Source organism: Streptomyces sp. MH60, assembly GCF_002939385.1.
Taxonomy (GTDB): domain Bacteria; phylum Actinomycetota; class Actinomycetes; order Streptomycetales; family Streptomycetaceae; genus Streptomyces.
The window spans coordinates 1-47,552 of the sequence record NZ_MULI01000058.1 but is presented as its reverse complement, the minus strand read 5'-3'; the positions used below and the strand labels follow the sequence as shown (position 1 = coordinate 47,552).

Annotated in this window: 51 protein-coding genes, 4 tRNA genes and 1 other RNA gene; 24 read left to right on the top strand and 32 right to left on the bottom strand. The window is 72.4% G+C overall.

Features of this window, described 5'->3' with window-relative positions; translation table 11 throughout:
• Positions 1-1,741: PAS domain-containing protein (locus BZZ08_RS28130; protein ID WP_133169229.1), on the bottom strand; the 1,741-nt coding region annotated here is incomplete at its 3' end.
• Positions 1,742-1,967: 226 nt separating this feature from the next.
• Positions 1,968-2,429: an SSI family serine proteinase inhibitor gene (locus tag BZZ08_RS28125; RefSeq protein ID WP_104635026.1), complete on the bottom strand. Its 462-nt coding sequence runs from the start codon at positions 2,427-2,429 to the stop codon at positions 1,968-1,970.
• A gap of 180 nt (positions 2,430-2,609) precedes the next feature.
• Between BZZ08_RS28125 and BZZ08_RS28120 the strand changes: the two genes are divergently transcribed.
• Both BZZ08_RS28120 and BZZ08_RS28115 read left to right on the top strand, forming a co-directional pair.
• Positions 2,610-2,700: transfer RNA gene (locus BZZ08_RS28120), tRNA-Ser, on the top strand.
• A 191-nt stretch (positions 2,701-2,891) separates the two neighbouring features.
• A tRNA-Arg gene (locus tag BZZ08_RS28115) sits at positions 2,892-2,964 on the top strand.
• A gap of 74 nt (positions 2,965-3,038) precedes the next feature.
• On the opposite strand, the gene BZZ08_RS28110 is transcribed toward BZZ08_RS28115, so the two are convergent.
• Together BZZ08_RS28110 and BZZ08_RS28105 are read right to left on the bottom strand one after the other, a co-directional pair.
• The gene (locus BZZ08_RS28110; protein ID WP_241965585.1) at positions 3,039-3,470 is read right to left on the bottom strand and encodes a DUF7144 family membrane protein; all 432 of its coding nucleotides are present in this window, start codon (positions 3,468-3,470) and stop codon (positions 3,039-3,041) included.
• 151 nt (positions 3,471-3,621) lie between these two features.
• Entirely contained in the window at positions 3,622-4,053 is a 432-nt protein-coding gene (locus tag BZZ08_RS28105) for a DUF6010 family protein (protein ID WP_104635025.1), read from the bottom strand.
• 225 nt (positions 4,054-4,278) lie between these two features.
• On the opposite strand from BZZ08_RS28105, the gene BZZ08_RS28100 reads away from it, so the two are divergent.
• Positions 4,279-5,766: a peptidoglycan D,D-transpeptidase FtsI family protein gene (locus BZZ08_RS28100; protein WP_104635024.1), complete on the top strand. Its 1,488-nt coding sequence runs from the start codon at positions 4,279-4,281 to the stop codon at positions 5,764-5,766.
• Between the two features lie 82 nt (positions 5,767-5,848).
• Here the strand turns inward: BZZ08_RS28100 and BZZ08_RS28095 are convergent, their stop codons facing one another.
• Positions 5,849-6,208 (bottom strand): winged helix-turn-helix transcriptional regulator, encoded by a 360-nt coding sequence (locus BZZ08_RS28095; RefSeq protein ID WP_104635023.1) that lies wholly within the window; start codon positions 6,206-6,208, stop codon positions 5,849-5,851.
• Between the two features lie 106 nt (positions 6,209-6,314).
• Here BZZ08_RS28095 and BZZ08_RS28090 point away from each other — a divergent pair, with 106 nt between their 5' ends.
• Positions 6,315-7,196, top strand: a complete 882-nt coding sequence (locus tag BZZ08_RS28090; RefSeq protein WP_104635022.1) for a DUF2797 domain-containing protein — start codon at positions 6,315-6,317, stop codon at positions 7,194-7,196.
• A 72-nt stretch (positions 7,197-7,268) separates the two neighbouring features.
• Entirely contained in the window at positions 7,269-8,195 is a 927-nt protein-coding gene (locus tag BZZ08_RS28085) for an amidohydrolase family protein (RefSeq protein WP_104635021.1), read from the top strand.
• A gap of 9 nt (positions 8,196-8,204) precedes the next feature.
• On the opposite strand, the gene BZZ08_RS28080 is transcribed toward BZZ08_RS28085, so the two are convergent.
• Both BZZ08_RS28080 and BZZ08_RS28075 read right to left on the bottom strand, forming a co-directional pair.
• Entirely contained in the window at positions 8,205-8,897 is a 693-nt protein-coding gene (locus BZZ08_RS28080) for a metal-dependent transcriptional regulator (RefSeq protein WP_104635020.1), read from the bottom strand.
• Positions 8,898-8,905: 8 nt separating this feature from the next.
• Positions 8,906-9,439 carry a YbhB/YbcL family Raf kinase inhibitor-like protein gene (locus BZZ08_RS28075; RefSeq protein WP_104635019.1) on the bottom strand — a complete coding sequence of 178 codons (534 nt, stop codon included), beginning with the start codon at positions 9,437-9,439 and terminating at the stop codon, positions 8,906-8,908.
• Between the two features lie 137 nt (positions 9,440-9,576).
• Here BZZ08_RS28075 and BZZ08_RS28070 point away from each other — a divergent pair, with 137 nt between their 5' ends.
• The 7 genes from BZZ08_RS28070 to BZZ08_RS28040 all read left to right on the top strand — a co-directional run bounded on the left by BZZ08_RS28070 (position 9,577) and on the right by BZZ08_RS28040 (position 18,632).
• On the top strand, positions 9,577-10,260 hold the full coding sequence (locus BZZ08_RS28070) for a GntR family transcriptional regulator (RefSeq protein WP_104635028.1): 684 nt from the start codon (positions 9,577-9,579) through the stop codon (positions 10,258-10,260).
• 91 nt (positions 10,261-10,351) lie between these two features.
• Complete coding sequence (locus tag BZZ08_RS28065) at positions 10,352-11,092, top strand: response regulator transcription factor (RefSeq protein WP_198601728.1); 741 nt, start codon at positions 10,352-10,354, stop codon at positions 11,090-11,092.
• A complete protein-coding gene (locus BZZ08_RS28060) occupies positions 11,089-12,687 on the top strand; it encodes a sensor histidine kinase (protein WP_104635017.1) in 1,599 nt (532 codons plus the stop codon). Before BZZ08_RS28065 ends, BZZ08_RS28060 begins: the two co-directional genes overlap by 4 nt.
• A gap of 14 nt (positions 12,688-12,701) precedes the next feature.
• A complete protein-coding gene (locus BZZ08_RS28055) occupies positions 12,702-14,006 on the top strand; it encodes a bifunctional glycosyltransferase family 2/GtrA family protein (protein WP_104635016.1) in 1,305 nt (434 codons plus the stop codon).
• The gene (locus tag BZZ08_RS28050) at positions 14,003-16,177 is read left to right on the top strand and encodes a glycosyltransferase family 39 protein (RefSeq protein ID WP_104635015.1); all 2,175 of its coding nucleotides are present in this window, start codon (positions 14,003-14,005) and stop codon (positions 16,175-16,177) included. Before BZZ08_RS28055 ends, BZZ08_RS28050 begins: the two co-directional genes overlap by 4 nt.
• Positions 16,178-16,235: 58 nt before the next feature.
• Positions 16,236-17,753 (top strand): MFS transporter, encoded by a 1,518-nt coding sequence (locus tag BZZ08_RS28045; protein WP_104635014.1) that lies wholly within the window; start codon positions 16,236-16,238, stop codon positions 17,751-17,753.
• 120 nt (positions 17,754-17,873) lie between these two features.
• Positions 17,874-18,632, top strand: coding sequence for a TetR/AcrR family transcriptional regulator (locus tag BZZ08_RS28040; RefSeq protein WP_104635013.1), 759 nt, complete (start codon positions 17,874-17,876; stop codon positions 18,630-18,632).
• Between the two features lie 59 nt (positions 18,633-18,691).
• Here the strand turns inward: BZZ08_RS28040 and BZZ08_RS28035 are convergent, their stop codons facing one another.
• A complete protein-coding gene (locus BZZ08_RS28035; protein WP_104635012.1) occupies positions 18,692-19,162 on the bottom strand; it encodes a PPOX class F420-dependent oxidoreductase in 471 nt (156 codons plus the stop codon).
• A 9-nt stretch (positions 19,163-19,171) separates the two neighbouring features.
• On the bottom strand, positions 19,172-19,552 hold the full coding sequence (locus BZZ08_RS28030) for an STAS domain-containing protein (RefSeq protein ID WP_104635011.1): 381 nt from the start codon (positions 19,550-19,552) through the stop codon (positions 19,172-19,174).
• Between the two features lie 272 nt (positions 19,553-19,824).
• Between BZZ08_RS28030 and BZZ08_RS28025 the strand changes: the two genes are divergently transcribed.
• Together BZZ08_RS28025 and BZZ08_RS28020 are read left to right on the top strand one after the other, a co-directional pair.
• Positions 19,825-20,529 (top strand): ANTAR domain-containing protein, encoded by a 705-nt coding sequence (locus tag BZZ08_RS28025; protein ID WP_241965584.1) that lies wholly within the window; start codon positions 19,825-19,827, stop codon positions 20,527-20,529.
• Positions 20,530-20,547: 18 nt separating this feature from the next.
• The gene (locus BZZ08_RS28020) at positions 20,548-21,267 is read left to right on the top strand and encodes a GAF and ANTAR domain-containing protein (protein ID WP_104635009.1); all 720 of its coding nucleotides are present in this window, start codon (positions 20,548-20,550) and stop codon (positions 21,265-21,267) included.
• On the opposite strand, the gene BZZ08_RS28015 is transcribed toward BZZ08_RS28020, so the two are convergent.
• The 3 genes from BZZ08_RS28015 to BZZ08_RS28005 form a co-directional block, all read right to left on the bottom strand.
• Entirely contained in the window at positions 21,250-22,071 is an 822-nt protein-coding gene (locus BZZ08_RS28015; RefSeq protein WP_104635008.1) for a YceI family protein, read from the bottom strand. The two genes, BZZ08_RS28020 and BZZ08_RS28015, sit on opposite strands and share 18 nt — an antisense overlap.
• A 109-nt stretch (positions 22,072-22,180) precedes the next feature.
• On the bottom strand, positions 22,181-24,760 hold the full coding sequence (locus BZZ08_RS28010; protein WP_104635007.1) for an MFS transporter: 2,580 nt from the start codon (positions 24,758-24,760) through the stop codon (positions 22,181-22,183).
• A 9-nt stretch (positions 24,761-24,769) separates the two neighbouring features.
• The gene (locus tag BZZ08_RS28005; protein WP_104635006.1) at positions 24,770-25,273 is read right to left on the bottom strand and encodes a MarR family winged helix-turn-helix transcriptional regulator; all 504 of its coding nucleotides are present in this window, start codon (positions 25,271-25,273) and stop codon (positions 24,770-24,772) included.
• Between the two features lie 205 nt (positions 25,274-25,478).
• Between BZZ08_RS28005 and BZZ08_RS28000 the strand changes: the two genes are divergently transcribed.
• A complete protein-coding gene (locus BZZ08_RS28000) occupies positions 25,479-25,679 on the top strand; it encodes a hypothetical protein (RefSeq protein ID WP_104635005.1) in 201 nt (66 codons plus the stop codon).
• A gap of 302 nt (positions 25,680-25,981) precedes the next feature.
• On the opposite strand, the gene BZZ08_RS27990 is transcribed toward BZZ08_RS28000, so the two are convergent.
• From BZZ08_RS27990 to BZZ08_RS39065, 8 genes are all read right to left on the bottom strand, one after another.
• On the bottom strand, positions 25,982-26,938 hold the full coding sequence (locus BZZ08_RS27990) for an RNA polymerase sigma factor SigF (RefSeq protein WP_104635003.1): 957 nt from the start codon (positions 26,936-26,938) through the stop codon (positions 25,982-25,984).
• Positions 26,939-27,229: 291 nt separating this feature from the next.
• Positions 27,230-28,069: an RNA polymerase sigma factor SigF gene (locus BZZ08_RS27985; RefSeq protein WP_030188868.1), complete on the bottom strand. Its 840-nt coding sequence runs from the start codon at positions 28,067-28,069 to the stop codon at positions 27,230-27,232.
• Positions 28,070-28,260: 191 nt separating this feature from the next.
• A complete protein-coding gene (locus BZZ08_RS27980) occupies positions 28,261-28,554 on the bottom strand; it encodes a Dabb family protein (protein WP_104635002.1) in 294 nt (97 codons plus the stop codon).
• Positions 28,554-28,730 carry a hypothetical protein gene (locus BZZ08_RS27975; RefSeq protein ID WP_052836888.1) on the bottom strand — a complete coding sequence of 59 codons (177 nt, stop codon included), beginning with the start codon at positions 28,728-28,730 and terminating at the stop codon, positions 28,554-28,556. The genes BZZ08_RS27980 and BZZ08_RS27975 overlap by 1 nt, the downstream gene beginning before the upstream one ends.
• A gap of 88 nt (positions 28,731-28,818) precedes the next feature.
• Positions 28,819-28,903: transfer RNA gene (locus BZZ08_RS27970), tRNA-Ser, on the bottom strand.
• Positions 28,904-29,003: 100 nt separating this feature from the next.
• A complete protein-coding gene (gene tadA / locus BZZ08_RS27965; RefSeq protein ID WP_104635027.1) occupies positions 29,004-29,435 on the bottom strand; it encodes a tRNA adenosine(34) deaminase TadA in 432 nt (143 codons plus the stop codon).
• Between the two features lie 68 nt (positions 29,436-29,503).
• Positions 29,504-30,055 carry a tRNA adenosine deaminase-associated protein gene (locus BZZ08_RS27960; RefSeq protein ID WP_104635001.1) on the bottom strand — a complete coding sequence of 184 codons (552 nt, stop codon included), beginning with the start codon at positions 30,053-30,055 and terminating at the stop codon, positions 29,504-29,506.
• Between the two features lie 334 nt (positions 30,056-30,389).
• A complete protein-coding gene (locus BZZ08_RS39065; protein WP_198601725.1) occupies positions 30,390-30,638 on the bottom strand; it encodes a hypothetical protein in 249 nt (82 codons plus the stop codon).
• A gap of 139 nt (positions 30,639-30,777) precedes the next feature.
• Here BZZ08_RS39065 and upp point away from each other — a divergent pair, with 139 nt between their 5' ends.
• Complete coding sequence (gene upp, locus BZZ08_RS27950) at positions 30,778-31,413, top strand: uracil phosphoribosyltransferase (protein ID WP_104634999.1); 636 nt, start codon at positions 30,778-30,780, stop codon at positions 31,411-31,413.
• Between the two features lie 16 nt (positions 31,414-31,429).
• On the opposite strand, the gene BZZ08_RS27945 is transcribed toward upp, so the two are convergent.
• From BZZ08_RS27945 to BZZ08_RS27930, 5 genes are all read right to left on the bottom strand, one after another.
• A complete protein-coding gene (locus BZZ08_RS27945) occupies positions 31,430-32,044 on the bottom strand; it encodes a LytR C-terminal domain-containing protein (protein ID WP_104634998.1) in 615 nt (204 codons plus the stop codon).
• Positions 32,045-32,179: 135 nt separating this feature from the next.
• Complete coding sequence (locus BZZ08_RS27940; protein ID WP_003955420.1) at positions 32,180-32,476, bottom strand: type II toxin-antitoxin system VapB family antitoxin; 297 nt, start codon at positions 32,474-32,476, stop codon at positions 32,180-32,182.
• A 145-nt stretch (positions 32,477-32,621) separates the two neighbouring features.
• Positions 32,622-32,756 (bottom strand): hypothetical protein, encoded by a 135-nt coding sequence (locus BZZ08_RS39870; protein ID WP_274543298.1) that lies wholly within the window; start codon positions 32,754-32,756, stop codon positions 32,622-32,624.
• Between the two features lie 77 nt (positions 32,757-32,833).
• Positions 32,834-33,157 carry a hypothetical protein gene (locus tag BZZ08_RS27935; protein WP_104634997.1) on the bottom strand — a complete coding sequence of 108 codons (324 nt, stop codon included), beginning with the start codon at positions 33,155-33,157 and terminating at the stop codon, positions 32,834-32,836.
• Between the two features lie 81 nt (positions 33,158-33,238).
• Positions 33,239-33,925 (bottom strand): HdeD family acid-resistance protein, encoded by a 687-nt coding sequence (locus BZZ08_RS27930; RefSeq protein WP_104634996.1) that lies wholly within the window; start codon positions 33,923-33,925, stop codon positions 33,239-33,241.
• 301 nt (positions 33,926-34,226) lie between these two features.
• Here BZZ08_RS27930 and BZZ08_RS27925 point away from each other — a divergent pair, with 301 nt between their 5' ends.
• Positions 34,227-35,063, top strand: a complete 837-nt coding sequence (locus BZZ08_RS27925; RefSeq protein WP_198601729.1) for an MIP/aquaporin family protein — start codon at positions 34,227-34,229, stop codon at positions 35,061-35,063.
• A gap of 18 nt (positions 35,064-35,081) precedes the next feature.
• Here BZZ08_RS27925 and BZZ08_RS27920 read toward each other — a convergent pair whose 3' ends face one another.
• Complete coding sequence (locus BZZ08_RS27920; protein ID WP_104634994.1) at positions 35,082-35,273, bottom strand: hypothetical protein; 192 nt, start codon at positions 35,271-35,273, stop codon at positions 35,082-35,084.
• 140 nt (positions 35,274-35,413) lie between these two features.
• Between BZZ08_RS27920 and BZZ08_RS27915 the strand changes: the two genes are divergently transcribed.
• The gene (locus BZZ08_RS27915; protein WP_104634993.1) at positions 35,414-36,547 is read left to right on the top strand and encodes a glutathione-independent formaldehyde dehydrogenase; all 1,134 of its coding nucleotides are present in this window, start codon (positions 35,414-35,416) and stop codon (positions 36,545-36,547) included.
• Between the two features lie 66 nt (positions 36,548-36,613).
• On the opposite strand, the gene BZZ08_RS27910 is transcribed toward BZZ08_RS27915, so the two are convergent.
• From BZZ08_RS27910 to BZZ08_RS27890, 5 genes are all read right to left on the bottom strand, one after another.
• Positions 36,614-38,392, bottom strand: coding sequence for a copper resistance CopC/CopD family protein (locus BZZ08_RS27910; protein ID WP_104634992.1), 1,779 nt, complete (start codon positions 38,390-38,392; stop codon positions 36,614-36,616).
• A 405-nt stretch (positions 38,393-38,797) separates the two neighbouring features.
• The gene (locus tag BZZ08_RS27905) at positions 38,798-39,580 is read right to left on the bottom strand and encodes an SDR family NAD(P)-dependent oxidoreductase (RefSeq protein WP_104634991.1); all 783 of its coding nucleotides are present in this window, start codon (positions 39,578-39,580) and stop codon (positions 38,798-38,800) included.
• The gene (locus BZZ08_RS27900) at positions 39,577-40,068 is read right to left on the bottom strand and encodes a cupin domain-containing protein (RefSeq protein WP_104634990.1); all 492 of its coding nucleotides are present in this window, start codon (positions 40,066-40,068) and stop codon (positions 39,577-39,579) included. The genes BZZ08_RS27905 and BZZ08_RS27900 overlap by 4 nt, the downstream gene beginning before the upstream one ends.
• The gene (locus BZZ08_RS27895) at positions 40,065-40,703 is read right to left on the bottom strand and encodes a GNAT family N-acetyltransferase (RefSeq protein ID WP_104634989.1); all 639 of its coding nucleotides are present in this window, start codon (positions 40,701-40,703) and stop codon (positions 40,065-40,067) included. The genes BZZ08_RS27900 and BZZ08_RS27895 overlap by 4 nt, the downstream gene beginning before the upstream one ends.
• On the bottom strand, positions 40,696-42,807 hold the full coding sequence (locus tag BZZ08_RS27890) for a penicillin acylase family protein (protein ID WP_104634988.1): 2,112 nt from the start codon (positions 42,805-42,807) through the stop codon (positions 40,696-40,698). The genes BZZ08_RS27895 and BZZ08_RS27890 overlap by 8 nt, the downstream gene beginning before the upstream one ends.
• 83 nt (positions 42,808-42,890) lie before the next feature.
• On the opposite strand from BZZ08_RS27890, the gene BZZ08_RS27885 reads away from it, so the two are divergent.
• From BZZ08_RS27885 to BZZ08_RS27870, 4 genes are all read left to right on the top strand, one after another.
• The gene (locus BZZ08_RS27885; RefSeq protein ID WP_104634987.1) at positions 42,891-43,616 is read left to right on the top strand and encodes a siderophore-interacting protein; all 726 of its coding nucleotides are present in this window, start codon (positions 42,891-42,893) and stop codon (positions 43,614-43,616) included.
• A gap of 25 nt (positions 43,617-43,641) precedes the next feature.
• Entirely contained in the window at positions 43,642-44,235 is a 594-nt protein-coding gene (locus BZZ08_RS27880) for an HhH-GPD-type base excision DNA repair protein (protein WP_104634986.1), read from the top strand.
• A 76-nt stretch (positions 44,236-44,311) separates the two neighbouring features.
• A complete protein-coding gene (locus BZZ08_RS27875; RefSeq protein ID WP_104634985.1) occupies positions 44,312-44,875 on the top strand; it encodes a TetR/AcrR family transcriptional regulator in 564 nt (187 codons plus the stop codon).
• 75 nt (positions 44,876-44,950) lie between these two features.
• The gene (locus BZZ08_RS27870) at positions 44,951-45,853 is read left to right on the top strand and encodes an SDR family NAD(P)-dependent oxidoreductase (protein ID WP_104634984.1); all 903 of its coding nucleotides are present in this window, start codon (positions 44,951-44,953) and stop codon (positions 45,851-45,853) included.
• Between the two features lie 104 nt (positions 45,854-45,957).
• On the opposite strand, the gene BZZ08_RS27865 is transcribed toward BZZ08_RS27870, so the two are convergent.
• Positions 45,958-46,045, bottom strand: a tRNA-Ser gene (locus tag BZZ08_RS27865).
• Positions 46,046-46,119: 74 nt separating this feature from the next.
• Here BZZ08_RS27865 and ffs point away from each other — a divergent pair.
• An RNA gene (gene ffs / locus BZZ08_RS27860) (signal recognition particle sRNA small type) lies at positions 46,120-46,214 on the top strand.
• A 46-nt stretch (positions 46,215-46,260) separates the two neighbouring features.
• A partial coding sequence (locus BZZ08_RS27855) for a DNA polymerase III subunit gamma and tau (protein WP_133169228.1) occupies positions 46,261-47,552 on the top strand: 1,292 nt, incomplete at its 3' end.

Here is a 47,552-nt window from a genome sequence, read left to right as displayed (position 1 = left end):
CGGCCGCGGCGGCCCCGGCGTCCGGCGCGGCGGGGGCGACCTGGACCGGCTCGGCGCCCTGGCCCGCGACGGCACCCGCGCCGCCCCCGATCGGCACCTCGAGCACGTACGCGCTGCCGCTCATGCCCGGCACCTCGTGCGTCTGCAGCACGCCGCCGTGGGCCCGCACGATCCCGCGCACGATCGGCTCGTGCACCGGGTCTCCCCCGGCGTACGGCCCGCGCACCTCGATGCGTACGACCTCGCCCCGCTGCGCCGCGGCCACCACGACGGTGTTGTCCAGGTAGCCGCCCGTCGCCGAGACGGGCGAGTTGCCGGTGGCGTCGACGCCCGCGACGTCCGCGACGAGGTGCGCGAGCGCGGTGGCGAGCAGCCGGGGATCGACCTCGGCCTCGATCGGCGGCGCGTGCACGGCGAACTGGACCCGCCCCGGCCCGATCAGCTCCACGGCCCCGTCGACCCCCGCGGCGACGACGGCGTCGAGCATCACCTTCGTACGGGCGACCTGTTCGTTGCCGACGTCGAGGCGCTGGTAGCCGAGGACGTTGTCGATGAGGGTGGTGATGCGCGAGTAGCCGGCGGACAGGTGGTGCAGTACCTGGTTGGCCTCGGGCCACAACTGCCCGGCGTCGTCCGACGCCAGCGCGGCCAGCTCCCGGCGCAGCTCGTCGAGGGGGCCGCGCAGGGAGTCGCCGAGCAGGGTGAGCAGCTGCTCGTGCCGTCCGGCGATCGCCTCGTACCGGTCCTTCTCCCGCTCACCGAGGGCGGCGTAGCGGTCGGCGTCCGCGGCGATCTCCTCCGCGTGCTTCTCCCGCAGCTCCTCCAGTTCGGCGACGTGCCGCTGACGCAGGGCGGTCAGCTCGGAGGCGTGCTCCTCGGCGAGCCGCTCCAGCTCCTCGGCGTGCCGCTGCTCCGCCTCCTCGTGCTCCTTGACCAGCGCGTCGTAGGGGCGCCGGTCGGTGAAGGTCATCACGGCGCCGACGAGCTGGTCGCCGTCGCGCACGGGTGCGGTCGTCAGGTCGACCGGCAGCTGGTCCCCGCTCTTGGCGAACAGCACCTGCCCGCGCACCCGGTGCTTGCGCCCGGAACGCAGCGTGTCGGCGAGCGGGGACTCGTCGTACGGGAAGGGCGAGCCGTCGGCGCGCGAGTGCAGGACGAGGGTGTGCAGCTCCCGGCCGCCCAGTTCACCGGCGCGGTAGCCCAGGATCTGGGCGGCGGCCGGGTTGACGAGGACGATCCGCCCGTCGGTGTCGGTGCCCACGACGCCCTCGGAGGCGGCCCGCAGGATCATCTCGGTCTGCCGCTGCGAACGGGCCAGCTCGGCCTCGGTGTCGACGGTGCCGGAGAGGTCGCGGACGACCAGCATCAGCAGCTCGTCGCCGGTGTAGCCGTAGGTGTCGTAGGCCTGCTGGCCGGTCTCCAGGTTGGCGCTGGTGACCTCGACGGGGAACTCGGAGCCGTCGGTGCGCCGGGCGACCATCCGCGTCGGCTTGGTGCGCGCCCGCGGATCGATGTGGTCGGGGCGCCGCATGGAGCCGGGGATGAGGCGCGAGTCGAACTGCGGCAGCAGATCAAGCAGTCCCCGCCCGACCAGCGCGGTGCCCGGCGTCTCGAACGCCTCCAGCGCGATGGTGTTCGCGTTGACCACGGTGCCGTTGGCGTTGACCAGGACCAACGCGTCCGGCAGCGCGTCCAGTATGGCTGCGAGGCGAGCAGTGCCTCGGGATGGCCTGCTGCTCACGAGACGCTTCCCTCCTGTTACCGCACTTGCCGACCGCCTGGGCCATCCTGCCAATCGTGCCCGCAGCGTGTCACGCGAGGGAGTCTAAGGGTTGGGGCCCGCCGGGCGGCGTGGGATGGGACGGAGGTCGCACGAGGAAGTGACGTAGAACGTGTGACCGGTGCCCGTCCGGACCCGTCGTCCGAGGCCACAAGCCCACGCCCACGCCCATGCCCTCGTCCCGCGCCTACGACCGGGCCGGGGCCCCGATCTCGGGCAGCAGCGGCACCATGCGGTCCCAGCGGGAGATCTCGCAGCCGTCGCGGCGGTCGTACGTCGCGTCGACGGGACGCCCGGCCCAGGTGCCGGTGACGTGTGCGGTGGCGGGGCCGCCGTACTGCATGGTGCAGACGCTGCCCTCGGGCACCGGTGCGAAGACCTCCCGGCCCCACCGGGTGTCGCCGTCGACGACGGAACAGGCGTCCTCGGCGTGGGGGTGGTCGCCGCCGGCGGGGTGGCAGTACAGCTCGTACGTGCCGTCGACGCCCGCGCCGGCGTCGCGGACGGTGACCGTGAGGTGGTCACCGTCCGGAGCGCCGGGACCGGCGGCCGCGGCCGGGTGCGCGGCGCAGACGGAGGCGAGGGCGGCGGCGGACAGGGCGGCGGCGCCGAGAAGGCGGGCGGCGGGGGTGCGGGTGACCTGGAACATGACCTGACCAACGCGCGGGCCGCCCGGACGTTGCGCGACCGGCCGTGGACTACGCCGTAAGGGCTTTGCCCTGCGGCCCGCCCGCCTAGTACCGTAGGGGCCGATTGGTGACAGCGCGCTCAACTGTGTCATCATCGGCACGCGCCACTCGCGCTCGCACGCGAGGTGGTGATGTTGTCTGGAGGCGTCGCCTAGTCCGGTCTATGGCGCCGCACTGCTAATGCGGTTTGGGTCTTAAAGCCCATCGAGGGTTCAAATCCCTCCGCCTCCGCACCGATCACCGAAGCCCCGGCCCACACGGCCGGGGCTTCGGTGTTGCAGGCCGGCCTCAGATGGCGTTTGCGCAGGTCACAAGGGGTACGGCCAATGGATTTCACATGACGGCGGCAGTCATGTAATGTTCTTCCTGTCGCCGCGAGCGGGCCGGAAGGGCCGGGAGCGGCGGTAAAACTGAAAAGACAAGCACTCGTAGCTTAACGGATAGAGCATCTGACTACGGATCAGAAGGTTGCAGGTTCGAATCCTGCCGAGTGCACACAGGTCAAAGGCCCCGGAGTGATCCGGGGCCTTTGTCGTTTCACGGCCGTACGGCAGCTCTTCTGAGGCGCTTCACCCACTGCCGTCGGTTCCGGCAGGGAATCTGGTGAGGGCAAAGATGATGAAGAGGTCCAGTGCCATCATGGGGATGGCCCACAGCGGGTAATAGGGGACGAACATGAACTGGGTGATCAGGCTGATGCCTGCCATCGCGGCACCGGCCCCGCGCCCCCAGCTCTTGTTCGTCACGACACCCATGCCGACAATGACGAGTGCCAGCCCGACCACGATGTGGATCCAGCCCCAAGAGGTCAGGTCGAACCGGTAGGAGTACTGGGAGGCGGCGAACAAGTTGTCTCTTGCGATGCCTGATGCGCCCATGAGAATGCTGAGCGGGCCGCTGAGCATCATCAGGGCGCCGGCGAAGAGGGACGCGCCGCTGAGCCGTCCGCTGTCCCCCGGCCCGCCATGCCCTCGCCGTGTCTCGCTCGGTATCGCTGCCATGGTCGCCACCTTCCTGTACAGCACGGTCACCGACGCACGACGCCGCTGCGACGCCAGCCACGCCTCACTGACAGGATCACCGCGATCCTTAGGTATCGCGACTGCAGCCAGCCGTGAGGACTCGGCGACCCATCTGGTGAGACCGGGCCCGTCAGGTGACCATCCGCTCCTGGGGAGCGCGACGGCCCGGGAGGAGTTCGCGCAGGGACGGGCCGCCGCGCAGGCACCACAGGGCGATGACCGGGTCGCAGATCGCGCAGCCCAGGGACGAGTCGTGGGCGAAGGGGAGGATCGGGTTGCCCTTCAGGTGGTGGACGACGTCCCACGCCGTGTGCAGCAGCCAGCCGATGCCGATGAACGTCCAGGACGTGAGGCCCCGGTAGGCGACGTACAACATGAGCGCGCCGAACGGGAGCTCCCAGCCGTCCAGTCCGCCGCCCGAGAAGTAGACGCCCCCGGCCCCGGCGATCCCGAGGGCGTTCAGGGGCCGCCGGTGTCGGTCCGGGACGAGGGAGAGCAACAGGACGACAAGGAGGCCGATGCCGATCGGCATGACGTAGGGAAGGAGGCCGGCAAGGTTCATGCGGGCACGCTATGCAGGGCGCGGGGCAGGTCCCAGGGGCAGGAGTGACAGGTTCCGACGGATTGCCGCCGCCGGGACTCGGCGGCCACGGGCGACGGGAGTCGGGCGACACGGCGGTCACGGGCGACCGGACGTGATGACGGTGCGCAACTTTGTCTAGGGTGAGCGCATGTTGAGAGGACCAGTCTTCATATCCGACCGGACGAGCCTCGACGGAGGCCGACGGTGAACAAGCCGCTGAGGGCCGTGGCGATCTTCTGCGGTCTGCTGGTGCTCGGCCTGCTGATCCGCGCGAACTGGCTGCAGTACGTCCGGGCCCCGGAGCTGGCCTCCGACACCGACAACCGGCGGGTGCAGATCGAGCAGTTCGCCACCCCGCGCGGCGACATCATCGTCGGCGGCCGGGCCGTCACCGGCTCCAAGGAAACCGAGACCACCGACCTCAAGTACAAGCGCACCTACGTCGACGGGCCGATGTACGCGCCGGTGACCGGATACGCCTCGCAGGCCCAGGGCATGACGCTGCTGGAGAAGACCTACGACGGCATCCTCACCGGCAAGGACGACCGGCTGGCCTTCCAGCGGTTCGCCGACGTGGTCAGCGGTGAGGGGCGGCGGGCCGGCTCGGTGGTCACCACCATCGACCCGAAGGCGCAGAAGGCCGCCTGGGACGGGCTGACCGATCTGAAGGGCGCCCGGGGGGCCGTGGTCGCGCTCGACCCGCAGACCGGGAAGGTGCTGGCGCTGGTCTCGGCGCCCTCCTACGACCCGTCCGCGTTCGCGGGCAGCACCTTCAAGGAGTCCGACCGCTTCGTGGCGCTGGACAAGAAGAAGAACAAGCCGCTGGCCAACCGCGCGCTGCGGGAGACCTACCCGCCGGGCTCCACCTTCAAGATCCTCACCGCCGCCGCCGCGCTGGAGCACGGGATCGTCAGCGACGTCGACGCCCGCACGGACGCCGTCTCCCCGTATCCGCTGCCGCAGTCCACCAACAAGATCGGCAGTGAGGCCGGTGACGCGGTCTGCAACAAGGCATCGATGAAGACCGCCATGCAGCACTCCTGCAACAACGTCTTCCTCGACGCCGCCTCCAAGCTGGGGCAGGACAAGATGCGCGAGACGGCCGAGAAGTTCGGCTTCAACGAGGACGTCTACTCCGACGACTTCGGCGACCTGCTCGCCAGCAAGAGCCTCTACCCCGAGGACCTCGACAAGCCCGGCACCGCGCTCACCGGCATGGGACAGGGCAGCCTCACCAGTACGCCGATGCAGATGGCCATGGTCACCGCCGGGATCGCCAACGACGGAAAGGTGATGCAGCCCTACGTCGTCGACGAGGTCAAGGGCCCGGACCTCGACACCCTGGAGAAGACCGAGCCCGCGGTGATGAGCGAGGCGGTCTCCGCCGAGACCGCGCAGAAGGTCCAGGAGATGATGGAGTTCACCGCCAAGGAGGGCAGCGCCCGCCGCGCCCAGATCGACGGTGTCACGGTCGGCGGCAAGACCGGTACCGCGCAGCGCGGTGTCAACGTGAACGACGAGGTGCCGTACGGCTGGTTCGTGTCCTACGGCAAGAAGGACGACGGGTCCTCCGTCGCGGTGGCCGTGTTCATCGACCCGACCGACATGGACATCTCCCGCGGGGACATCTCCGGTGGCGGGCTCGGCGCGCCCATCGCCAAGAGCGTCATGAAGGCGGTCCTGAAGTCATGAAGGCGGTCCTGAAGTCGTGAAGCATCTCCTGAAGTCGTGAAGCATCTCCTGGAGTCGTGACGCCGTCGGGGGCGGCGGCGCGTCACGCCTGGTCCGCGTCGTACGCCCCCCGGGCCCGCTCGACCGCCGCCGTCCGGCGCTCCGTCCAGCGCGCGAGGTCCCGGACCTGTTCGGCGGCCTCGCGGCCGAGGTCGGTGAGGGAGTAGTCCACGCGGGGCGGGATCACGGGCTTGGCGTCGCGGTCGACCAGGCCGTCCCGCTCCAGTGTCCGCAGGGTCTGGGCCAGCATCTTCTCGCTGACCGAGCCGATCTCCCGGCGCAGTTCGCTGAAGCGGTAGGGGCGGTCGAGCAGAGCGATCAGGGCCAGGGTGCCCCAGCGGCTGGTGACGTGCTCCATGAGCAGACGCTCGGGGCACATCGGTTCACTTTCTGCCATGGTCATACGGTACGTCCGGGCGGGCGCTCACCATGAGTGAGTGCCCGCCCGGACGTCGTCGTGGGCTCCGGTCACCGGCCGTTGTCAGTGGTGCCCTCTACTGTCGGTGGGGATGGCACAGGCATGGAAGTGCGCGGGGCTGCGGTGGGCGGCGGACGGTCCCGTGCTGACGTGGGTCGGGGGTCGGCGCAGTGTGCTGGCCCGGGGGAAGCGGGTGGCCTTCGCGGTCGCCGAGGGGGGTGTGCGGACGTGTAGGGGAGCACGGGGGAACGCGTGCCCGGTGCGGGCCGGCGTGCCGGGGCGGAGTACGGGGGCGCGGTGCGAGGAGTGCGCCCGGCTGGACCGGGCCCACTCCGTGGCCGCCGACACCATGGCGGACGATCCGCGGCCGTACCGCGTCTATCTGGCGTGGTTCGGTCCGGGCCTCGTCAAAGTGGGGATCACCGCATACGAACGGGGTTCCGCCCGGCTCCTCGAGCAGGGGGCCGTGTGTTTCAGCTGGCTGGGCCGCGGGCCGCTGATGGCCGCGCGCCGCACCGAGGAGCTGCTGCGGGCGGCGCTGGGCGTGCCCGACCGCATCCCGTACGCCCACAAGCGCGCGGTGCGGGCCGCGCTGCCCGAGTCGGAGGCGGAGCGGACGGCCGAGATCGCCGGGCTGCACGCGCGGGCGGCGGCGCTCGGCGGCTGGCCGGAGGCGCTGACGCCGGAGCCGTTCCGGGGCGTCGACCACGCCGGTGTCTTCGGGATCACGGGGGCGGAGTGCGGGCCGGCCGCCGTGGCGGAGGTGGCCGAGCTGGTGGCGGGCGGGGCGATCGGGGGTGAGCTGGTGGCCGCCGCCGGGCCGGATCTGCATCTGGCGACGGAGCGCGGGGTCGTCGTGCTCGACACCCGGCTGATGACGGGGTGGGAGCTGCTGGCCGCCGGCGGCGAGCCGTGCGCCGTGCCCCTGCGGGAGCTCAGAAGAGCGGCCGGAGTACAGGACGGCCTGTTCTGACCTCGTCTCCCGGGCGTTCCCTCGCCCCCTCGCCCCCTTGTTCAGGGGAGCGCGGGGCGCCATCGTGGCCGCATGAGTGATCACGAGGTGAGGCAGGTCCGCCGGTTCTGGGAGGGGCTCGGGCTGCCCGGGCTGATCGACGTGCACACGCACTTCATGCCCGAGCGGGTGCTGCGCAAGGTCTGGGCCTACTTCGACGCCCTCGGGCCGCTGACCGGCGGGGTCGAGTGGCCGATCACCTACCGGCACCAGGAGGACGAACGCGCGGAGCTGCTGCGCGCGTTCGGGGTGCGGGCCTTCACCGCGATGCTCTACCCGCACAAGGCGGGCATGGCCCAGTGGCTGAACGACTGGGCGGTGGACTTCGCCCGCCGCACCCCCGACTGCCTGCACACCTCCACCCTCTTCCCCGAGCCGGGCGTCGAGGCGTACGTCCGCCGGGCCGTCGAGGCCGGGGCGCGGGTCTTCAAGGCACATGTGCAGGTGGGGGCCTACGACCCGGCCGACGAGCTGCTCGACCCGGCGTGGGGCGTGCTCGCCGAGGCGGGGGTCCCGGTCGTCGTGCACTGCGGTTCGGGCCCGGCGCCCGGCAAGCACACGGGGCCCGAACCGATCGCGCGGGTGCTGGCGCGGCACCCCCGGCTGCGGCTGGTCGCCGCGCACCTCGGGATGCCCGAGTACGAGGACTTCCTGGACCTCGCCGAGCGGTACGGGGAGGTGCGGCTGGACACGACCATGGCGTTCACCGACTTCAGTGAGCGCCTCGCGCCCTTCCCGCGCCGTGCGCTGCCCCGGCTGGCGGACCTGGGCGACCGCGTCCTGCTCGGCACCGACTTCCCCAACATCCCGTATCCCTACCTGCACCAGCTGCACGCCCTGGAGCGGCTGGAGCTGGGGGACGAGTGGCTGCGCGGGGTGTGCCACGACAACGCGGCCCGGCTCTTCGGGCTGCCGGGGAACCAGCGGGGCCAGGAGGGCCAGGAGGGCCGGCGGAGCTGAGGTGCGGGCTCAGAGCGGGGCGACGAAGACGTGCGCGGCGGTCCGCGCCGGGAGCCGGGCGGTCCGGTCGCCGCTGCCGACCGCCACGCCGCCGGGCCACGCCGTGACGCTCACGACCGCGCCCGGCCGCACCCCGGCCCGCCGCAGGGCGGACAGCATCCCGCGGTCGGTCTGGACCGGCTCCCCGATGCGCCGGACGACCGCGCTCGCGCCGTCCGGACCGGGGCGCAGGTCACTCAGGCTGACCGTGCTCCCGGCGGGGTGCGGGACCGCGGTGTCCCTGCCGCCCAGTTCCGCCAGGCCCGGGATCGGATTGCCGTAGGGCGACTCGGTCGGGTGCCGCAGCAGGCGCAGGAGGCGGTGTTCGACGGCCTCGCTCATCACGTGCTCCCAGCGGCACGCCTCGGCGTGCACCTGCTCCCACTCCAGGCCGATCACGTCGACCAGCAGGCACTCCGCGAGCCGGTGCTTGCGCATCACGCGCGTCGCCAGCCGTCTGCCCGTGTCGGTCAGCTCCAGGTGCCGGTCGGCGGCGATCCGCAGCAGCCCGTCGCGTTCCATGCGGGCGACGGTCTGGCTCACGGTGGGGCCGCTCTGGTCCAGGTGCTCGGCGATGCGGGCGCGCAGCGGGACCACGCCCTCCTCCTCCAGTTCCAGGACGGTGCGGAGGTACATCTCCGTGGTGTCGATGAGCCTGGACACGGGGTGGGTCAGGCCGGGGTCTCGGCGGTGGCGGTCAGGACCGCGCGGCCGAGGATGTGCCCGGCCAGGGTGAAGCCGAGGAGGGCGGGGGTGGCGTCGGCCGGGACGCCGATGGACTCGACGTCGAGGGCGTGCACCACGACGAAGTAGCGGTGCGGGCCGTGCCCGGCCGGCGGGGCGGCGCCGATGTAGCGGGCGGCGCGGGCGTCGTTGGGGAGCTGGAAGGCGCCCTCGGGCAGGCCCGAGCCGGTGTCGTCGCCGGCGCCCTCGGGCAGTTCGGTGACGGTGGCGGGGATGTCGGCGACGGCCCAGTGCCAGAACCCGGACCCGGTGGGGGCGTCGGGGTCGTAGACGGTGACGGCGTAGCTCCTGGTGCCTTCCGGCGCGCCGCTCCACGACAGCTGCGGGGAGAGGTCCTTGCCGCCGGGGACGCCGGAGGAGTGCTGGGCGTCCGGCCAGGGGGCACCGTCGGTGACGGTGGTGCTGGTGAGGGTGAAGGAGGCCGCCTCGGGGAGGCGGGCGAACGGGTTGTTGGGGCTCATCGCGTCGTTTTCCTTTCGGGCGGGCCGGCCCTGTGGGCCGTGCCGGGCCGTGTGCGGTGCGGGCGGCCGTGGCGGCCACTGCGATCGACCATAACACTGATAATCGATTATTCAAGAGATCGTCTATGCTGCTTCCCATGACTCAGACCGGCCCCACCTCGCCCCCGCCGACGGGGAAGCGGATGCTCTCCGAGCAGGTCTACGCACACCTGCGGGACGCGATCATGCGCGGCGACCACGCCCCCGGCACCGCCCTCAAGCCGCAGGACCTCGCCAAGGAGCAGGGCGTGAGCCTCGCCGTGGTGCGCGAGGCCCTCGTCCGGGTGGTCGGCGACGGGCTCGCCGACCGGCTGCCCAACCGCGGCTTCGCCGTCCCGGCCTACTCCGACCGCCGCTGGCAGGAGATCGCGGAGGCCCGCCGCACCATCGAGCCGGTCCTGCTGCGCATGTCCGTCGAGCGCGGCGACGTCGACTGGGAGGCCCGGGTGCGCGCCGCCCACCACCGGCTGTCCCGCACGCCCGCGTACACGCCGGAGGAGGGCGAGTACTACAGCGAGGCGTGGTCCGAGGCGCACCGGCTCTTCCACCGCGCCCTGATGGAGGGCTGCGGCAACCCCGTCCTGCTGGAGACCTTCGACCGACTGTGGACGGCGAGCGAACTGGCCCGCCGCTGGTCGACGCACCGCAATCCCGGCCGGGACGGCGTCGAGGAGCACCGCAGGCTGGAGGAGGCGGCGCTGGCCCGCGACGCCGACACCGCGGCCGAGGTACTGGTCCGCCACCTCACCCTCACGGCCGAGGGGCTGACCGGCGAGGCCTGAAGGGCCGTCCCGGGACGCGCCCGCGGGTTTCTCAGAGAAATCACAGCTTGGGGAAAGGGCCCTCTCAGAGCGCCCCGACATGGTGTCCGCCATGACCACGATCTCGCCCCAGGGGCGCACCGAACTGCTGAGGCCGGACGGGAGCCCCGTCCGGGTGCTTGTCGTGGACGACGAGCAGTCCATCACCGAACTGCTGTCCATGGCCCTGCGCTACGAGGGCTGGCAGATCCGCAGCGCCGGAGACGGCCACGGCGCCGTCCAGACCGCCCGCGACTTCCGGCCCGACGCCGTCGTCCTGGACATGATGCTGCCCGACATGGACGGACTGAGCGTGCTGGGGCGGCTGCGCCGCGACCTGCCGGACGTGCCGGTGCTGTTCCTGACCGCCAAGGACGCCGTCGAGGACCGGATCGCCGGGCTGACCGCGGGCGGGGACGACTACGTCACCAAGCCGTTCAGCCTGGAGGAGGTCGTCGCCCGGCTGCGCGGACTGATCCGCCGCTCCGGTGCCGCCGACCGGCGCTCCGACTCCGTCCTCGTCGTCGGCGACCTCACCCTCGACGAGGACAGCCACGAGGTCACCCGCGGCGGCGACGGCATCCACCTCACCGCCACCGAGTTCGAACTGCTGCGCTTCCTGATGCGCAACCCGCGACGGGTGCTGAGCAAGGCGCAGATCCTGGACCGCGTGTGGTCCTACGACTTCGGCGGCCAGGCCAACGTCGTGGAGCTGTACATCTCCTACCTGCGCCGGAAGATCGACGCGGGGCGCGAGCCGATGATCCACACCCGGCGCGGCGCCGGATACCTGATCAAGCCCGCGGTGTCATGAGCCGCAGGCGACGACCGCGGCCGCGTACCCTGCGGACGCGGCTCGTCGTCGCGTCCGTGGCACTGATCGCGGTGGTCTGCGCGGTGATCGGCACGGTGACGACGGTGGCGCTGCGCTCGCACCTGTACGAGCAGCTGGACGGGCAGGTGGGCGAGGTCGTAAGGCGGGTGTCCGGCTTCGGGCCGCCGGGCCAACCGGGCCCCGGCGGCGGGGTGAAGCAGCGGATGGACCTCGGCGAGTTCGTCACGCACGGCGGACCGCAGCCGCGCGACACGATCGTCGCCGAGACGCGGAACGGTGCCGTCGTCGACGCCAAGTACGGCAAGAAGGACGACGAGAGCACGGACCCCAGCAGGACGACGCCGGTCTCCCTCGACGAGGCCCAGCGCACCGCGCTCGCCGCCGTCCCCCGGGACGGCGGGGCGCACACCGTCGGGATCCCCGGCCTCGGCGACTACCGCGTCGAGTACCACGACGGCTACTACGCCGCCCTGCCCACCTCCGACGTCACCGAGACGATCAACACCCTGATCCTCGTGGAGGCCAGCGTCACCGCCGCCGGTCTCGTCGCCGCCTCCCTCGCCGGAGCCGTCATCGTCGGCGTCGCCACCCGCCCCCTGCGCCGGGTGGCCGCCACCGCCGGCCGGGTCTCCGAACTCCCGCTGCACGCGGGCGAGGTGAACCTCGACGAACGGGTCCCGGAGTCCGAGTGCGACCCGCACACCGAGGTCGGCCGGGTCGGCTCCGCGCTCAACCGGCTGCTGGACCACGTCCACGGAGCCCTGCACGCCCGGCAGCAGAGCGAGACGCGGGTACGGCAGTTCGTCGCCGACGCCAGCCACGAACTGCGCACCCCCCTCGCCTCCATCCGCGGCTACGCCGAACTCACCCGCCGGGGACGCGAACAGGTCGGCCCCGACACCCGGCACGCGCTGGGCCGCATCGAGTCCGAGGCCGGCCGCATGACCCTGCTGGTCGAGGACCTGCTGCTGCTCGCCCGCCTGGACGCCGGACGGCCGCTGGAGTTCGGGCGCACCGACCTCGTACCACTCGTCGTGGATACCGTCAGCGACGCCCGCGCGGCCGGTCTCGACCACACCTGGCGGCTCGACCTGCCCGACGAACCGGCCCTGGTGTCGGCGGACCCGGCCCGGCTCCAGCAGGTGCTGGTCAACCTGCTGGGCAACGCCCGCAACCACACTCCGCCGGGCACCACCGTCACGGCGCGCGTGCGACGCGACGGGACCTGGCTCTGCGTGGACGTGGTGGACAACGGGCCGGGCATCCCCGCCGAGTTGCTGCCGCGCGTCTTCGAACGGTTCGCCCGCGGGGACTCCGCGCGGTCCCGCGCGACCGGCTCGACGGGCCTCGGACTCGCCATCGTGCAGGCCGTGACAACCGCGCACGGCGGTGGCGTGACGGCCGACAGCGCGCCGGGCCGGACGGTCTTCACCGTGTATCTCCCCGCGGTCCACGACCGGTCCCTCCCCGCGGTCCACGACCGGTCCCTCCCCGCGGTCCACGACCGGCCGGACCGGCGAGCGCACTCACAGGCGCAGCACAGTCCCACCACACGGGTGCGACAGGGGAGTTGAGAAGAGTCGGTCCCATGCGAACCGACTCTTCTCCCGGCTCCCTGCCGGCGCGGGAGCACCTCCCGGCCGCAGGAGCCGGTACGCCTGTCCTGGACGTAGTGGTCCCCGTCTACAACGAGGAGGAAGACCTCGGGCCGTGCGTCCGGAGACTGCACGAACACCTCACCCGGACCTTCCCGTACGCCTTCCGCATCACGGTGGCGGACAACGCCTCCACGGACGGCACCCCGCTCGTCGCCGCCCGCCTGACGGCCGACCTCGCCGCCGTCAGGTCCGTCCGGCTGGAGCAGAAGGGGCGGGGCCGGGCCCTGCGCTCCGTCTGGTCGGCCTCGGACGCACCGGTCCTCGCCTACATGGACGTGGACCTCTCCACCGACCTGAACGCGCTGCTGCCGCTGGTGGCCCCGCTGATCTCCGGTCATTCGGACCTCGCGATCGGCTCCCGGCTCGCCCGCAGCTCGCGGGTGGTGCGCGGCGCCAAGCGGGAGTTCATCTCCCGCGGCTACAACCTCATCCTGCGCGGCTCCCTCCAGGCCCGCTTCTCCGACGCCCAGTGCGGCTTCAAGGCGATCCGCCGGGACGTGGCCCAGGTGCTGCTGCCGCTGGTGGAGGACACCGGCTGGTTCTTCGACACCGAGATGCTGGTACTCGCCGAGCGCGCCGGGTGCCGGATCCACGAGGTGCCGGTCGACTGGGTCGACGACCCGGACTCCACCGTGCACATCGTGCGGACGGCGACCGAGGACCTCAAGGGCGTGTGGCGGGTCGGCAAGGCCCTGGCCACCGGGTCGCTGCCGCTGGACCGGCTGGCCCGCCCCTTCGGCGACGACCCGCGCGACCGCGACCTGACCGGCGTACCGCAGGGGCTGGCCCGGCAACTCGTCGGCTTCTGCGTCGTCGGCGTCCTGTCCACCCTCTTCTACCTGCTCCTCTACAGCGGCTTCCGCCACTTCACCGGCTCCCAGCTCGCCAACGCGCTCGCGCTGCTGGTCTCGGCGGTCGCCAACACCGCCGCCAACCGGCGGCTGACCTTCGGGGTGCGGGGCCGGGGCGGCGCCGTGCGGCACCAGGCGCAGGGGCTGGTCGTCTTCGGCATCGGACTCGCGCTGACCAGCGGTTCGCTGGCCGCCCTGAGCGCGGCGACGACCGACCCGGACCACTCCACCGAGCTGGCGGTGCTGATCGCCGCCAACCTTGCGGCCACCGTGCTGCGCTTCCTGCTCTTCCGCGCCTGGGTGTTCCCCGACACACCGCCCACGGCCCCCTCCCCGGAACCTCACCTGCCGGACCCGCAGCGCACCTGGAGCGACGCCCGATGACGACGCACTACGACCCGGCCACGCACGCCGACGGCACCGGCGCCCCCGCCGACGAGAGCGGGGGACCGTCGCCCGCCCACCGGCAGCCCCGGCGGTCCCGGCTCGGCCGGGTGTGGCGCGGCCGCCCCGAGGACCCGCGCTGGGTACGCCCCGCCTTCCTCGGCCTCCTGCTGGCCACCGCCCTCCTCTACCTCTGCGACCTGAGCGCCTCCGGCTACGCCAACTCCTTCTACTCGGCGGCCGTGCAGGCGGGCAGCCAGTCCTGGAAGGCGTACTTCTTCGGTTCGCTCGACGCCGGCAACGCCATCACCGTCGACAAGCCCCCGGCCGCGCTGTGGCCGATGGCGCTGGCGGTGCGGGTCTTCGGCCTCTCCTCCTGGTCGGTCCTCGTCCCCGAGGTGCTGATGGGGGTGGGCACGGTCGCCGTCGTGTACGCGGCCGTGCGCCGCCGGTTCAGCCCCGCGGCCGGACTCGTCGCGGGCGCCGTCCTCGCGCTCACCCCGGTCGCGGCGCTGATGTTCCGGTTCAACAACCCGGACGCGCTGCTCGCCCTGCTGATGTCCGCCGCCTGCTACCTCGTCGTACGGGCGCTGGAGGACGGCCGGACCAAGTGGCTGGTGTGGGCGGGCGTCGCGATCGGCTTCGCGTTCCTGACGAAGACCCTCCAGGCCTTCCTGATCCTGCCCGCCCTCGCCCTCGTCTACGGGGTCTGCGCGCCGGTGCGGCTCAGGAAGCGCCTCGGGCAGCTCGCGCTGGCGACCGCCGCGATCGTCGTCTCCGGCGGCTGGTGGGTCGCGGTCGTCGAGCTGTGGCCGGCCTCGTCGCGCCCGTACATCGGCGGGTCGCAGAACAACAGCTTCCTGGAGCTGACCTTCGGCTACAACGGCCTCGGGCGCCTCAACGGCGAGGAGACCGGCAGTGTCGGCGGCGGGGGCGGCGGCATGGGCGGGGGCGGTGGTGGCGGGCAGTGGGGCGAGACCGGCTGGGACCGGATGTTCAACTCCGAGATCGGCGGCCAGATCTCCTGGCTGCTCCCGGCCGCCCTGGTCCTGCTCGCCGCGGGCCTGCTCGCCACGCGCCGCGCCGGCCGCACGGACACCGCGCGCGCGTCCCTCCTGGTCTGGGGCGGCTCGCTGCTGATGACCACGGCCGTCTTCAGCTACATGGCCGGCATCTTCCACCAGTACTACACGGTGGCCCTCGCGCCGTACCTGGCGGCCGTGATCGGCATGGGCGCCGCGACCCTGTGGGAACGCCGCGAGCGCCCCTGGGCGTCGCTCGCTCTCGCCGCCGCCGTCACGGCGAGCGCGGCCTGGGGCTACGTCCTGCTCGACCGGACGCCCGACTACCTCCCCTGGCTGAGGGTGCCGGTCCTGGTCGGCGGCCTGGTCGCCGCGCTCGGGCTGGTCTTCGCCGGGCGGGTGGGGCGGCGGACCGCCCTCGCGGCGGCCGGGCTCGGCCTCGTGGCGTCGCTGGCCGCGCCCACCGCGTACACGCTCAGCACCGTGCGGGAGGGGCACAGCGGCTCCATCGTCACGGCCGGTCCGGCCGGCGCGAGCAGGGGCGGCGGCCCCGGCGGTGGCGGCGGCCCCGGGGGCGGCGGCTTCCCGGGCGGCGGGAACCCACGCGGTCAGGGCCAGGGGCAGGCCCAGGGCGGTCCCGGTGGTGGCTTCCCCGGCGGCGGCACCGCCCCGGGCGCCGGGGGCACCAATCAGAACGGCCAGACGCCGAACGGCCAGAACGGCCGGACGCCGAACGCCCCGGCCGGCGAAGGCGGCCGCATGGGTGCGGGCGGCGGCATGGGCGGCCTGCTCGACGGCGCCGAAGTCGGCTCCGAGGCGAAGAAGCTGCTGGAGGCCGACGCCGAGGCGTACACCTGGGCCGCCGCCGCGATCGGCTCCCAGAACGCCGCGAGCTACCAGCTCGGCACCGGCGATCCCGTGATGGCGATCGGCGGCTTCAACGGCACCGACCCGTCGCCGACCCTGGCCCAGTTCAAGCAGTACGTGGCGGACGGCCGGATCCACTACTTCATCGGCGGCGGTGCGGGCGGCGGCATGGGCGGCGACTCCGGCACCGCCTCGCAGATCACCTCGTGGGTCGAGGCCAACTTCAAGGAGGTCACGGCCGGCTCGGCCACCTTCTACGACCTCACCTCACCGACGGACTGAATCCCTCCGGACGAGGCACCGTTGTACAGCGTATAGGGCTCGCTATACGCTGTACAACATGACGACATCACCCCAGGAATCCGCCAAGGAACGGGGAACCGTACCCCCGGTCCAGGGCCACCCGCAGCGCTGGCTGATCCTCGGTGTCATCAGCCTCGCCCAGCTCACGGTGGTCCTGGACAACACCGTGCTGAACGTGGCCGTCCCCTCGCTCACCGACGAGCTGGGCGCGGCCACCTCCGACATCCAGTGGATGATCAACGCCTACTCGCTCGTCCAGTCCGGTCTGCTGCTCACCGCGGGCAGCGCGGCCGACCGGTACGGCCGCAAGAAGATGCTGGCCACCGGCCTCGCCCTGTTCGGGATCGGCTCGCTGGCGGCCGGACTCGCGGACACCACCGGCCAGCTGATCGCGGCGCGGGCCGGCATGGGCATCGGCGGCGCCCTGCTGCTGACCACCACGCTCGCCGTGGTCATGCAGATCTTCGCGCCCGCCGAGCACGCGAAGGCCATCGGCATCTGGAGCGCGGTCAGCGCGCTCGGCTTCGCCTGCGGGCCGCTGATCGGCGGGTTCATGCTGGACCACTTCTGGTGGGGCGCGATCTTCCTGATCAACCTGCCGGTGGTGGCCCTCGGCCTGGTCGCGGTCGTGGCCCTGGTCCCGGAGTCGAAGAACCGGCAGGGCGACCGGCCCGACCTGCTCGGCGCCTTGCTCTCCACGGTCGGCATGGCCGCGCTGGTCTACGCGATCATCTCCGGCCCGGGGCACGGCTGGGCGTCGGGACGGGTCCTGGCCACGGCCGCCGTCGCCGTGGGCGTGCTCGCCCTCTTCGCCTACTGGGAGAGCCGCGTCCCGTACGCGATGCTCGACCTCACCTTCTTCCGCGACCAGCGGTTCACCGGCGCGGTGGCCGGTCTCGTGCTGATCGCCTTCGGCATGGGCGGTGCGCTGTTCCTGCTCACCCAGCACCTGCAGTTCGTCCTCGGGTACGGCCCGCTGGAGGCCGGGCTGCGGACCGCGCCGCTGGCCCTGACGGTGGTGCTGCTGAACTTCTCCGGGGTGTCGGCGAAGTGGCTGGCCAGGCTCGGTACGCCGGTGGCGGTGCTGCTGAGCATGATGCTGATGGCGGCGGGCCTGGTGGCCATCGCCACACTGACCGGGCAGGGCTACGCCGGCCCGCTGCTGGGGCTGCTGCTGATCGGCGTGGGGTGCGCGCTCGGCAACCCGGCCATGGCCCACGCGCTGATGAGCGCGATCCCGCCGGCCAGGGCGGGAGTGGGCGCGGGCGTCAACGGCACGCTGGCGGAGTTCGGCAACGGCCTGGGCGTGGCCGTGCTGGGCGCCGTGCTGACCTCGCGGTTCGCGGCACTGGCCCCCGTATCGGCGACGTCGCTGCCCGCGGCGCTGGCTTCGGCGGAGGATGAGGGCGAGCGGGGGCGGGTGCTGGACGCGTTCTCCTCCGGGGTGGGGAGCAGCCAGTTGGTGGGCGCGGTGGCGGTGTTGCTCGGCGGGGTGGTGGCGGCGGTGTTGTTGCGCAGGGCGGAACGGGCAGACTCGGGGGTTGTGAGCGCCTGACGGCTCGGGTGGCCTGCTCGCGACGCGGCTGCGGGTGGTCCGTGGTCGCTCGCGCGGTCCCTCGCGTCCCTCAAGGGGCGCTTCGCCGACCGGCGTGTGATGAGTCGAGGAGAGGTGCGCATGACGAAGGCAGGGCGGGAGGGGCCGCGGGACAGTGTGTGGCTGTCGGGGGAGGGGCGGCGCAGTGGGCGCCGTGGGGGCCAGCCGTCCGGGCTCGACCGGGACAGGATCACCGGGGTCACCGTCCGGCTGCTGGACGCCGAGGGCCTGACCGGGTTCTCCATGCGCCGCCTGGCCGCCGAGCTGAACGTCACCGCGATGTCCGTGTACTGGTACGTGGACACCAAGGACCAGCTGCTCGAACTCGCCCTGGACGCCGTCTTCGGCGAGCTGCGCCACCCGGACCCGGACGCCGGCCTCGACTGGCGCGAGGAGCTGCGTGCGCTGGCCCGGGAGAACCGGGCGCTGCTGGTGCGCCACCCCTGGACGTCCCGGCTGGTCGGCACCTACCTCAACATCGGGCCGCACTCGCTGGCGTTCTCCCGGTCGGTGCAGAACGTCGTGCGCCGCAGCGGGCTGCCCGCGCACCGCCTGACCGGCGCCATCTCCGCCGTCTTCCAGTTCGTCTACGGCTACGGCACCATCGAGGGCCGCTTCCTCGCCCGGGTGGCGGACACCGGGCTGAGCCCCGAGGAGTACTACCAGGACTCGATGAGCGCGGCGACCGAGCTGCCGGACACCGCGGGCGTCATCGAGGACGCCCAGGACATCATGGCGGCCCGGGGCGGCGACACCGTCGCGGAGATGCTGGACCGGGACTTCGAGTTCGCCCTCGACCTGCTCGTCGCGGGCATCGACGCCATGGTCGAACGGGGCTGACCGGGCGCCGGTCGCACGCCCCGGCGAAGGGCCCTCACGCGCCCCGGCCGAGGGCCCCCTCAGTCGTCCGCCGCCAGCCGCGCCGGGAAGCCGCCCGTCGCCACCGGTCCCCACTTCTCCGGCGTCACCCGGATGATGGACTTGCCCTGCTCGACCATGGCCTGCCGGTACTCGTCCCAGTCGGGGTGCTCGCCGGAGATGTTGCGGAAGTACTCCACGAGCGGCTCCACGGAGTCGGGCGCGTCGACGACCTCCGCGGTGCCGTCGACCTGGACCCACGGGCCGTTCCACTCGTCGCTGAGCACGATGAGGCTGACCCGCGGGTCACGACGCGCGTTGCGGGTCTTGGCCCGCTCGGGGTAGGTCGAGACGACGATCCGGCCGGAGTCGTCGACCCCGCAGGTCAGCGGCGACCCCTGCGGGCTGCCGTCGGCCCGCCGGGTCAACAGGATCGCCCGGTGCCGGGGGCGTACGAAGTCCAGCAACTCGGCCAGGGAGACACGGGTGTTCGTCGCGATGTTCGGTGCCATGCCGCCAGCCTAGGGCGCCGTCCCGCACTCCGTGCGCAGCGCCTCCGCGAGGTTGTCGTGGACCGGCACGTCGCGGCGGAGTCCGGAGAGTTCCAGGACGCGGCTGGGCACGCCCTTCGGGACGGCCACCACGCGCAGCAGGGCCCCGTCGGGCAGCCGGTGGCGCACGGCGGCGATCAGACGGACCCCCTGGGAGTCCATGAAACGGGTCGCGGAGAGGTCCAGGACGAGCAGGCGCAGTCCGTCGGAGCGCTGCTCCACGGCGGTCGTGATCAGCGGCAGCAGCCCCGAGGCGTTGCAGAAGTCGATCTCGCTGGGCATCGCGAGTACGGCGCACCCGGGCGGATCACAGGGCTCACACGGTTCGCAGGACTGGGGAGGGAAGGTCACAGCACTCACCTGACAGACGTCCGTCGGGCTTCCGGCCGGGCCGCTTCCTGACCCGCTCCCCATTCCACCATGCCGCGGGGCGGCGCGGAAGGCGCACCGTCCGTCCGTCCGCCCGGTCCGCCGACCGAGCGTCACCGGCACGCAACCGAGCAGCTAAAGTGCTGTTCGTCCTGTGCTCGCAGTCGGGAATGTGCTGCGGAGCTCTCCTGCGCACGGCCGTGAGGCCGCGCTTGCCGAAGAGGTTCGTGGTGGCTGCGTCCGAATTTACTGATTTGCCGCGTTTTCCGGTGGGCTTCGAGCTGGCCGAGGCACTGACCGCGGCGGCTCAGCACCTGCACGGGACGGGCACCCCCGACGACACCATGAACACCGCCGTCTCACTGGCGGTACGCCTGCTGCCCGACGCCGAGCACGCGGGCATCTCGGAGATCCAGCGCGGCGGCCGGCTGCGCACCCTGGCCTGGACCGACGAGACCGTGCGCTTCGCCGCCGAGCCCCGGCAGGGCGGCCACACGCCGCACCGGGACTGGGAGCGCCTGTGGACCACGCCCGTGGTGCGCACGGACGACAGCGAGGCGGACGGCGGCGGCGCCCTGTCCGGGCTCGGCCTGCGTTCGGCGCTGTCCCTGCGGCTGCGCGCCGACCGGCGCCGCCTGACCGTGCTGACCGCCTACGCCCGCAAGCCGCAGGCCTTCGACGACGACGCCACCCGAGTCGGGCGGCTGTTCGTCGCGCACGTCTCCCTCGCCCTGGACTCGGCGACCGTGCGCGAGCAGCTCACCGAGGCGATGCGCACCCGGGACCTGATCGGCCAGGCCACCGGCATCCTGATGGAGCGGCTGGACATCGACGCGGCCGGTGCCTTCGACTCCCTGGTGAAGGCCTCGCAGCGGGAGAACGTGAAGCTGCGCGACCTGGCCCGCCGCATCGTCGACGCGAACTCCGCCTCCGGTGGACGAGGTGTGACCGAACGGTGAGGGGACATCCGTACGGTCATGACCCCGCAGACCACGGACCCGGACCCGAGCACGCAGCCGCTTGACCACGCCCTCGCCCGCACCCAGGGCCTGGACACCCTGCTGCGCGACCTGACCGACCGGGCGGTCCAGCAGGTGCCGGGCGCCGACGCCTGCTCGGTCACGGTGCGCCGCGCCGACCGGCTGATGACGCTGGCGGGCAGTACCGGCCTGCCCAGCGGCCTGGACCTGCGCCAGTACGAGAACGGCTCGGGCCCCTGCGTGGACGCCGCCGAGACGGGGAGCGCGCGGTACTCCCCGGACCTGGCGGCCGAGACCCGCTGGCCCGCGTACACGGAGTACGCGCTGGCCACCGGCGTGCGCTGTGTGCTGGCACTGCCGCTGCCCGTCGAGGGCGAGACGGGCGCCGCGCTCAACCTCTACGGCCTCGAACCCGACTCCCTGGCCCAGGAACTGGACGTGGCCCGCGCCTTCGCGGAGCGGGCCGCGGACGCGGTGAACGAGGCCCTGCGCATCGAGCGGGAAGGGGCCTCGGCGGCCGACGTGCGCACCGCCCTGCTCTCCCGCAGCGTCATAGACCAGGCGGTCGGCATGCTGATGGCCCGGGAGCGTATCGACGCCCACCGGGCCATGGAGCGGCTGCGCCGGGCCTCACAGGACCGGAACGTCAAGCTCCGGGACCTGTGCGCCCAGGTGGTGGCCCGGGCGTCCGGCGGTGCGTCACACCGCGGGCAGTGACTCCCCCTGGACCGCCTGGATGTCCAGCTCGACCCTGAGCGTCGTGCCGATGGCGGCGATGCCGGCCTGGACGACCTGGTTGTAGTTCATGGCGAAGTCCTCGCGGTGCAGTTCCGTCGTCGCCCGGAAGGCCGCCCGGGTGCCGCCCCAGGGGTCGGCGCCGGTGCCGAGGTAGGCCAGGTCCAGGTCGACCTCGCGGACGACCCCGTGCAGGCCCAGCTCGCCGTGGACGGTCCAGCGGTCCGGGCCGGCCTCGCTCACCCCGGTGGAGCGGTAGGTGATCTCCGGGTAGCGCTCGACGTCCAGGAAGTCGGCCGAGCGCAGGTGGGTGTCGCGCATGCCGTTGCCGGTGTCGATCGAGGCCGCCCGGATCACCGCCTCCACCCGGGACTTGGTGACGTCGTCCGGCGCGATCTCGACGGTGGCGGCGAAGTCGGTGAAGCGGCCGCGCACGCTGGAGATGCCCAGGTGCTGGGCGACGGCGGCGACACCGGAGTGCGCCGGGTCGACCGTCCACGGCCCCGGTGGCGGCAGTTCGGTGCCGCCCTGGCGGGCCAGTGTCACCGTGCCGACCTCGGCCCGGCCGCTCGCGGTGACGATCGCGCTGGAGGCGGCCGGTGCGTAGCCGACCGCGGTGACGATGACGGTGTACGCCCCCGGCGTCAGTGCGGTGGTGTCCCGCACGGCCCCCTCGGTGTCCGCCTCGGCGCGCAGCACCTGCGTGCCGGTCATGTCGGTCACCGTGACGACCGCGTGCGACACGGCCCATCCGTCCCGCGTTCGGATCCTCGCGGTCAGTCCCATCCCGTTTTCTCCCTGCAAAGGCTCAGAAAGTGGTCGTAAAGAAACCGGCCCGTGGTGGGCGGGCGCACCTCCGCTCAGAGCGCGCACGCCACCACGGGCCGGGGTTCTGCTACTCGCCGGGGTGGGCGAGCTCGATGTCGTGACCGTCGGCACCGGGTCCGGCGACCGTCAGGGCGGTGGCCACCGGCGGGTAGCCGGTCGCGATGACGGTGTACTCACCGGCGTCCAGGTCGGTGAAGGCGTACGCCCCGTCCGTCCCGGTGGTGGCCGTGCCGATCACGTTGCCCGCCGCGTCCACCAGGGTGACCCGGGCGTCGGCGAGCGGACCGTGCGGTGCCCGCACGACGCCCTGGACCTGGGCCCCGGCCTGGAGGTCGACCTCGACGCGGGTGACGCCGGTGCCGCCCACCTCCAGCGGCAGGGCACGGGGCCGGTAGCCGGCGGCGTTGACCGCGACGGTCACCGGGCCCGGCACCAGCTCGGTGAAGGAGAACTCGCCCTGCTCACCGGTGGCGGCGCTGGCCAGCAGGTCCCCGCGCACGTCGGTGACGATCACCATGGCGTCCTTGACCGGCAGCCCGCTCTCCACGGCACGGACCAGGCCGGTGAGCCCGCTGGTGCCGCTGAGCAGGACGTCGTAGGCGACCGGCTCGTCGTTGACGACGATCGTGGAGGCCTGCGGCTGGAAGCCGTCGGCGGAGGCGATCAGCACGTACGACCCGGCGCTCGGGGCGTCGACGGCGTAGGAGCCGTCGGCCTGGGCGACGGACCGGCCGAGCTGGCGGCCGGCCAGCGAGATCAGCGTGACCGCGGCCTGCGGGACCGGTGCGGACTCGGCGCCGCGGACGAAGCCGCGCACCGCGATGCCGCCGGAGACGGGCGCCTGCGGTTCACCGGAGCCGCTCGTCGTGGCGACGGCGGCCAGCCGCTGTGTGGTGGCCGGGGCGGCCGAGGTGTCCGAGACCGCCGAGGCGGCGGGAGCACCGGACGGCGTGGCCGACGCGGTCGCCATCGCAGCGGCCGGAACCGGCTCGTCGGCGACGCGGACGGCCTCGGCGGGGATGCCCGCCACCGGCGGCGCGGACTCGGCCGAGGACTCCGACGCCTGGGCGAGGGCGCCCTTGGTGCGCAGCGGGACCTCCTTGATGAACAGCGTCACCAGGAAGGCGAGCAGGGCGATCGGGGCGACGATCAGGAAGATGTCCGCGATGCCGTGCCCGTAGGCGCTCTCCAGCCATTCACGGATACCGGGGGGCAGCAGGTCCATGTCGGGGATCGAGCCGCCGCCGGACGCCTTGGCCGCCGCCGCCTGCTCCTGCGGGCTGAGCGAGCCGATGGTGTCCGAGGCGTAGTGGCTGATCCGGGTCGACATCACGGAGCCGAGCACCGAGACGCCCACCGCGCCACCGAGGGACCGGAAGAAGGTGACCGTGGAGGAGGCGGCACCCAGGTCGCTCGGGTCCACCTGGTTCTGCGTGCAGAGCACCAGGTTCTGCATCATCATGCCGACGCCGAGACCCATCAGCGCCATGAAGATGCCGATGTGCCAGTAGGGGGTGTCGTAGCGCATGGTGCCGAGCAGGCCCAGACCCGCGGTCAGTAGCACGCCGCCGGCCAGCAGCCAGCCCTTCCACTTGCCGGTCTTGGTGATGATCTGACCGGAGACCGTGGACGAGATGAACAGACCGCCGATCATCGGGATCGTCATGACGCCCGACATGGTCGGGGACTTGTCCCGGGCCAGCTGGAAGTACTGGCTGAAGTAGACGGTGCCCGCGAACATCGCGATACCGACGAACAGCGAGGCCAGCGAGGCCAGGGTGATGGTGCGGTTCTTGAACAGGCGCAGCGGGATGATCGGCTCGCTGGCCTTCGACTCGACGAGGAGGAAGAGCAGCGTCAGCACGACGGCGCCGCCGACCATGGCACCGGTCTGCCACGACATCCAGGAGTACTTGTCGTCGGCGAAGGTGACCCAGACGAGCAGCAGGCAGACGGCCGCGGTGACGAAGAAGGCGCCGGCCCAGTCGACCTTGACCTTCCGCTTGAGCACCGGCAGGTGCAGCGTCTTCTGCAGCACGATCAGCGCGAGGATCGCGAAGGGCACGCCGACGTAGAGGCACCAGCGCCAGCCGAGCCAGCTGGTGTCGGTGATGACGCCGCCGAGCAGCGGACCGCCGACGGTGGCGACGGCGAACGTGGCGCCGAGGTAGCCGGAGTAGCGCCCGCGCTCACGCGGGGAGATCATCGCGGCCATGATGATCTGCGCCAGGGCGGACAGACCGCCGGCGCCCAAGCCCTGGATGGCCCGCGCGGTGATCAGCATCGCGGGGTTCTGCGCCAGACCGGCCACGACGGAGCCGATGACGTAGACGATCAGGGCTATCTGGACCAGGGCCTTCTTGCTGAACAGGTCCGCGAGCTTGCCCCACAGGGGGGTGGAGGCGGTCATCGTCAGCAGCGAGGCGGTGACGACCCAGGTGTAGGCGCTCTGGCCGCCGCCGAGGTCACCGATGATCTCGGGCAGGGCGTTGGTGACGATGGTCGAGGACAGGATCGCGCAGAACATGCCGAGCAGCAGCCCGGACAATGCCTCCATGATCTGCCGGTGCGTCATCGGAGCGTCTCCGGTGGAGCCTCCCCCGTGCTTGGCATGAGCCCGCACACCGGCTGGTGTGGTCGTTGCCATGGACTTCCTTTACTTGATGGTGATCGCGGGTGTACGGGTGGACTGTTCGTCCCCGGACAGTGCGGGAGGCCGGGCCGCGGGGGCCCGGCAGTCGTCGAAGCTGGCCCTGAGGCGGGCCATGAGCCGGGAGAGCTGGCCGACCTCGTCGTCGGACCAGTCGCTCAGGCGGTGGGAGAGCAGCTGGGTGGACCGCTCGGCGATCTCGTCGAGCTGGTCCTGCCCGACGGGCGTCAGCCGCAGGATGCGCGAGCGCTTGTCCGCGGGGTCGGGAAGACGTTCGATCCAGCCCCGCTCGGCGCCGTGGGCGACGTGGCGGCTGGTGACCGACATGTCGACCGCGAGCAGCTCCGCGAGCTTGCTCATGCGCATGTCCCCGTGGCGGCCGAGCAGCGTCAGTACGGCGACGGACCCGCCGGGACAGTCGGACGGCAGCAGCCGTCCCATCTCCCGCTTCACGGCACCGAAGGCGCTGAACTGGCGGATCAGCTCCTCGTACTGCGCCCTCTCGGCCATGCGCACCTCCCGATTCGTTGCTTAGGGCAACCATAGGATCAGTTAGTTGCTACAGGCAAACAAAAACGGTCGACGCGGCATAAAAAGTTGGCAAAGACAAGTATTGCGAAAGTAAATGCGCAGGTGGTAAGGGGTGGACCGGGGCAAGGGGGCTGGGCGGCCCCGCACTTGGGCCGCACTCGCGGATTCGCTAGTGTCTCGGCCCATGGCTAACACCCAGGGCCCCCAGGGCAATAACGACCCCGCAGGCAGCACCCAGATGTTCCGCGCGTTCGTCGACGACGCCCCGCAGAGCCGGCAGGCGGCGGCCCCCGCCGCCTCGTCCGGGCCCCGCGTCGGCCTGATCGTCGGCATCGTGGCCGCCGTGATCGTCGTCGCGGCCGTCGCCTGGCTGGCGCTCGGCTAGGACCTGTCGTCCGGATCAGGTCGGCTGAGAGTTACCGCGCTCTTCAACCCGCCCGAGCGGGGCGTGGTGCGTGCAGCTGCAAGGCGGAGGAGGGCGACAGGGCGGAGCCCTGGCAACCGACGACAACGCCGCAGATGTGCGTGCCACGCCCCGCGACGTCGGCATGATCCAGACGGCAGGCCCTAGGATCCGGCACCGGGCCCCTCCGGCCGGTACCGGCGCAGACGAAGACGACCGCCGCGGCACCCCCGAGGTGCCGCGGCGGTCGCCGCGCTGTCCTGCCGGCCGTCCCGGTGCGGGCCTCAGTCGGAGATGAGACCCTCGCGCAGCTGCGACAGGGTGCGGGTGAGCAGCCGGGAGACGTGCATCTGCGAGATGCCGACCTCCTCGCCGATCTGCGACTGGGTCATGTTGGCGAAGAAGCGCAGCATGATGATCCGCCGCTCCCGGGGCGGCAGCTTGGCCAGCAGCGGCTTGAGGGACTCGCGGTACTCCACGCCCTCCAGCGCCGTGTCCTCGTAGCCCAGGCGGTCCGCCAGCGAGCCCTCGCCGCCGTCGTCCTCCGGGGCCGGTGAGTCCAGCGAGGAGGCGGTGTAGGCGTTGCCGACCGCGAGGCCGTCGACGACGTCCTCCTCGGACACGCCGAGGACGGCGGCCAGCTCACCCACGGTCGGGGAGCGGTCCAGCTTCTGCGACAGCTCGTCGCTGGCCTTCGTCAGGGCCAGGCGCAGCTCCTGGAGGCGGCGCGGGACGCGCACCGACCACGAGGTGTCGCGGAAGAACCGCTTGATCTCGCCGACGACGGTCGGCATGGCGAACGTCGGGAACTCGACGCCCCGTTCGCAGTCGAAGCGGTCGATCGCCTTGATCAGGCCGATGGTGCCGACCTGGACGATGTCCTCCATCGGCTCGTTGCGGGAGCGGAAGCGCGCGGCGGCGTAGCGCACCAGCGGGAGGTTGAGCTCGATCAGGGTGTCCCGGACGTAGGCACGCTCGGGGCTGTCCTCGTCGAGGGCGGCGAGCCGCAGGAACAGGGAGCGGGACAGGGTGCGGGTGTCGATGGCCCCCGTGGCCGGAAGGGCCTGGGCCGGCACGGCGTCGAGGTCCGGCACGGCGTCGCCGGCCTGAGTGCCGTCGACGGAGCCGACGGAGTCGATGGGGCCGACGGGCTCGACGACGGCGAGCGCCTCGATCGAGTCGGGCGCGGTCTCGCTCTCCGCGAGCGCAAGCACCTTCGAGCTGCCCTGTTCTGCGGACATGCCACCCCCTTTGGGTCGCGGGACGGTCGCGGCACACGCTCCCACGCCGGGAACGCAGCCTTCACCTGAATACCGGAGCCGAAGCTTCGGCAAACGCGTCTCCGGCAGAATGTCACATGTCGGCAACGCGCTGTAGTGACATGTCGACATCCGAGATGCGAATACCCCCTGGAAACAGGGGGTCTGATGGGCTTTCAGCCCGATTCCGTCCGCAACGGCCCTGGTGAGCGATTCGCTCTGACCGGTGACCCCTCGCTCGTGCTTTCGACTCCGTCGGAGTCCCCGCCGAGCTTACGCGTCGATCCGGTTCGCGGACCTCAACCGCTGGAAACTACGCGCCAGTAGCCGTGAGACGTGCATCTGGGAGACGCCGAGTTCGGCACTGATCTGGGACTGCGTGAGGTTGCTGTAGTAGCGCAGCAGCAGGATCCGCTGCTCCCGCTCGGGGAGTTGGACGAGCAGGTGGCGCACCAGGTCGCGGTGCTCGACCCCGTCCAGCGCCGGGTCCTCGTAGCCGAGCCGGTCGAGCAGGCCGGGCAGCCCGTCGCCCTCCTGGGCGGCCTCCAGCGAGGTGGCGTGGTACGACCGTCCCGCCTCGATGCAGGACAGCACCTCCTCCTCGGTGATGCGCAGCCGCTCGGCGATCTCGGCGGTCGTCGGGGAGCGCCCGAAGGCGGTGGTCAGGTCCTCGGTGGCGCTGTTGACCTGCACCCACAGCTCGTGCAGCCGGCGCGGTACGTGCACCGTGCGGACGTTGTCGCGGAAGTACCGCTTGATCTCCCCGACCACCGTGGGCATCGCGAACGTCGGGAACTGCACGCCCCGCTCCGGGTCGAAGCGGTCGATGGCGTTGATGAGCCCGATGGTGCCGACCTGGACGACGTCCTCCATCGGCTCGTTGCGGGAGCGGAACCGGGCGGCGGCGTAGCGCACCAGCGGGAGGTTGGCCTCGATGAGCGCCGCGCGCACCCGGTCGTGCTCCGGTGTGCCCGGGGTGAGGCCCTTCAGTTCGCCGAAGAGCACCTGGGTCAGGGCCCGGGTGTCGGCACCACGGCTGCGCTGCGGCGCGGGGGCCTCCTGGGCCTGGGCGGGCGGCGCGGGCGGTGCTTGAGGCGCAGTACTGGCCGGCACGGTCAACTCCACCTCGTGATCTGTCAACTCTTCCGTCAACTCATCCGTCAAAAGCGGTCATAGCATCACAAGACATGTCCACTGTGTGCAAGCACCGCATAACGTCGTGTTGAGTGAACGCGAAAGGCCCCGCACCGGACGGGTGCGGGGCCGGGGCGCGGGCCGAGGGGGCTCAGGGGCCCGCGGTGGTACTAGAACTCGTAGTCGGCGATCACCCAGGTGGCGAACTCCCGCCACAGCGCGACGCCCGCCTGGTGCGCCGGGTGTTCGAGATAGCGCTTGAGGGCGTCGGCGTCGTCCACCGCGGAGTTGACGGCGAAGTCGTAGGCGACGGGCCGGTCGCTGATGTTCCAGGCGCACTCCCAGAAGCGGAGGTCGTCGATCTGTCCGCCGAGCGCCCGGAAGGCCTCGGCGCCCTCCACGACGCGCGGATCGTCGCGCCCGACGCCGTCGTTCAGCTTGAACAGCACCAGATGGCGGATCATCACTCTCCTCCGTTGGCGGCCCAGGTCATGAAGTCGCCCACGGCGCCCGCCGCGTCGGATATGCCCTGGAAACCTATCTGTACGTAGTCGGCTGCTTTGGCCGGATCCGTGATGATCACGTACAGCACGAAGACCACGAGCACATAGACGGCGATCTTCTTCGAGTTCACCGCCACCGCGGCCTCCCCTGTCCCTTTCGACTCACGCCTTCGGTCGCTCATGATCGCACGAAGGGCCCCGTCTTTCGACGGGGCCCTTTCACAGCGGTAGCGGAGGGATTTGAACCCTCGGTGACTTGCGCCACACTCGCTTTCGAGGCGAGCTCCTTCGGCCGCTCGGACACGCTACCGAGACAGACCTTACAGCACGGAGCGGCATGCTCAGAAATCGGTATTGCGGCCGACGAACGGCCGTACGGGCGGCCGTTCCGGCACCCCGTACGGACCAGGTCAGCGGTCGCGGAAGAAGTCGGTGAGCAGCCGGGCGCAGTCGTCCGCCAGCACGCCCTCGATCACCTCGGGCCGGTGGTTGAGGCGCCGGTCGCGCACGACGTCCCACAGGGACCCGGCCGCGCCTGCCTTGTCGTCGCGGGCGCCGTAGACCACGCGGTCCACGCGGGACTGCACGAGCGCGCCCGCGCACATCGTGCAGGGCTCCAGGGTGACGACGAGCGTGCAGCCGGACAGGCGCCACTCGCCCCGTTCCGCCGCGGCCCGCCGGATCGCGAGGACCTCGGCGTGGGCCGTCGGGTCGCTGGTGGCCTCGCGTTCGTTGTGCCCGGCGGAGAGCACGGTACGCCCGTCCGGCGCCAGCACGACGGCGCCGACGGGCACGTCCCCGCCCTCCGCCGCCCGCCCGGCCTCGGCGAGGGCGAGCCGCATCGCGGCCCGCCACCGGTCGCGCACCGGATCGGGCGGTGCCTCCTCGGGCCACTGACCGGCCGGCGCGGTCAGCGGACGGTCTCCAGGACATCGGCGGCGCCCAGGGCCTCGGCGATCTCCCCGACCGCGTCCCCGGACATCGAGCGCAGTTCCTTCTCGCTCACCCCGAGGTCGTCGAGGACCTCGGCGTCGCCGACCGGCCCGTGCGGCACGGCCTCGCCCGAGCCGGCGGCCGCGGCGGTGCCGTCGCCGTCGCCGTCGTCCTCCTCGTCGTCGGACTCGCCGTCCTCCGTGCCGTCGAGGTCGAGGGCGTCGAGGTCGTCGCCGGCGTCACCCGGTTCCCGGCCGAGCAGCTCGTCGGTGAGCAGGATCTCGCCGTAGCTGCTGCGGGCGGCCGCGGCGGCGTCCGAGACGTAGATACGAGGGTCCTCCTCACCGTCCACCCGGACGACTCCGAACCACGCGTCCTCCTGCTCGATCAGCACGAGCACCGTGTCCTCGTCGGGAGAGGCCTCCCGGGCCAGGTCGGCAAGATCCGACAGGGTCTCCACATCGTCGAGCTCTGTGTCGCTCGCTTCCCACCCGTCTTCGGTGCGCGCGAGCAGTGCGGCGAAGTACACCGTGACTCTCCCACTGGTCCTAGGCGTGCCGGTTGGGGATCCCCCCGGCGGAGGCTACGGGCGGGGGAGCGGTGCTCCGAGCCCCACCCACTCGGAATCGTGGCAGAAACAAGGCACTCAGGGGACGTCTTCGGCGCCCTGTGTCCGGCTGTTTTGACCGGCGTCCCGGAAGGTGCGTACCCGGGCAGCCGCCCAGCAGCGCTCTCGTCGCCGCCACGTGCGGATCGTACGCGGATTCTCGCGGTCCCCGCGTACGTCCGTCACCACCAACGTCGGCGCGGCGCGCGATCTTCCCCGGCCGGGTCAGGAACTCCTCCCGGGAGCAGGGGAGGCACTACCACCGGAAGGTGCGCATGCGCATCGCGTGCCGCAGCCGGGCGGTCTTGACGCGGCGCGGCTGCACGCGGTCCCGCAACTGCCGGGCCTCCGCCAGATCGCGCAGGAACTGGGCCCGGCGCCGACGCCGTTCCACCTCGCGCTCCCGCTCCCGCTCCCGCTCGGGCACCGCTCTCGGCTCGGCCCCGCGTTCCGTACCCCGCCCCCCGCCGGGGGACGGCGTGTTGGGGAAGTCCCGGTCAGGCACAGTCTCACCACCCAGCGTCCGTATCTCCCACCTTCCCCCGGCCGGGCGGTTTGACGCCCGCGTACGAGTGGATCCGCGGTCCGTGGCCTTGCCCGCCGCGGGGACGCCGCCCCCACGGCGCCCGGTTACTGTGGGGGACATGCGTCTCCACGTCGTCGACCACCCCCTGGTCGCCCACAAGCTCACCACGCTGCGCGACCAGCGCACCGACTCCGCGACCTTCCGCCGTCTCGCCGACGAGCTGGTCACCCTGCTCGCCTACGAGGCCACGCGCGACGTGCGCACCGAACAGGTCGACATCCACACGCCGGTCTCGCAGACCACCGGCGTCAAGCTCTCCCACCCGCGCCCGCTGGTGGTGCCGATCCTGCGGGCCGGTCTCGGCATGCTCGACGGCATGGTCCGGCTGCTGCCGACCGCCGAGGTGGGCTTCCTCGGCATGGTCCGCGACGAGGAGACGCTCCAGGCCTCCACGTACGCCACGCGCATGCCGGACGACCTGTCCGGCCGCCAGGTCTACGTCCTCGACCCCATGCTGGCCACCGGCGGCACCCTGGTCGCGTCCATCAAGGAGCTGATCAAGCGCGGCGCCGACGACGTGACGGCCGTGGTGCTGCTCGCCGCCCCCGAGGGTGTCGAACTGATGGAGCGCGAGCTGGCCGGGACCCCGGTGACGGTCGTGACGGCCTCGGTCGACGAGCGCCTCAACGAACAGGGCTACATCGTCCCGGGCCTCGGCGACGCGGGCGACCGCATGTACGGAGCGGCCGAGTAGTACCCCGGCGCCCCGCTCAGCAGCTCTTCTTCTCCGCGGCGGGCGTCGACCGCGGCGCGGTCAGCTTGGCCAGCGCCGTGTCGGCGTCCGCGCGGTTCGCCAGCCCCTTGAAGCCGTTGCCGATGATGAGGTCGACGGCGGCGCCCTTGCGGGCCGCGTCGGCGCGGTGCTCGGCGCCGGGCAGCTGCGTGCCGAGCACGGGGAGCGCACCCTTCAGGGAGGCGGCCGGCCCGAGCAGGAGCCCCGTGCCGGTGACCTTCTTGTCGTACTCCTTGGGCGCGTTGCTCACGTCGCCCACGCGGAAGCCGCGCTTCTTCAGCTCGTCCGCGGTCTTCTGCGCCAGGCCACCGCGGGTCGTCGCGTTGAGTACGTTGACGGTGACCTGGCCGGGCTTCGGCAGCACCGCGGCAGCCGGCGAGGCGCTCGCCCGCGCGGTGGTGACACAGCCCGCGGCACCGGCCGCCGAGGCCTTGTCGCCGCCGGTGAAGACGTCGATGAGCTGCAGCGTGCCCCAGCCCAGCACTCCGAGAACGGTGACACAGGCGACGGCGACGAACGCGACGCGGCCACGGCGGCGGGCCGGGCGCATCCGCGGGTACTTGTCCCCCGTGATCTTGTACTGGCCACCCATGCCGGGAGGAGTCAGCATGCTCATGGGCGCAGCGTAGTGCGCCGGAGCGGTGATGCCTATTAGATGATCAGTCGACGTTCCGCGGTTCGGCGCAACGCAACCCGAAAGGGTCAAGCGGAGGCCCGTCGGCGCCCGTCAGCCGAGTTCGAGGACCCGGGCGTGCAGCACCTGACGCTGCTGCAGCGCGGCCCGCACCGCCCGGTGCAGACCGTCCTCCAGATACAGGTCGCCCTGCCACTTCACCACGTGCGCGAAGAGGTCGCCGTAGAAGGTGGAGTCCTCGGCCAGGAGCGTCTCCAGGTCGAGCTGGCCCTTGGTCGTCACGAGCTGATCGAGGCGGACCGGGCGCGGCGCGACGTCCGCCCACTGCCGGGTGCTTTCCCGGCCGTGGTCGGGGTACGGCCGGCCGTTTCCGATGCGCTTGAAGATCACACGGAAAGCCTACCGGCCCGGACGTTGCGGGCGCAGCCATGGCGCCGGAGTGCGGCGCCGGAAAAGACGCCGTAAACCGGATCAATCGGCACTCCGCCGACGGCGGGGACGGGGCGTGCCCGCCCCCGCCGCCCGGATGCTCCCGTCAGCCACGCCTCCGTTCCCGCACCGGGAGCCGCCGTTCCTCGGCCTCCCGGGGCGCGGAACCGGGCTTGGGCGTACGGCGGGCGGCCTCGGCGCGCAGGAGGGCGCGCAGGACGGCGTAGGGGTCGTGGGGCATGGTGATTCCTCGTTCCTGGTGCGTCACGTGTTCGTCCCTGTCCGCGGGGGACCGGCACGGGGGCCGGTCCGGCGCGGTCAGCAGCGCAGAACGACGGAGCGCGGGCCGCGGGGAGGGGCTGCGGCCCGTTCGGAACGAGCGTCGAACCGAAGGGGCGGGTCCGCCACGAAGGACGGCGGGACCGGCCGCACCACGGGGGCGCGCCGGCCGGTACGGCCCACGACGCGCACGGCGGAGTCGAGATGGTCGTACTCCCCCGCCGACCCGCCCGCTTCGGCCACCACCGTGACCGGTGCCGCCCGCACCGTCACGTGCGTGCAGGGCACGATCAGGGCGAGCAGCAGCACCAGGGCCCGCAGACAGGCGCCACGGCGGGCGGCGGCGTGCGGGGCGGGTCTCATCTCAGTCGTGTCCCCGCCCGCCGTACGCCGCCCATCGCGCCGGGGACGAGAACCGCCCGCTCGGCGTAGGGCGGGCGCCGTTCACAGGGCGCGCGGGACCTGACGCGCCCGCCCCCGCAGCCGCACCGCCGTGACGATCTCCACGACGCCGACGACGACCAGCCACCACCCGCCGACCAGCATCAGGACGGTGGCCGACTCGACCGGCGAGTCGATCAGGACGATGCCGGCGACGACGGTGACGGCACCGAGGAAGATCTGCCAGCCGCGGGCGGGCATCGCAGGGTCGTGCGCGGCGGCCACGATCTGGGTGACGCCGCGGAACAGCCAGCCGATGCCGATCCAGAGCGCGAGCAGCAGCACCGACTGCAAAGGGCCGCGGAAGCAGAACAGGCCCAGCAGGATCGACACCGCGCCGCTGATGAAGGCCAGCACCCGCAGCGAGGTCCGCCGGTGCGTGCCGAAGGCGGCGGCCAGTTGGAGGACGCCGCTGATGACGAGGTAGAGGCCGAAGAGCACGCCGGCGGCGAGCAGCGAGGCGCCCGGCCAGACCAGGACCAGGACGCCCAGGACCAGCGAGGCGACACCGGTGAACAGCACGGTCTGCCAGGCGGCGCGGGACAGCAGGTGCAGCGGCCCCTCGAAGGCCGGCTCGGGCTCGGACTCCTGCCGCCCCGCACCCGGTCCGTGCGCCGTCCCGTGCCGGGCGTGCACCCCGCGGTCGTCGTACGGCGTCCCGCCGGGGGACCCGCTAGGTGGTTCGGTCATGCTCCATGCTGCGAGCAGGCGGGCCACGGCTGCCACCCGGGTTGGGCCACGGGGCTGACGCGATCCGGCGTTCCCTCGGCACCCGGCGAGGAGACGGGTGCCGAGCGAGCCCGGGCTTCTGCGCGGCGTTGCTCCATAGAGGGGGAATATCGCGTGCCATCAGGTGCAGTCACCCGGTTGAGCATCCGGGCGGCCTTTTTCCGGGTATGAGCGGATTGGTCTGTTCCGTTCCAATGAAGGAGGGCCGGTGGCCGAACGCATTGTTCATCGACGCGGTTATCGAAAGGGCCTCGGCGGTGAGATGTGCGCCGAGTTCCTGGGGACGTTCGTCCTGATCCTGTTCGGCGTCGGCTCGGTGGCCGTCGCGGTCGCCGGGCTGCCCGGCTCGGGGCGGCAGACCGCGGACTTCGGGCCCGCCAACTGGCTCATCATCTCGTGGGGATGGGGCCTGGCCGTCGTGTTCGGCGTCTACGTCGCCGGCGGCATCAGCGGAGCGCATCTCAATCCCGCGGTGACCCTGGGGTTCGCGGTCCGGCGGGACTTCCCGTGGCGCAAGGTCCTGCCGTACTGGCTCGCGCAGGTAGTGGGCGCCTTCGTCGCCGCCGCGCTCGTGTACGCCTGCTACCGGTGGGCGATCGACGCGGCCATCACCAAGGCGGGCGAGACGCGGGAGACCTCGCTGAGCACGTACTCGATCTTCGCCACGTTCCCCGCCGAGTACTTCGGAGACTCCTGGTGGGGTCCCCTGCTCGACCAGATCGTGGGCACCGGGATCCTGCTGCTGTTGATCTGCGCGCTCATCGACACCCGCAACACGGCTCCGATGTCCAACCTCCACCCGTTCCTCATCGGACTCGTCGTCGTCGCGATCGGTCTCACCTTCGGCACCAACGCCGGGTACGCGATCAATCCGGCCCGCGACTTCGGCCCCCGCCTGTTCACCTTCTTCGAAGGATGGGGCGCCATCGCCCTGCCCGGCTCCTTCGACTGGTTCAGCGGCTACTGGTGGATTCCCATCGTCGGCCCGCTCATCGGCGGTGTCGTCGGGGTCCTCGTGTACGACCTGCTCGTCAGCCCGGTGCTCAAGGCCAGGCTGACCGAGCGCGAGGAGGGACCGGCCACCGAGGAGCCCTCCTGACCGAGGAGTCCCGGCCCACTAGCGGCCGGCGATGTCCTCGCGGAGTCCGTCGGAGAACTCCCACCACGACAGCGGAAGCCAGTCACCGTTGACGAAGGCGTCGACGGTGGCGCCGCGACCACGGACGGTCACCGTCGTGCCGGGCGGGTAAGTGGTACCGGACAGGCCCGGCACGGGAACCAGCAGGGTTCCCAGTCGTTGCGCTGACACCCTCCGGCCTCCTTTCGCGGTGTGCGGCGGGCGTCTCGTTCGCCCGAGATTCCCGAGATTACCGACTTGCCCCGTCTCGTCGACCGGAGAACCATGAGAGATGGGTCACGGAAATCCGCGCGCGAACGGAGGTCACGACCATGAGGGCTGTCGTCTACAAGGGACCGTTCACCGTCGCGGTCGAAGACGTCGAGAAGCCGGGCATCCAGCATCCGAACGACGTGATCGTGCGTGTCACGTCGACCGCGATCTGCGGCTCGGACCTGCACATGTACGAGGGGCGCACCGCAGCCGAGCCGGGCATCGTCTTCGGTCACGAGAACATGGGGATCGTCGATCAGGTCGGGCCAGGCGTCACGGGCCTGAAGGAGGGTGACCGCGTGGTCATGCCCTTCAACGTCGCCTGCGGCTTCTGCACCAACTGCGCCGAGGGCTACACGGGGTACTGCACCACCGTCAATCCCGGCTTCGCGGGCGGCGCGTACGGGTATGTGTCCATGGGGCCCTGGCAGGGCGGCCAGGCCGAGTACCTGCGCGTCCCGTACGCCGACTTCAACTGCCTGAAGCTGCCCGCGGGAGACGCGCACGAGACCGACTTCATCCTGCTCGCCGACATCTTCCCCACCGGTTACCACGGCTGTGAACTCGCCGGCGTTCGTCCCGGCGAGAGCGTCGCGGTGTACGGCGCCGGGCCCGTCGGGCTCATGGCGGCTTACTCGGCGCTGCTGCGCGGCGCGAGGAAGGTGTTCGTCGTCGACCGCGTCCCGGAGCGGCTGCGGAAGGCCGAGGAGATCGGCGCGGTGCCCGTCGACTTCTCCGCGGGCGACCCGGTCGAGCAGATCAAGGAGCAGACCGACGGCGCCGGCACGGACAAGGGCGTGGACGCCGTCGGCTACCAGGCCACGGCGGGCGGAACCGGTGAAGAGGAACCGGCGACCGTTCTGAACTCGCTCGTCAACACGGTCCGGCCCACCGGTGCCCTGGGCGTTCCCGGGCTCTACGTCCCGGCCGACCCGGGCGGTCCGGACGAGCAGGCCAAGCAGGGGATGCTCCTCGTCGCGATCGGCAAGCTCTTCGAGAAGGGGCTGCGGGTCGGGACCGGGCAGTGCAACGTCAAGCGCTACAACCGCTCTCTGCGAGACATGATCATCGAGGGCAGGGCGCAGCCGAGCTTCGTCGTCTCCCACGAACTGCCCCTGGACCAGGCTCCGTCCGGCTACGACAAGTTCGACAAGCGGATCGAGGGCTACACGAAGGTGATCCTGCACCCGTAGCACCCGTAGCACCCGTAGCACCGGCAGTGCCCGCGACGGCGGTGGCGTCCGCGGCGCCCGTGCGGCTCAGGACACGATGCGTATCCGTCGGGTCTCGCTCACCTGGTCGGTCTCCGACACCCGGACCGTCGCCTTCATCGTCCACACGCCGGGCAGGGGCAGCGTGAGGGTGTTGGCGCTCCAGTAGCCGCCCCGGTCGACCAGGTCCGCTTCCAGGGGGCCGACGTCCTTGTCCGGGAGGGTGAAGGAGAGGCGCAGTTCGGGTACGGCGGCCAGGCTGCCGTCGGGGCCGAAGACGACGGCCTGCACCGCGTTGTCGCCGGTGCGGCCGGGGTCCAGGGTGATCTGGACCGTGCCGCGGCCGGCCGTGCCGGTCTCGAACGGGATCGTGGTGACGGACGCGGGCAGCACACCGCCCGCCGGTACGGCCGCCCCGGCCGCCTCGTCCGCCGCGCGGCCGGGCAGGGTGGCGGTCAGCACGGTGGTGACCGCCAGCACCGCGGCGGCGACGACGGCCTCGGCCAGGACGGAACGGCGCAGACCTCGGCGGAGGAGGGAATCGGCACCGGGGTCGGCGCCGGTCTCGGTACCGGGGGGCGACGGTGCCGGCGCCTCCGGCGGCGGGCCGCCCGCTGGTTGCGGTACCCGCAGGTCCGCCCGGTCGGGCTCCGGTACGGCGACCGACGCCGTCACCAGCGCCGTCGTCCACCTCCGGGACACCGCCGCCGCGGCCAGCAGCACGGCCACCAGAAGCACCTTGACCAGCAGCAGCCTGCCGTACGCCGTCCCGGTGAGCGCCTCCCAGGAGCCGAGGCCGCGCCAGGACTGGTAGACGCCCGTGGCCACCAGGACGGTCACGGAGGCGAAGGCGACGCGGGAGAAGCGGGCGACGGTGGCGGCGTCCGCGGTGGAGCGCAGGGTGAGGACCAGGGCGGTGAGGCCGCCGAGCCAGACGGCGGTGGCGAGCAGGTGCAGGGTGAAGGACGTCATCGCGAGCGGCACCTGGATACCGGCGGACGCGTGTTCCGCGGCGGCCCAGGTCAGGGCGAGGCCGACGGCCAGGGCACTGCCCCCGGCGATGACGAGGTGTCCGTGCCGCCGGTGCGGGTCGGTGCGGGAGACCCGGACGAGGAACAGCGCGACCGGGGCCAGCAGCGCCAGCCTGGTCAGCAGCAGCACGCCGGGGCGCGCGGTGAGGGTGTCGGCGAGCGCGCCGGCGTCCAGGGCCGAGGACGGGCCCGTCCCCGCCTCGTACGGGGCGCGCAGCACCAGCAGGGCGACGGTGGCCGCCAGCACGGTCCACCAGCCCGCCGCCAGCGGGCGGCGCAGCGGGGCCGGGTCCGGCGGGCGGCACAGGGCGACGAAGGCGGCGGTGCCGATGAGGAGGACGGCGGCGAGGTAGGCGAGGTAGCGGGCGAGCTTGTGGAGGGTCGCGGTCAGCGGGTCCTCGGTGGGGCCCGGGTCCACGGCGGCGGACGTCTGCGACGGCTTGCCCACGGAGAAGGTGAAGGCGCCGGAGACGGGGTGGCTGTCGGCGGACACCACCCGCCAGGCCACGGTGTAGGTGCCCTCCCCCAGCTCGCCCGGCAGCGCGACCCGGGCCGTGTCGGCCCGTCCGTCCGCGGGCCCGGCCGCCCCGGTGCGGACGCGGTGACCGCTCGGGTCCAGGACGCGGAAGGAGTCGTCGCGCAGGCCGACGGACTCGCTGAAGGTCAGGGTGACGCGGCCGGGGGCCCGCTGGAGGACGGCTCCGTCCCCGGGGTCGGTGGAGCTGAGGGCGGCGTGCGCGGACGCGGACCCGGCGCCACCCAGGAGGAGCAGACCCAGCACGGCACCCAACACCACCAGCCGCCGAACTCCCCGGCGGCCCCGGCGGTCCCGGCCGACCTGGCAGTCCGGGCGGTTTCGGGGGGCTGGGCAATCCCGGGCGTCCCAGCCAGCCCGGTGGTCCCGGGGGTCCCAGCGGTCCCGGTCTACCCGGCCGTCCCAGCGGCCCCAGCGGTCCGGGCGATCACGCGTGTCCCGGCTTGCCCCGTCGGCCTGGCGGTCCCGGCGGTCCCGGCGGTCCCGGGGAGCACTCGGGGTTCCGCGGCCTCCGTGGTCCCGGGGTTGTGTCCGGTCCGCTCCCTTCGCTCGTCCCGGGTGTCCAGCGTGCGTACCGTCGCCACACCTCACGTCGCATCTCCGTCGTCGGGACCCACTGCGTCGGGGATACGTACGGACGCGGAGGCCGCCGCGCTCAGTGGCCTCTCACCACGACGGGCGTGCCGTCACCCCGCCGTCCACCACCAGGTCGTGGCCGGTCACCCAGGACGCCAGCCGGGAGGCGAGGAACACGCACGCGTCGCCCACGTCCTCCGGGCGCCCGAGCCGTCCCGTCGGCACCGCCCGCAGCCATCGCCGTACGCCCTCCGGCCAGGACTCGGCGAGTCCCGCACGGTCGACGAGGCCGGGGGAGACGGAGTTCACCCGGACGCCCCACGGGCCGTACTCCAGCGCCGCCGACCGGGCGTGCATCACGACCGCCGCCTTGGAGGCGCTGTAGTGCGCGTGCGCGGGAGCCGGTGCGCCCGCCTCGATGGAGGCGATGTGGGTGACCGAGCCGCCGCCGTCCTGGGCCCGCATGACGTCGGCCGCGGCCTGCGTGCACGCGAAGACACCGGTGAGGTTGGTGTCCACCACCGCCCGCCACTCGGCCGCCGTCATGCCGGGCAGTTCCCGCAACGGCTGCACGCCCGCGTTGTTGACCAGCGCGGTGAGCCGTCCGCCGCCCCAGTCGGCGGCTTCCTCCACCACGCGTCGGCAGGCGTCCTCGTCGGTGAGGTCGGCGCGCAGGACGGTGGCGCGTCCGCCACGGTCGCGGATGCGTTCCGCGACCTCCCGAGCCGCCGCCACCGCCGTACGGCAGTGCACCGCCACCGCGGCGCCCTCCTCGGCGAAGCGCAGCGCGATCCCCCGGCCGATGCCGCCGCCCGCGCCGGTGACCAGGGCGACCTGACCGTCGAGGAGATGCGGGGAGGGGGAGGGGGTCATGGGCGGCACAGTGCCATGATGCGCGCGGCCTCGGCCGGGTAGCGCGCCGTGAGGCCGGCGGCCTCGCCGTGCTCGTAGTCCCCGTAGGTGAACCCGGGCGCCATCGTGCAGCCGAAGAGCGACCACCGGCCGCCCGCCGCCACCCTGCCGCCCATCCAGGTTCCGGCGGGGACCGTGAACTGGACGTGCTGCCCGCCGAGCACGTCCGGTCCCAGCACGGTCGTGCGGGCGCTGCCGTCCGGGGCGAGGAGCAGCAGCTCCAGCGGGTCGCCGAGGTAGAAGTGCCAGACCTCGTCGCCCGGCAGGCGGTGCAGGGCGGAGAAGTCGCCCGGCCGGGCGGTGAGCAGGGCCACGATGGCGGTCCCCGCGGGGCGTCCGTCCGGGCGTTCCGGCCCGGCCCAGGTGCGCCGGAACAGGCCGCCCTCGCGGGGGATCGGTTCCAGCGCGTAGTGCGCGATCAGGTCCTCGGCGGTCGGCGCGTCAGTCACCCGGCGAACGCTACCTCCCGGCGCAGGAACGCGAGTTGCGCCTTCTTCTCGGGCAGGTACACGTCCGGCAGGTCCACCTCGGGCAGGACCACCCGGGGACCGGCGGTGAAGCCCTGCTTGAGGAAGCGGGCGATCGCCTTCTCGTTGTCCACGTCCGGGTCGACCACGATCCGCGTCCGGCCCAGGCCCAGCAGCACGTACGCCATGAGGGCGCCCGACAGGGCGGCGGTCCAGCCGGGGCGCGCGCCCCCGGGTCCGGCGGGTGCGAGGAGCAGGTGGACGCCGATGTCGCCCGGCTCGGTGTCGTAGCACTCGCTCACCCGGTCGGCCGCGGGGTCGTAGGTCTGGAACAGGGCGACCGGCTCGGCGTCCTTGACGACCAGGAAGGCGTGATGGGTGTCGAGGGTGGCCATGTGCGCGTACACGTCGGCGACCTGCTGCTCCGTCAGGCCGTTCATGCCCCAGAAGGCGGCCCGTTCCCCGCTCACCCAGCCGTGCACCACCGTGGCGTCCGCGGCGGGGTCCAGGGGGAGGACGCGGACGGTTCCGAAGCCGTCCAGGTGCTGCTCGTGGACGGGGGTGCGGGGGGCGTACGGGGGTGCGGACGGGTGCGCGGGCGCTTGCGGGTCAGTCATCGGATTCCTTCGTGAGCCGGTCGAAGTCGGTGACCACCGGGGCGAGTTCCCCGTCGAGCCACAGGGGCTGCTGGTCGCGGTGGTGAGGCGAGCCCGGGAGGCCCGAGGCGCCGTGCGGCACCACCCAGCGGCTGTTCCCGCGGTCGGCCAGGTCCCAGACGTACCGCGCGGCCGGGCCGCGGGCGGCGCGGTCGGTGAGGCCGGGCACGGGGGAGGTGCACAGCACGCAGTCGTGGTCGCCGGAGAGAGCGGGTTCGTCCTCGCGGGCGGCGGCGGTGTCCGGCAGCGCCCGCCAAGGGGCCAGGCGGTGGGTGTCGCCCCAGGTGCCGGCGGGCGGCCGCGCGGCGACCTCCTCCAGCGCGGCGCGTACGGTCGCCGCGCGGTCGATGCCGTACAGGTCGTCCGTGCGCAGGAGGTGTTCCAGGGCGTACGCGACGCGCGGCACCAGCGCGAGCCACGGTTGCAGTACCTCGGGGTAGGCGGGTGCGGCCGAGGCGGACGCCAGGGCCGGGTGCGCCGCCAGCCGCCGTACGACCGCCGCCCGTACGGCCGCGTACACCGCCGCGTCGGCGCTGTCCGCGTCCATGCGCCGGTCCCAGGCGAGGAGGCGGTCGCGGAGGGCGGCGGCCTCGGGGGCCAGGGCGGTGCTCGCGGGCAGGCCGGTCAGGGCGGCGAGGTGGTCCAGGAGGGGGCCGGCCGACGCCAGGTGGGTGTCCGTGTGGATCGCGGGCAGGTCCGCCGCCGACCAGTGCTCCCTGCCCGCGAGCAGGGCGGCGATGCGGTCGGCGCGGTGCGGTGGGGCGAACTCGACGCCCAGCGGGGCGGACGGGCCGCGCTGGTTGGCCATCACGGCGACGCCGTCGGTGAGCCCGGCGCGGGGCGGGGTGTGCCAGCCGGTCCACTCGTGGCCGGGTTCCCAGGCGGGCACCGGACGCAGACCGTTCGCGGCGGGACGCACCGGGACCCGGCCCGCGACCCGGTGCAGCAGGCCGCCCTCCGTGTCGGCGGCCTGCACCACGTTGACCGGCTCGGCCCAGGCGTCCAGGGCGCGGTCCACGTCGGCGACCCGGCGGGCCCGCAGCAGCGGCAGCAGCGCGCCGAACCCGAGGTCGGCGGTGACGCGGGGCGGGTAGCGCAGGCTGAGGGCGGCCGGAGTGCTGTCGTCGAGGCCCTCGGGGCCGCCGGCGATCACCGGGCCGCGGTCGGTCTCGATGATCTCGACCTCCACGGTCTCCCGCTGCCCCGCGTCCCCCGCGACGTCGATCGTCTCCGTGTGGCGGGCGGCGCGGTGCCAGGTGCCGTCCGGGCCGAGCGCCTCGACGCCGGCACCGGTGCGGCGCAGGCGCTCGCGGTACAGGTCCTGGTAGTCGGCCATCGCGTTGGTGATGGCCCAGGCGACCGTGCCGGTGTGACCGAAGTGGGCGACGCCGGGGACGCCGGGCACCGCGAGGCCGACGACGTCGAACTCCGGGCAGGACAGGTGGATCTGCTGGTAGACGCCGGGGTCCTCGATGAAGCGGTGCGGATCGCCCGCGATGAGCGCGTGCCCGGTGGTGGTCCGCTCGCCGCTCACCAGCCAGCCGTTGCTGCCCGCGGTGCCGGGGCCGTCGGCGGCGAAGAGGGCCACGGCCTCCGGGCCGAGGTGCGTGGAGACGTGCTCGCGCCAGAGTTTGGCGGGAAAGCCCGCGAAGAGGATGTGCGTGGCGAGCCAGACGCCGAGCGGGGTCCAGGGGTCCCAGTGGCCGGGGGTGAGGCCGATGCGCGCGAACTCCGGGGCCGGTTGCCCGTTCCCGGCGAGCCCCTCGTTCACGCCGTCGACGTACGCGCGCACCCAGGCCGCGGTCTCCGGGTCCTTCCGCTCCAGGGCGGTGAAGCAGCGGCGTGCGGTGTCCGCGAGCCGGGCACGGCGGGCGAGGCGGTCCCAGGACAGGGCCCCGGGTCCGAGGAAGGCCGCGGAGGTGCCCTGGGCGCGGTGCCGCTCGACCTCCAGTTGCCAGGCGCGGTCGCGGGCGGTCACCCGGCCCTGGGCCCGGGCGAGTGCGTGCGGGGTGTCCGCGCGCAGGTGCGGGATTCCCCAGGCGTCGCGGTAGGTCTCGGCGCTCACCCCTGTGCCTCTACTTTCCTTTAGGTTAGGCTCACCTAAGTTTGTGGGTCGTGGCCGCATAATACGTGAAAGGTGAAGGAAACATGGGGCAGGGGCGGGGCTGGGAGGGCGCGGTCCTCAAGCTGATGCGCGCGAAGGACTTCGAGTTCACCGTGACGGGCGTCGAGGACGTGACCCCGCACTACCGGCGGCTGCGGCTGAGCGACGGCGGCATGCTGGCGGTGACCGGCGTCCACCCCACGATGTGGGTGCGGCTGTGGTTCGACAACGCGGGCAGGCCGCACCAGCGGGGGTACACGCTGGTGGACCCGGACCCGGCGGCCGGGACCTTCGCCCTGGAGTTCGCCCTGCACGAGGGGTGCGCGAGCGACTGGGCGCGGGCGGCGAAGCCGGGGGACACGATCGAGGCGACCGTCCAGGGCACCGGGTTCGAGGTGCCGCGGCCGCTCCCCTCGCGGGTCTTCGCGGTCGCGGACCCGGCGTCCCTGCCCGCGCTCAACTCCCTGCTCGACGCGCTGGGGCCGGTGCCCGCGACCGTCTGGTTCGAGGGCGGCACGGACGACGGCCTGCCCTTCCGCACCGACCCCGCACGGCACGAGGTCCGCGCGGTCGCGCGCCGGGACGCGGGGGCGCATCTGGTGGCGCGGGTGAAGGAGGAGCTGCCGGAGCTGCTGGGGGCCGCCTCGGAGCCGTTCGTCTGGATCGCCTGCGACACGGCGACCACGCGGGCGCTCTCGTCGTACGTCCGCAAGGAGCTGGGGCTGCCGAAGCAGCGGGTGAACGCGCTGGGGTACTGGCGCGCGACCTGAGCCCGTACGCGCGATCATCGGGACCATGGACGTCACACTTCACCTCGCCCAGGACCCCGAGGCCGACGAACTCCTCGGGCGCAGCCCGCTCGCCGCGCTGGTCGGCATGCTGCTGGATCAGCAAGTGCCCATGGAGTGGGCGTTCAAGGGTCCGTCGACCATCGCGCGGCGCATGCGGGCGGAGGACCTGGACGCGCACGACATCGCCGCGTACGACCCCGAGGGGTTCGCCGCGCTGCTCTCCGAGAAACCGGCGGTGCACCGATACCCCGGTTCCATGGCGGGGCGGGTGCAGCAGCTGTGCCGGTACCTCGTCGAGACGTACGACGGTGACGCCGAGGCCGTCTGGCGGGGCGTGTCCACCGGCAAGGAGCTGCTGAAGCGGCTCCAGGAGCTGCCCGGGTTCGGCAAGCAGAAGGCCCAGATCTTCCTCGCGCTGCTCGGCAAGCAGCTCGGCGTGCGTCCCGAGGGGTGGCGCGAGGCGGCGGGGGCCTACGGAGAGCCCGACGCGTTCCGGTCGGTCGCGGACATCAGGGGGCCCGAGTCCCTGACCAAGGTACGGGCGCACAAGCAGGAGATGAAGGCGGCGGCCAAGGCGGCGAAGGCCGCCGGCAAGTAGGTCGGTCGTCGAGAGGGTCCGCCAAGCAGAGAGCCCACCCTTTGACTGACTGCCCGCTCTTTTATACGCTGACATCATGGCCAGGCCGAGAAGTGACGACAAGCGTGCGGCGATCATGACCGCCGCCATGCGCATCATCGCTGCTCAGGGGCTGGGGGCGGCGACGGCGGCCATCGCGAAGGAGGCCCGCGTCTCGAACGGGTCGCTGTTCACCTACTTCGACACCAAGGCGGATCTGCTCAACCAGCTCTACCTGGAACTGAAGGCCGAGATGGGCGGGGCCGCGCTCGGTGGCCTGCCCGCCGCCGATGACCGGGCGCAGATGCTGCACATGTGGTCGCAGTGGATGCGCTGGGCCACGGCCAACCCCGAGAAGCGCCGGGCGCTGGCGCGGCTCCAGGTCTCCGACGAGATCACGCCGTCCACGCATGAGGCGGCGAGCCGGGCCATGGCGGGCATGGGAAGGGTCATGGAGCGCAGCCGGGCGAACGGCCCGATGCGTGACGCTCCGGCGGCTTTGGTGTTCACGCTGTGCAATGCCCTGGCCGAGGCCACCATCGACTACATCATCAGCGACCCCGAGCAGGCCGACGAGCACACGCGGTCCGGTTTCGACGCGCTCTGGCGAATGATCGGCTGACCCGTCTCCCCCTCCTGCTCCTCATGCCCTCGCACGACCATCAATGACTGACTAGTCAGACAGTAAAGGATCGTCATGCCCGACAGCGCGTACGTCATCACCGGCCCGACCTCCGGCTTCGGCCGCCGCACCGCCCTCGAACTCGCCGGTCACGGCACCGTCGTGCTGGTCGGGCGCGACGCCGCCAAGCTCGACGACGTGCGCGGGAGCATCGAGAGCAGAGGCGGAAAGGCGGTGTCCGTCGTCTGCGACCTCTCGGACCCGACCAGCGTGCGACGGGCCGCCGCGCAGATCATCGAACTCGGCCTCCCGATCACCGGTGTGCTCAACAACGCCGGCATCTTCCCCAACCGCCCCGGCACGAACGCTCTCGGCTGGGACCTCGCCTACGCCACCAACCACATCGGGCCCTTCGTGTTCACCGAGATGCTCGCGCCCCACCTCGAAGACGGCACGCAGGTGGTGTTCATCGTCTCGGCCGTGGAAGATCCGGAACGCAAGGCGGCCACCATGTCCGGGTTCCGCGGCGCCCGGTACATCTCTGCCGAGGCGAGCGCGCGTGGCGAGTGGATGCCCGGCGGCTCGAAACTGCCCGGGGCAGACGCCTACGCCACGTCCAAGCAGTGCAACCTCGCGACGGTGCTGGCCTTCGCGCGCGAGACACCCCGCCTGCGGTTCAACGCGATCGAGCCCGGCTTCGCCCCCGGCACGAACCTCGGCCGTGACGCCGGCCTGTTCCTGCGCCTGCTGTCGAAGTACGTCCTCTCGCCACTGGCCCCGCTCATCAAGTACTGGACCAACCCGGGCACCGCCGCCCGCGTGATCACTCGGGCCCTGACCAGCGAATCGGATGCCACCGGCGTCTACTACGACGAGAAAGGACGTCCGATGCGGGGCTCCGCGCAGGTGCACGATCCGGCCTTCAGCGCCCGCGTGGTCGCCGAGACCCGCGCACTGCTGAAGACCGTTCCCGCCTGAGCACGGTGACGAGGAACAAAGCTCCCCGCGGAAGAGCCGCACCAGATGTCGAAGGGCCCCACCGCGAACGGTGGGGCCCTTCGACATCGTGCCCGGTGAGGCACTGGCGGAGGATACGAGATTCGAACTCGTGAGGGGTTGCCCCCAACACGCTTTCCAAGCGTGCGCCCTAGGCCACTAGGCGAATCCTCCGCGGAGAACATTACATGACGCCGAGGAGTGCTTGCGAACTCGTTCCGGGGGCCCCACATCGGGTAACGTGTGGCCCAGCCCCTCACGCGGCGCTATCTGACTGAACTCCCCCAGGGCCGGAAGGCAGCAAGGGTAGGTCGGCTCTGGCGGGTGCGTGGGGGGCGTCTCCTTTGCGGGCGGTCCGGTTGTCGGTGGGCGCCTATAACCTCGTATGCGTGTCGTCTCTCGCGCTCTACCGCCGTTACCGCCCGGAGTCCTTCGCCGAGGTCATCGGGCAGGGGCATGTCACCGACCCGCTGCAGCAGGCGCTGCGGAACAACCGGGTCAATCACGCGTACCTGTTCAGCGGTCCGCGCGGCTGCGGCAAGACGACCAGCGCCCGGATCCTGGCGCGCTGCCTGAACTGCGAGCAGGGCCCCACACCGACCCCGTGCGGCGAGTGCCAGTCCTGCCGCGACCTCGCGAGGAACGGGCCGGGCTCGATCGACGTCATCGAGATCGACGCCGCCTCGCACGGTGGCGTGGACGACGCCCGTGACCTGCGTGAGAAGGCCTTCTTCGGGCCCGCCTCCAGCCGGTACAAGATCTACATCATCGACGAGGCCCACATGGTCTCCCCGCAGGGCTTCAACGCCCTGCTGAAGGTCGTCGAGGAGCCACCGGAGCACCTGAAGTTCATCTTCGCGACCACCGAGCCCGAGAAGGTCATCGGGACCATTCGGTCCCGGACCCACCACTATCCGTTCCGGCTCGTGCCGCCCGGCACCCTGCGCGACTACCTCGCCGAGGTGTGCGGCCGGGAGGGCATCGCGGTCGAGGAGGGCGTGCTGCCGCTCGTGGTGCGGGCCGGCGCGGGCTCCGTGCGTGACTCCATGTCCGTCATGGACCAGCTGCTCGCGGGCGCCGGTGCCGACGGTGTGACGTACGACATGACCACCGCCCTGCTCGGCTACACGGACGGCTCGCTGCTCGACTCCGTCGTCGAGTCCTTCGTCTCCGGGGACGGCTCCGCCGCCTTCGGGGTCGTGGACCACGTGATCGAGGGGGGCCACGACCCGCGGCGCTTCGTCACCGACCTGCTGGAGCGCCTCCGTGACCTGGTGATCCTCGCCGCCGTGCCCGACGCCGCGGAGAAGGGGCTCATCGACGCCCCCGCCGACGTGGTCGAGCGGATGAGTGAGCAGGCCCGGTCCTTCGGCGCCGCCGAGCTGAGCCGTGCCGCCGACATCGTCAACGAGGGGCTCACCGAGATGCGCGGCGCCCACTCGCCGCGCCTCCAGCTGGAGCTGATCTGCGCGCGCGTGCTGCTGCCCGCCGCGTACGGCGACGAGCGTTCGGTGATGGCCCGGCTGGACCGGATCGAGCGCGGGGTGCAGTTCTCGGCCGGAGCGGGCGCGCCCGCCATGGGGTACGTGCCCGGGCCCGAGGCGCATGCCGGTGCGGGGGGTGCGGCGCCCGCCGCGGCACCGGTTCCGCCGGGCGGCGGGCCTGCCGCGGCCCGTGCGGC

Excerpts from the sequence above, each read along its gene's own strand:
- tadA (WP_104635027.1), bottom strand. The coding sequence starts at position 29,435 with ATGCGGCTCGCCCTCGCCGAGGCCGGGCGGGCGGCGGAGGGCGGGGAC.
- BZZ08_RS28035 (WP_104635012.1), bottom strand. The coding sequence starts at position 19,162 with ATGGCACCGAACATCGCGACGAACACCCGTGTCTCCCTGGCCGAGTTG.
- BZZ08_RS27915 (WP_104634993.1), top strand. The coding sequence starts at position 35,414 with ATGAGGGCTGTCGTCTACAAGGGACCGTTCACCGTCGCGGTCGAAGAC.
- BZZ08_RS39870 (WP_274543298.1), bottom strand. The coding sequence starts at position 32,756 with ATGCCCCACGACCCCTACGCCGTCCTGCGCGCCCTCCTGCGCGCCGAG.
- BZZ08_RS28125 (WP_104635026.1), bottom strand. The coding sequence starts at position 2,429 with ATGTTCCAGGTCACCCGCACCCCCGCCGCCCGCCTTCTCGGCGCCGCC.
- BZZ08_RS28050 (WP_104635015.1), top strand. The coding sequence starts at position 14,003 with ATGACGACGCACTACGACCCGGCCACGCACGCCGACGGCACCGGCGCC.
- BZZ08_RS28040 (WP_104635013.1), top strand. The coding sequence starts at position 17,874 with ATGACGAAGGCAGGGCGGGAGGGGCCGCGGGACAGTGTGTGGCTGTCG.
- BZZ08_RS27935 (WP_104634997.1), bottom strand. The coding sequence starts at position 33,157 with ATGAGACCCGCCCCGCACGCCGCCGCCCGCCGTGGCGCCTGTCTGCGG.
- BZZ08_RS28110 (WP_241965585.1), bottom strand. The coding sequence starts at position 3,470 with ATGGCAGCGATACCGAGCGAGACACGGCGAGGGCATGGCGGGCCGGGG.
- BZZ08_RS27925 (WP_198601729.1), top strand. The coding sequence starts at position 34,227 with ATGTGCGCCGAGTTCCTGGGGACGTTCGTCCTGATCCTGTTCGGCGTC.
- BZZ08_RS28020 (WP_104635009.1), top strand. The coding sequence starts at position 20,548 with ATGACCCCGCAGACCACGGACCCGGACCCGAGCACGCAGCCGCTTGAC.
- BZZ08_RS28055 (WP_104635016.1), top strand. The coding sequence starts at position 12,702 with ATGCGAACCGACTCTTCTCCCGGCTCCCTGCCGGCGCGGGAGCACCTC.
- BZZ08_RS28075 (WP_104635019.1), bottom strand. The coding sequence starts at position 9,439 with ATGAGCCCCAACAACCCGTTCGCCCGCCTCCCCGAGGCGGCCTCCTTC.
- BZZ08_RS28045 (WP_104635014.1), top strand. The coding sequence starts at position 16,236 with ATGACGACATCACCCCAGGAATCCGCCAAGGAACGGGGAACCGTACCC.
- BZZ08_RS27875 (WP_104634985.1), top strand. The coding sequence starts at position 44,312 with ATGGCCAGGCCGAGAAGTGACGACAAGCGTGCGGCGATCATGACCGCC.
- BZZ08_RS27930 (WP_104634996.1), bottom strand. The coding sequence starts at position 33,925 with ATGACCGAACCACCTAGCGGGTCCCCCGGCGGGACGCCGTACGACGAC.
- BZZ08_RS27870 (WP_104634984.1), top strand. The coding sequence starts at position 44,951 with ATGCCCGACAGCGCGTACGTCATCACCGGCCCGACCTCCGGCTTCGGC.
- BZZ08_RS28065 (WP_198601728.1), top strand. The coding sequence starts at position 10,352 with ATGACCACGATCTCGCCCCAGGGGCGCACCGAACTGCTGAGGCCGGAC.
- BZZ08_RS28090 (WP_104635022.1), top strand. The coding sequence starts at position 6,315 with ATGGCACAGGCATGGAAGTGCGCGGGGCTGCGGTGGGCGGCGGACGGT.
- BZZ08_RS28000 (WP_104635005.1), top strand. The coding sequence starts at position 25,479 with ATGGCTAACACCCAGGGCCCCCAGGGCAATAACGACCCCGCAGGCAGC.
- BZZ08_RS28005 (WP_104635006.1), bottom strand. The coding sequence starts at position 25,273 with ATGGCCGAGAGGGCGCAGTACGAGGAGCTGATCCGCCAGTTCAGCGCC.
- BZZ08_RS28105 (WP_104635025.1), bottom strand. The coding sequence starts at position 4,053 with ATGAACCTTGCCGGCCTCCTTCCCTACGTCATGCCGATCGGCATCGGC.
- BZZ08_RS27990 (WP_104635003.1), bottom strand. The coding sequence starts at position 26,938 with ATGTCCGCAGAACAGGGCAGCTCGAAGGTGCTTGCGCTCGCGGAGAGC.
- BZZ08_RS27980 (WP_104635002.1), bottom strand. The coding sequence starts at position 28,554 with ATGATCCGCCATCTGGTGCTGTTCAAGCTGAACGACGGCGTCGGGCGC.
- BZZ08_RS27905 (WP_104634991.1), bottom strand. The coding sequence starts at position 39,580 with ATGACCCCCTCCCCCTCCCCGCATCTCCTCGACGGTCAGGTCGCCCTG.
- BZZ08_RS27880 (WP_104634986.1), top strand. The coding sequence starts at position 43,642 with ATGGACGTCACACTTCACCTCGCCCAGGACCCCGAGGCCGACGAACTC.
- BZZ08_RS28010 (WP_104635007.1), bottom strand. The coding sequence starts at position 24,760 with ATGGCAACGACCACACCAGCCGGTGTGCGGGCTCATGCCAAGCACGGG.
- BZZ08_RS28060 (WP_104635017.1), top strand. The coding sequence starts at position 11,089 with ATGAGCCGCAGGCGACGACCGCGGCCGCGTACCCTGCGGACGCGGCTC.
- BZZ08_RS27895 (WP_104634989.1), bottom strand. The coding sequence starts at position 40,703 with ATGACTGACCCGCAAGCGCCCGCGCACCCGTCCGCACCCCCGTACGCC.
- BZZ08_RS28085 (WP_104635021.1), top strand. The coding sequence starts at position 7,269 with ATGAGTGATCACGAGGTGAGGCAGGTCCGCCGGTTCTGGGAGGGGCTC.
- upp (WP_104634999.1), top strand. The coding sequence starts at position 30,778 with ATGCGTCTCCACGTCGTCGACCACCCCCTGGTCGCCCACAAGCTCACC.
- BZZ08_RS28015 (WP_104635008.1), bottom strand. The coding sequence starts at position 22,071 with ATGGGACTGACCGCGAGGATCCGAACGCGGGACGGATGGGCCGTGTCG.
- BZZ08_RS28070 (WP_104635028.1), top strand. The coding sequence starts at position 9,577 with ATGACTCAGACCGGCCCCACCTCGCCCCCGCCGACGGGGAAGCGGATG.
- BZZ08_RS28095 (WP_104635023.1), bottom strand. The coding sequence starts at position 6,208 with ATGACCATGGCAGAAAGTGAACCGATGTGCCCCGAGCGTCTGCTCATG.
- BZZ08_RS27885 (WP_104634987.1), top strand. The coding sequence starts at position 42,891 with ATGGGGCAGGGGCGGGGCTGGGAGGGCGCGGTCCTCAAGCTGATGCGC.
- BZZ08_RS27945 (WP_104634998.1), bottom strand. The coding sequence starts at position 32,044 with ATGGGTGGCCAGTACAAGATCACGGGGGACAAGTACCCGCGGATGCGC.